Source organism: Micromonospora sp. WMMD723 (assembly GCF_049863385.1).
Classification (GTDB): Bacteria; Actinomycetota; Actinomycetes; order Mycobacteriales; family Micromonosporaceae; genus Micromonospora; species Micromonospora wenchangensis.
The window spans coordinates 4,017,205-4,074,875 of sequence record NZ_JBMKNR010000001.1 but is presented as its reverse complement, the minus strand read 5'-3'; the positions used below and the strand labels follow the sequence as shown (position 1 = coordinate 4,074,875).

At 72.9% G+C, this 57,671-nt stretch carries 28 protein-coding genes and 1 pseudogene (2 of these 29 only partly in view); 13 read left to right on the top strand and 16 right to left on the bottom strand.

The genetic code is table 11. The annotated features are described in order from the left end of the window. Nucleotides 1-865 carry the 5' portion of a condensation domain-containing protein gene (locus ACN261_RS18230; protein WP_425851203.1) on the bottom strand. The gene continues 533 nt to the left of window position 1, outside the view, so the window shows 865 of its 1,398 coding nt (coding positions 1-865); its start codon is at nucleotides 863-865; its stop codon lies beyond the left edge, outside the window. A gap of 90 nt (nucleotides 866-955) precedes the next feature. On the opposite strand from ACN261_RS18230, the gene ACN261_RS18225 reads away from it, so the two are divergent. From ACN261_RS18225 to ACN261_RS18215, 3 genes are all read left to right on the top strand, one after another. Further along, nucleotides 956-1,660 (top strand): 4'-phosphopantetheinyl transferase family protein, encoded by a 705-nt coding sequence (locus tag ACN261_RS18225; RefSeq protein WP_425851201.1) that lies wholly within the window; start codon nucleotides 956-958, stop codon nucleotides 1,658-1,660. A gap of 72 nt (nucleotides 1,661-1,732) precedes the next feature. After that, on the top strand, nucleotides 1,733-2,014 hold the full coding sequence (locus tag ACN261_RS18220; RefSeq protein ID WP_421486560.1) for a phosphopantetheine-binding protein: 282 nt from the start codon (nucleotides 1,733-1,735) through the stop codon (nucleotides 2,012-2,014). A 44-nt stretch (nucleotides 2,015-2,058) separates the two neighbouring features. Continuing rightward, entirely contained in the window at nucleotides 2,059-3,372 is a 1,314-nt protein-coding gene (locus ACN261_RS18215; RefSeq protein WP_421486559.1) for a glycosyltransferase family 2 protein, read from the top strand. A 45-nt stretch (nucleotides 3,373-3,417) separates the two neighbouring features. On the opposite strand, the gene ACN261_RS18210 is transcribed toward ACN261_RS18215, so the two are convergent. The 3 genes from ACN261_RS18210 to ACN261_RS18200 form a co-directional block, all read right to left on the bottom strand. Beyond that, nucleotides 3,418-4,653 (bottom strand): beta-ketoacyl-[acyl-carrier-protein] synthase family protein, encoded by a 1,236-nt coding sequence (locus ACN261_RS18210; protein WP_425851198.1) that lies wholly within the window; start codon nucleotides 4,651-4,653, stop codon nucleotides 3,418-3,420. A gap of 85 nt (nucleotides 4,654-4,738) precedes the next feature. Further along, nucleotides 4,739-4,999 (bottom strand): acyl carrier protein, encoded by a 261-nt coding sequence (locus tag ACN261_RS18205; RefSeq protein WP_204928196.1) that lies wholly within the window; start codon nucleotides 4,997-4,999, stop codon nucleotides 4,739-4,741. A 168-nt stretch (nucleotides 5,000-5,167) separates the two neighbouring features. Continuing rightward, nucleotides 5,168-6,451 carry a cytochrome P450 gene (locus ACN261_RS18200; protein WP_421486557.1) on the bottom strand — a complete coding sequence of 428 codons (1,284 nt, stop codon included), beginning with the start codon at nucleotides 6,449-6,451 and terminating at the stop codon, nucleotides 5,168-5,170. 166 nt (nucleotides 6,452-6,617) lie between these two features. Here ACN261_RS18200 and ACN261_RS18195 point away from each other — a divergent pair, with 166 nt between their 5' ends. The 3 genes from ACN261_RS18195 to ACN261_RS18185 all read left to right on the top strand — a co-directional run bounded on the left by ACN261_RS18195 (nucleotide 6,618) and on the right by ACN261_RS18185 (nucleotide 8,517). Continuing rightward, nucleotides 6,618-7,163: an RNA polymerase sigma factor gene (locus tag ACN261_RS18195; protein ID WP_421486556.1), complete on the top strand. Its 546-nt coding sequence runs from the start codon at nucleotides 6,618-6,620 to the stop codon at nucleotides 7,161-7,163. Next, entirely contained in the window at nucleotides 7,160-7,921 is a 762-nt protein-coding gene (locus ACN261_RS18190) for a hypothetical protein (RefSeq protein WP_421486555.1), read from the top strand. Before ACN261_RS18195 ends, ACN261_RS18190 begins: the two co-directional genes overlap by 4 nt. A gap of 119 nt (nucleotides 7,922-8,040) precedes the next feature. Then, complete coding sequence (locus ACN261_RS18185; RefSeq protein WP_377682801.1) at nucleotides 8,041-8,517, top strand: iron chaperone; 477 nt, start codon at nucleotides 8,041-8,043, stop codon at nucleotides 8,515-8,517. A gap of 79 nt (nucleotides 8,518-8,596) precedes the next feature. On the opposite strand, the gene ACN261_RS18180 is transcribed toward ACN261_RS18185, so the two are convergent. The 4 genes from ACN261_RS18180 to ACN261_RS18165 form a co-directional block, all read right to left on the bottom strand. Next, the gene (locus ACN261_RS18180) at nucleotides 8,597-9,178 is read right to left on the bottom strand and encodes a hemerythrin domain-containing protein (protein ID WP_425851194.1); all 582 of its coding nucleotides are present in this window, start codon (nucleotides 9,176-9,178) and stop codon (nucleotides 8,597-8,599) included. Beyond that, entirely contained in the window at nucleotides 9,171-9,884 is a 714-nt protein-coding gene (locus ACN261_RS18175) for a hypothetical protein (protein WP_425851192.1), read from the bottom strand. Before ACN261_RS18175 ends, ACN261_RS18180 begins: the two co-directional genes overlap by 8 nt. After that, a complete protein-coding gene (locus ACN261_RS18170; RefSeq protein ID WP_425851190.1) occupies nucleotides 9,797-10,384 on the bottom strand; it encodes a hypothetical protein in 588 nt (195 codons plus the stop codon). Before ACN261_RS18170 ends, ACN261_RS18175 begins: the two co-directional genes overlap by 88 nt. Nucleotides 10,385-10,460: 76 nt before the next feature. Beyond that, a complete protein-coding gene (locus tag ACN261_RS18165; protein WP_425851188.1) occupies nucleotides 10,461-11,207 on the bottom strand; it encodes a GAF and ANTAR domain-containing protein in 747 nt (248 codons plus the stop codon). A 235-nt stretch (nucleotides 11,208-11,442) separates the two neighbouring features. Between ACN261_RS18165 and ACN261_RS18160 the strand changes: the two genes are divergently transcribed. The 5 genes from ACN261_RS18160 (at nucleotide 11,443) to ACN261_RS18140 (ending at nucleotide 17,025) form a co-directional block, all read left to right on the top strand. Beyond that, nucleotides 11,443-11,892 carry an STAS domain-containing protein gene (locus tag ACN261_RS18160; RefSeq protein WP_425851186.1) on the top strand — a complete coding sequence of 150 codons (450 nt, stop codon included), beginning with the start codon at nucleotides 11,443-11,445 and terminating at the stop codon, nucleotides 11,890-11,892. Beyond that, the gene (locus ACN261_RS18155; RefSeq protein WP_421486550.1) at nucleotides 11,889-12,335 is read left to right on the top strand and encodes a hypothetical protein; all 447 of its coding nucleotides are present in this window, start codon (nucleotides 11,889-11,891) and stop codon (nucleotides 12,333-12,335) included. Before ACN261_RS18160 ends, ACN261_RS18155 begins: the two co-directional genes overlap by 4 nt. Nucleotides 12,336-12,433: 98 nt before the next feature. Further along, on the top strand, nucleotides 12,434-14,692 hold the full coding sequence (locus ACN261_RS18150; protein ID WP_425851184.1) for a catalase: 2,259 nt from the start codon (nucleotides 12,434-12,436) through the stop codon (nucleotides 14,690-14,692). Nucleotides 14,693-14,788: 96 nt separating this feature from the next. Then, the gene (locus ACN261_RS18145) at nucleotides 14,789-15,229 is read left to right on the top strand and encodes a hypothetical protein (protein WP_421486548.1); all 441 of its coding nucleotides are present in this window, start codon (nucleotides 14,789-14,791) and stop codon (nucleotides 15,227-15,229) included. 152 nt (nucleotides 15,230-15,381) lie between these two features. Further along, the gene (locus tag ACN261_RS18140; protein ID WP_425851182.1) at nucleotides 15,382-17,025 is read left to right on the top strand and encodes a glycoside hydrolase family 27 protein; all 1,644 of its coding nucleotides are present in this window, start codon (nucleotides 15,382-15,384) and stop codon (nucleotides 17,023-17,025) included. Nucleotides 17,026-17,087: 62 nt separating this feature from the next. Here the strand turns inward: ACN261_RS18140 and ACN261_RS18135 are convergent, their stop codons facing one another. Beyond that, nucleotides 17,088-17,933 carry an alpha/beta fold hydrolase gene (locus ACN261_RS18135; RefSeq protein ID WP_421486546.1) on the bottom strand — a complete coding sequence of 282 codons (846 nt, stop codon included), beginning with the start codon at nucleotides 17,931-17,933 and terminating at the stop codon, nucleotides 17,088-17,090. A 101-nt stretch (nucleotides 17,934-18,034) separates the two neighbouring features. Here ACN261_RS18135 and ACN261_RS18130 point away from each other — a divergent pair, with 101 nt between their 5' ends. Continuing rightward, nucleotides 18,035-18,508, top strand: coding sequence for a MarR family winged helix-turn-helix transcriptional regulator (locus ACN261_RS18130; protein ID WP_421486545.1), 474 nt, complete (start codon nucleotides 18,035-18,037; stop codon nucleotides 18,506-18,508). Nucleotides 18,509-18,602: 94 nt separating this feature from the next. Next, the gene (purU, locus tag ACN261_RS18125) at nucleotides 18,603-19,454 is read left to right on the top strand and encodes a formyltetrahydrofolate deformylase (RefSeq protein WP_425851180.1); all 852 of its coding nucleotides are present in this window, start codon (nucleotides 18,603-18,605) and stop codon (nucleotides 19,452-19,454) included. A 78-nt stretch (nucleotides 19,455-19,532) separates the two neighbouring features. Here purU and ACN261_RS18120 read toward each other — a convergent pair whose 3' ends face one another. The 7 genes and pseudogenes from ACN261_RS18120 to ACN261_RS18090 all read right to left on the bottom strand — a co-directional run. Next, complete coding sequence (locus tag ACN261_RS18120; protein ID WP_421486544.1) at nucleotides 19,533-21,170, bottom strand: DHA2 family efflux MFS transporter permease subunit; 1,638 nt, start codon at nucleotides 21,168-21,170, stop codon at nucleotides 19,533-19,535. A 62-nt stretch (nucleotides 21,171-21,232) separates the two neighbouring features. Further along, a complete protein-coding gene (locus ACN261_RS18115; protein WP_425851178.1) occupies nucleotides 21,233-35,218 on the bottom strand; it encodes a type I polyketide synthase in 13,986 nt (4,661 codons plus the stop codon). Nucleotides 35,219-35,262: 44 nt separating this feature from the next. Continuing rightward, nucleotides 35,263-36,120 carry an alpha/beta fold hydrolase gene (locus ACN261_RS18110; RefSeq protein WP_421486542.1) on the bottom strand — a complete coding sequence of 286 codons (858 nt, stop codon included), beginning with the start codon at nucleotides 36,118-36,120 and terminating at the stop codon, nucleotides 35,263-35,265. Nucleotides 36,121-36,201: 81 nt separating this feature from the next. Then, the gene (locus ACN261_RS18105; protein WP_421486541.1) at nucleotides 36,202-37,239 is read right to left on the bottom strand and encodes a ketoacyl-ACP synthase III family protein; all 1,038 of its coding nucleotides are present in this window, start codon (nucleotides 37,237-37,239) and stop codon (nucleotides 36,202-36,204) included. A gap of 47 nt (nucleotides 37,240-37,286) precedes the next feature. After that, complete coding sequence (locus ACN261_RS18100; RefSeq protein WP_425851176.1) at nucleotides 37,287-51,203, bottom strand: SDR family NAD(P)-dependent oxidoreductase; 13,917 nt, start codon at nucleotides 51,201-51,203, stop codon at nucleotides 37,287-37,289. Between the two features lie 91 nt (nucleotides 51,204-51,294). Beyond that, a pseudogene (locus tag ACN261_RS18095) lies at nucleotides 51,295-54,384 on the bottom strand (type I polyketide synthase); the annotation flags it as partial. 44 nt (nucleotides 54,385-54,428) lie between these two features. Further along, nucleotides 54,429-57,671, bottom strand: the final stretch of a protein-coding gene (locus ACN261_RS18090; protein ID WP_425851174.1) for an SDR family NAD(P)-dependent oxidoreductase. 8,547 nt of this gene lie beyond the right edge of the window; only the last 3,243 of its 11,790 coding nucleotides appear in the window; its start codon lies beyond the right edge, outside the window; the stop codon is at nucleotides 54,429-54,431.

The window sequence follows — 57,671 nt, the reverse complement described above, 5'->3', positions numbered from 1 at the left end:
CGATGAGTTTGGCGGTCAACGGGTTGACCCCGGTGGCCCGGCCCACCGCCACGGCGATCACCGCCAGCAGCACCCGGGAGGTGTCCGTCCGGGTGCGTCGGGCGATGGCCTGCACCGCCAGGTAGGCCGCCGGTGAGCTGAACCGGCCGTGCCAGAACCGCCGGCCGTGCCGCCCGGCCGGGTTGGTGACCTCGCCGAAGGTCGAGGGTGGCAGGTCACGCAGGTGTGCCTCCCAGTGGCGGACCGCCCGGTCGCTGACCCGGCGCAGCGGCGGGGTGCGCTCGCGCCGGCCGAGGTCGAGCAGCTGCACCGTACGCGGGTCGGGTGCGCGCCGGGCCGTCAGGTCGACCAGCCCGAGGTCGGCCATCACCAGGGCGGTGGCGGTGCCGTCGACGACCAGGTGGTCGAGGGTCAGTACCCGGTGCACCAGCGCGCCCCGGTGCCTGACCACCGCCATCCGCACCGACCAGTCCCGGTAGAGGTCGTAGGGGGTCAGCAGCCGGGCGTGGCCCAGCTCGTAGGCGAACTTCGCCACGTCGGCCGGGTCGGCGTCGTCGGGGACGTCCAGCACGTCCAGGGCGATCTCCCCGTCGGCGGCGACCACCTGGCAGGGCTCGCCGTGGTCGTCGGTGCCCAGCCGCATCCGCAGCGCCGGGTGCCGGCTCATCAGGTCACCGAGCTGCGCCGCGACCTGCTCCACGGTGACCCCGGCCGGCACCGGGTGCGCACCGCTGACGTTGTGCGTCCACCCGGTCTCCCGCATGTCCTGCATGATCGCCAGTTGACCCCAGGTCAGCGGCGCGGTCCCGGCCCCCGGGCCGGCGAACGGGACGAGCACCTGCGCCTCGGCGGTCTGCGCGAACATCGGTCAATCAGAGCAACGGAGATCGGCACGTGTCAACGCCGCAGATCGTGCCGCCGGCCGGGCGGTGCCGACGGGGCTAGGGTACGGCCCATGCGGGACACCGTCCGGATCTGGATCCTGCCGGCCCGACCCGACCCGACCGAGCTGGCCCGGTACGACGCGGTGCTCACCGCCGACGAACGCGCCCGGGCGGCGGCACTCGGTCCGGCCGCCGCCCGGGACCGGTTCACCGTGGCGCACGGGGCGCTGCGCCTGGTGGTGGGCGCGGCCCTGGGCGTCGCACCCGGACGGCTCGCCTGGCGGCGGGGCCGGTACGGCAAGCCGACGTTGACCGAGCCCCGGGGCGGGCCGCAGACCAGCCTGTCGTACTCCGACGACCTGGTCGCGGTGGCGGTGGGCGGCGGGCGGCCGGTGGGGGTCGACATCCAGCACGTGACGCCGGAACGGGACCCGGTGGCGCTGGCCGCCCGGTTCTTCGCCGCCGGGGAGGCCCGGCACGTCGCCTCGGGGTCGGACGTCGCCGGCCGGGCCGACCGGTTCGCCCGGCTGTGGGCCCGCAAGGAGGCGGTGGTCAAGGCGGCCGGGGATCGGCTCTGGCCGCACCTGGCGCTGCCGGTGCACCGGGGGGACGTGGTGGCGTGCGGCGAGCCGCCGGGCGTACACCGGGTCACCGACGTCGCGACCCCGGCCGGCTACCGGGTCGCGGTGGCCCTGACCGGCGACGCGCCCTACGACACGGCGTCGTTCCACGGCCTCGACGGGCCGTCCGGGCCGGCCCCGCGACCGGTCGGCTGAAGATCGCGACAGCCGTTGACACCCGCCGATCACGTTTGCTCTGATGGGCTCCATGTTGGAGCGTGGGGTCCAGTGACAGAGCCCGACACGACCACCGCGCCGCAGCTGCGCGGGCAGGTCGTCGACACGATGGTCGCGCTGCTGACCCGGATGCTCCGGCCGGAGGCCCCGGTCACCGTCGGCACGCAGCTGATGGACGAGCTGGGCCTCAGCTCCTCCCTCGCGCTGGAGCTGCTGCTCGAGATCGAGGACGAGCTGGAGATCCAGATCGACGTCGAGGACCTCGACGAGGACCGGATGACCACCGTCGGCGACCTGGCCGACTACATCACCCGGCACTGCACCCCCCGCTGACGGCCCGCGACGGGGGCCCGGCCGGTATCTTCCGAAGGAGTCCCATGGACCGGCCCCGCCTGAGCGTGGTGATCCCCGCCCACAACAACGCCGTCGCGCTCGACACGACCGTCGCGTCGCTGACCCGGCAGACCCTCCCGGCGCAGGAGTTCGAGGTCATCGTCGGTGACGACGGTTCGGCCGTCCCGCTGACCCCGGTCGTCGAACGCTACGCCGACCGGCTGCGGATCGCCTGCGTGCGCAGCGAGACCAACCGGGGCCGCAGCGCCAACCGCAACGCGGCGGCGGCCCGTGCCCAGGCCGACGTCCTGCTGTTCCTGGACGCCGACACGGTCGCCCACCCCACCCTGCTCGCCCGGCACCGTGACCATCACGCCGCACGCGGCGGCCGGCCCGGGGTCCTGCTCGGCCAGCGCTACGACCTCGACTGGGCCGGTGCGGACGCGGTGCGCCGGGGCGAACCCGTCGACCCGGAGCTGCTGGACGCCGAGCGCGGCGACCCCCGGCTGGAGGACATCGCCCACCCGCAGCGCATCCGCGACTTCCCCAGCGCGCCCTGGGTGCTCGGTCTGACCCACAACGCCTCGGTCGACCGGGAGTCGTTCCTGCGGGTGGCCGGCTTCGACGAGGCGATGGTCAAGTGGGGGTTCGAGGACCTGGAGTTCTTCTACCGGATCTTCCACCTGCACGGGGGCCGGCCCGACGTGTTCGAGCTGGACGTCGAGGCGACGTCGTACCACCTGCCGCACTTCCGCAAGACGTCCAACGGGCTCGCCTCGATGGACAACATGAAGTACCTGCTGCGCAAGCACCTGCGCTACGACGTCGAGGTGCTGTACGCGATCAACACGTTCGGCCGGCACCTGGGTCGCATCCGCCTCTACGGTCAGGCCATCGAGGCGTACCGGCGGGCGGGGCTGGGGCGGCCGGAATCGCTGCCCGACACGTTGCGCACGGAACTGGCCACCCGCACCGCGTTGGTGATCGGCAATGGGGTGTCCACCCTGGAGCTCGGTCCCGACTCGCAGACGTTCGACCACGACGCCCCGGCCGGGCCGACCAACGCGCACCTGCTCGGCACGGTGCTCCAGCAGTTCAAGGCCGGCGCGCTCGACGTGATCGTCAACGTCGACCTGTGGCGGTTCCTGCTGCCCGAGGACCTGCCGGCGTTCCTGACCCGGGGGCTGCTCAAGGCCGACCGGATCGAGCTGGTCTGCACCCACGCCCCGGTCGACCAGCGGGCGATGCTGCCGGTGCCCCTCGTGGCCGACCTCGACTACGTGACCGACATGCTGGACCAGCACTTCGCCGTCACCGTCGCCCGGCACGACGGGGCGTCGGTGCTCACCGTCCGCTGACACCGTCCCGACGCGGCAGCCGGAATCGTCCCGGGACGCGGCGGGTCACGCCCCGGGCGGGCCGAACAGCAGGCTGACGTTGTGGCCGCCGAAGCCGAACGAGTTGGACATCACCGTGGTGATCACGGCCGCACGCGGCTGCTTGCGGATGTGGTCGAGATCGTCACCCGGGTCGGGGTCGTCGAGGTTGTGGGTCGGCGGGAGCAGGCCGCGACGCAGCGCCTCGACGCCGATCGCCGCCTCGATCACCCCGGAGACGCCGAGCACGTGCCCGGTGACCCCCTTGGTGGAGCTGACCGGCGGACCCGCCGCGCCGAAGACGTCCCGCAGGGCGGCCACCTCGGCCGCGTCACCGGCCCTGGTGCTGGTGCCGTGGGCGTTGAGGTAGCCGACGTCGTCGGGGCCCAGGCCGGCGTCGCGCAGCGCCGTGCGCATGCAGTGCGCCGCACCGGACCCGTCGGGGCGGGGGGTGGTCGGGTGGTAGGCGTCGTTGTTCGCGCCCCACCCGAGCAGGTCGGCGTACCGCCGGGCACCGCGCGCCACCGCGTGCGCGGTGCGTTCCAGGACGAACACCCCGGCCCCCTCGCCGAGGACGAGGCCGTTACGCCGCCTGTCGAACGGGCGGCTCGCCTCCGTCGGGTCCGACCAGCCGTGGGCGAGCGCGCGGGCGTTGCCGAACGCGTCGGCGAAGGTCGGGAAGAGCGGCGCCTCGCTGGACCCGCAGAGCACCAGGTCGGCCTCGTCGGCGCGCAGGATGCGCAGCGCCTCCCCGATGGACTGGGCCCCGGACGCGCAGGCGGTGCCGATCGACGAGGTGTAGCCCCGGATGCCGTGCCTGATGGCGATCCGCGCCGCGCCCATGTTGGGCAGGGTGCCGGGCAGCATGTACGGGCTGACCCCGAACCGGCCCCGCTCGGCCCGCGCGAGGACCTGGCTCGCCAGGGTGGACAGGCCACCGACGCCGGAGACGATCACGGCCACCCGGTACGGGTCGACGTCCCGGCCCACCTCGACTCCGGCGTCGGCCACCGCGTCACCGGCCGCCCGCAGCGCCATCACGACCGCGCGGTCGGCCACCCGGGACTCGGGACCGGGCAGCACGCTGGCCGGGTCGATGTCCGGGCTGAACGCGGCGACGTCGACGACGCCGTGCACCGGGTGCCCCTCGGGGGGCCGGGTCAGGCCGGACCGGCCCGCGCAGACCGCGTCGAACACCTCGGCGGCGGTGCTGCCGACCGGGCTGACCAGCCCGATCCCGGTCACCGTCACGCCGGCACGCATGCGCGTCCCCCCTGCCAGGCCCCGGCGACACCCCGCTGCACCGAACACCTCACGGACCGCCTCCGGGGCGGCGCGGCGGGCACGGTCAGTGTGCCGAGGCGGGCTCGACGCGGGCGGCCACCGTGCGGCAGAACTCGCCGACTGTCATCATCGCCAGCGCCTCGGCCTCGTCGTCGTCGAAGGTCACCCCGAATCGGTCCTCCACCCGGACGGCCAGTTCGGCGAGGCCGAGCGAGTCGACGTCGAGACCGGCCGGACCGAACACCGTGTCGTCGTCGGCGCCCTCGATGTCGTACTTCATCTCGGTCAACGCGGCGAAGAGGAACGCGCGGATCTCGTCGGTCATGGTCGGGGTTTCCTTTCCGGAGGTCGGCGTCGGCGGACCCGGCCGCCGGTGGGACGCGGGAGGCGTGGCAGTGGCCGGGGACGCGGCCGGGACCAGGTGCGACGTCGGCGGGGCCGTCGCCGCGCTGGTCACCGGAGCAGCCGCTCCGTTTTGATCGACCTTACTCAATCAAGCCCGTTGCGCAAGGTCCACCCGGCCGGTGCCGTCCGGCCGATCGGCCGCCGGCTCGCCGACCCGCACCGCGAGCCGGTCGTGCCCCCGCAGCATGAGTTGCCGTGGCTCGCCGGGGGTCGCGGCGAGCGCCAGCGCCGGGAACCGGTCGAGCAGCCGGGGCAGCGCGATCCGCCCCTCCGTCCGACCCAGCGCCGCACCCACGCAGTAGTGCGGCCCGGCGCTGAACGCCAGGTGCCGGTTGTCCGCCCGGGACGGGTCGAACGTGTCCGGGTCGGGGAACCGGCGCGGGTCCCGGTTGGCCGCACCGGTCAGCACCAGCGCCGTCCGTCCACTCGGGACCTCGACCCCGGCGACCTCGGTGTCCTCGGCGGCATAGCGCACCGCGAAGTGCACAGGCGGCTCGTACCGCAGGATCTCCTCGACGTACGCCGGGGCGAGGGACGGGTCGGCGCGCAACGCGGCCAGCGCGGCGGGCCGCGCCAGGAGCAGGGTCAGCCCGCTGCCGAACAGGTTGGCGGTGGTCCGGAACCCCGCGTTGTACGTGACGATCAGGTTGGCCAGCAGCTCGGCCTCGGAGAGCTGGTCGGGGCGGCCGGCACGCAGGCTGGCCAGCGCCGAGACGAGGTCGTCGCGGGGTTCGGCCCGACGGGCGGCGAGCAGCGTGGTGAAGTACCCGGTCAGCTCCTCGGCGGCCCGGTTGGCGGCCCGGATCTCCCGGAACGAGCGCGGGCCGATCTCCAGCACCGCGTCGAACGCCCGCACCCGGGACGGGAACCAGGCCCGGTCGGCGGGCGGCACCCCGAGCAGCTCGCCGACGACGGCGCTGGGCAGCGGCAGGGCGAACGCCGCCATGAAGTCCACCGGCCGACCGCCCGCGCCCGCCTCGGCGAGCCCGTCGAGCAGGTCGTCGGTGATCCGCGCGATCGCCGGCTCCAGGGCGGCGACCCGGCGGGCGGTCAACGCCTGGCCGAACAGGTGACGCACCCGCGCGTGGTCCTCGGCCGGGGCGTTGAACATGCTGGCCTGCAGGGTCCGCAGCACCGCGTGGTCGCGCCAACGGACGCCGGCGCGGTCCAGGTACCGCGCGTCGAGCACCCGGAAGACCGGGTCACGCAGCACCCGTTGGGCGGCGGCGTACCCGTGGACCACCACGGCGTGCGGTGCCGTCGGGGCGAGGGCGACCGCCTCCCCCAGCTCGTGCAGCCGGGCGTAGTACGGGTAGGGGTCGCGTCGCACCTCGTCGCCGAGCAGCTCGTCGAGGGATACCGGGAAACCCATGGCGCTCCTCGTCGGGGGTGCACGGGCGGAGGATGCCGTGACCTTAGACGCATCGACGGCGGCCTGTCCACGGCCGGTCTCCCGGCGGGCCGCTGCCGAACCGGGGTGTGACAGTGGGGGTGCCGCCGGACAGGTAGGGGGTGCAACGACCGACCGAAAGGCGCACATGAGCAGTGCTGATGACGGCGTACGGGAGCGACGCTTCCGCTCCCTGCACGCCGCGACGTACCCGGACCTGCTGCGGTTCGTGCAGCGGCGGGTCCCGCCCAGCGAGGCGGAGGACGTCGTCTCGACCGTCTTCCTGACCGCTTGGCGACGATTCGACGACGTCCCCGCCGACGCCCGTCCGTGGCTGTTCGCGGTGGCCCGCCGCACGATGGCGAACCACACCCGGAGCTGGTTGCGCCGACAGGCCCTGGACGTCCGGCTGGTGGCGACGGACGGGCCGGCGTACGGGGACGACATGGTCGACGCCGCCGCCCGGATCGACCTCGACCGGGCCTGGCGCAGCCTGCGACCGGCCGACCGGGAGGTGCTGGCGCTGGTGGCGTTCGACGGGCTGACCGCCGCACAGGCCGCCACCGTGCTGGGCTGCCGCCGGTCGACGTTCGCCATGCGGTTGGGCCGGGCCCGGGAACGCCTGCGGGCCGCGCTGGAACCGCCCGCCGCCCGCCCGCACACCCTCACCGTCTTCAAGGAGCAGCAGTCATGACGGATCTGGAACGCCTCTCCGTGTTGGACCCGGCACGTGGGGTGCAACCGACCCCGGCCGAATGGGAACGGGCCACCTCGGTCGTCGACCGGATCGTCGCGGACCGGCCAGCCGCCCGCCCCGCGCCGGCCCGCCGCCTGGTGACCAGGCGTGGGGTGGTCGGCCTGGTCGCCGCCGGGGCGGTCGCGGTGGTGGGCGCGGTCACCGTGCCCGCGCTGCTGCCGGGGCCGATGGACCGGGCCTTCGCCTCGTGGACCCCGGTGCCGGGCGCGCTCACCGGCGAGCAGGTCCTGCCGCAGGCCCGCCGGTGCGCCGCGAGCGGGGTGGGCAGCGAGCCGGCGGCACCTGTCGGCCCCTCCGACGTGCTCCTGGCCGAGCGTCGGGGGGTGGCCACCCTGCTCATCCAGCGGCGCGGCTCGGGCGTGATCGAGTGCATGAGCGTGGACGACGGCCCGCCGACCGCGATGACGTTGGCGGACGGGCCCCTGCCGCCCCCCGCCGCCGGCACCGTCAACCTCGAGACGCGCAGTTCGGTCGGCTCCGGCCGCGACCAGTACTCCAACGCCGTTGGTCTGGTCGGCCCGTCGGTCACCGGCGTCGACCTGGTCCTCGCCGACGGCAGGACCATCCGCACCAGCACCGGGGGCGGATGGTGGGCGGCGTGGTGGCCGGGGCCGGAGGGGGGCGAGATCGGCAGGATCACGGTGGTCGTGCACCGCCCCGACGGCTCCACCACCCACCGGATCGAGGACCTGTGACCGGTGGCCCCGCCGGGTGCGACCGGTCAGGAATCGAGAAGCCGGCGACCCGGCGGGGTCATAGCCTTTACCCAGGTGGCCGGCAGGAGGCCGCGCCCGCACGGCGAGAGGGAGCCCGCGTGTCCACGAAGAAAGCGACCACCGCGTCCGACGGCGACACCACCGGGGAGGCCGGCGACGGGTTCACCGCCGAGGAGCGCGCCGCCATGCGGGAACGCGCCGCCGAGTTGCGGGCCGAGGGGCGCAAGGGCGCCAAGAAGGCCGACGGCATGCAGGCGGTGCTGGACCGGATCGCCCAGATGGCCCCGGCGGACCGGACGCTCGCCGAACGGGTGCACCTGACGGTCACCACGGCGGCCCCGCAACTGTCGCCGAAGACCTGGTACGGGATGCCCGCGTACGCGAACGAGGACGGCAAGATCGTCGTGTTCTTCCAGGACGCCGGCAAGTTCAACTACCGGTACTGCACCCTCGGCTTCCAGGAGTCGGCCAACCTCGACGACGGTGACCTGTGGCCGGTGTCGTACGCCCTGCGGACGTGGACCCCAGAGGTGGAGAAGCGGGTCCGGGACCTGGTGACCACGGCGGTCTCCTGACCGGCGACGACCGGTACGACCCGCAGGGGTGGACGGGAGAAACTCCCGCCCACCCCTGCCCCGGTTGCCGCCGAGGTCATCAACTCGCGGAGGGTTTGCGGAGCGCGTCGCGGACCCGGTCGACGACCGCCAACGCGGGACCGACCGCCAGGTTGCCGGTGGCGGTCTGCGCGCTCGGGTGCGGGCGGGTCGGCGCGGTCGCCTCCGCCGCCCGGACGGCCGTGGCGAGGCTGTGCAGCCGTTCGGCCGGCACGTGCTGACGCAGCTGGGGAAACTCGTACCGTTCCTCGTAGCGGGCGTGGGTGAGCACGGCGTCGCGGAGCAGGATGATGCCGGTGTCGAAGCCGTCGGCGTCGACACCCCCGGCGATCAACGTCTTCAGCGTCTCCTTGGCCTGGCGTTCCTCGTCGAGGCGGTCCTCGACCATCGCGTCGCCACCGCCGCCGGGCAGGGTCCGGGCCAGCGGGTGCACGACCTCCTCCTCGGCGGTCTCGTGCGCGGCGAGGAGCTTGACCAGGTCGTCGAAGGCGTCCCGGCGGGCGTCGCCGGTGCCGCCGATCACGAGCAGGAACAGCTGTTCGATCCGGGCGTGCTGGGCGAGCAGCAGGTCGACCACGTCCTGTTCGGGGCCCGGGGTGGCCGGGGCGTCGGTGTCAGGCATGGCTGCCTCCCCGCGTCCGCAGCCCCTCGACGGGGTGCGGTCCCTCGGTCTCGATGCGGTACTCGTCGCCGAAGCGTTCCCGGTGCATGTCGATGACCTGCTCGCTGGGCGGCTGCTGGCCGTCGTGCAGCTGCTGCTGCATCCACTCGAACCGTTCGTGGGCCTCGGTGACGTAGCCCTCGCCGAGCTTGGTCAGGTCGATCTGGGTGGCCAGCAGGTGACGCAGGTACTCCTTGTTGGGTTCGAAGGTCAGCGGCTCCGGCAGGCCGACGCTGCCGACGATCTCCTCCGGCTCCCGGCCGTCGTGCTGGCGCAGCAGGTCGGCGGCCTGCTGGAGGTGGGCCAGTTCCATCTGCAGGTGCAGCTCCCAGACCGCCTTGATCCGGGCGTCGCTCTCCTGCTGCAGGAACGAGTAGTACAGCCAGCACTCGTTGTACTCGTGGGTGAGCAGCCGCTCCCACCACGTCTCACCCGGGTCGACCAGCGACTCGTAGTGGGTGACGTGTTCCTGCTCGATCAGGCTGATCTCCTGGTAGAGCTGGCGGGCGATCGGCTCCATGTACTGCGGGCCGACGTTCATGTAGTAGAACATCACCTGCTGCTCGGCCGACAGGATCGTCAGCGCGTGCAGCTTGGAGCGCGGGTCCACCGAGTTGCGGTCGTACGGGGTACGCACCTCGTCGAACGGGTGCCGGTGCTCCTGCACGGTGGGCGACCGGGCATCACCTCGGTCAACCCGTCGACGATCTTCTCGGCCTTGCGGCGCTCCAGCATCTCGTACAGGTTGGCGTAGCGGTAGAGGTGGTCGAAGTCCTCCAGCACCCCGAACTCGTACGCCTGCCTGAGGTAGGGGTCCGGCTCGTGGCGGGCCACCCAGGCGGTGAGGTCGACCGCCACCTGCTCGTAGCCGAGGGTGGTCTCCAGCACGCTCGCCACCCCGGGCAGCAGCCAGTTCACCACCCGCTGCTGCTGACTCTCCACGTACCGCACGTAGGCGAGCTTCCGGCGGACGTCCTGGTCGGGGCAGTTGCGGGCGAACTGGTGCTGGAAGTTGATCGCCTCGACCTCGATGCCGTTCATCGTGATGATCCGGCACCTGGTGTACGGGTCGACCGCCTCCGGGTCGATCGGCTCGACGTTCAGCTCCCGCCAGTTACGGAGCTGGTTTTCCAGTGCTATTCCTTTATGATCCAACGGATTGAACATTTTTCTCCCGATTCATCTGGGTGGCCCGTTATTGCCTCCTACCCGGATGAAGGGCCAGTAACCTCCGGATGTGCGCCTATGCTCCCGGGTTCCGGAATGGCGCCGGAGATTCCGGTGCCGTGCCGGTCACGTTGACGATGATGTCCGCGGCGACGTCCCGCAGTTTGCGGTTGCGGTGCTGGGAGGCGCGACGGAGCAGGTCGAAGGCTTCGCTGGCGGAACAGCGCTGCTGGGCCATGAGCACACCCATCGCCTGGTCGATGACGCTGCGGGAAGCCATCGCCGCGCCCAGTTGTTTCTGGACCGCCGCCTGGTCGGCGTGGCGCAGCATCAACGTCAGCGCCGCGGCGCACTGCTCGGCGAAGGCGGCGGCGTGCTCCCGTGGTGCCCCGACGAACGAGGCAGGCCGGACGGAATACAGGTTCAGCGCGGCCACGGTCTGCCCGTCGATCTGCAACGGCAGCGACAACGAGCTGGTCACGCCGCGGGCGACGGCGTGCGGCCCGTACCGTGGCCAGCGCCCGTCGGCGGCGAGGTCGTCGACCTGGACGACCCGGCCCTGGTACAACGCCTCCAGGCACGGCCCCTCGTCGGCGCCGTACTGCAACTCGTCGACCTCGGCGGCGAACGCGTCGCTGGTCGTCACGGTGACCGGGTGGCCGTCACGGCGCACGGTCAGCCCGCAGGCGGCGGCCGGGGTGACCACCCGCGCGGCGAGCATCACCACCTGGTGCAGGAAGTCGTCCAGACCGGTGCTGTCGCTGAGCAGGCCGAGCAGCTGCCGGTAGGCGTCGGCCAGATCGTGCGGGGACGCGTGGGACACGGCTACCGGCTCTCCGAAGCGGAAGCTTCGCTCGGGATGACACCGAGATGACGCCACCCGAACGGCAACGTACGAGAATCACCGGCCCACCGACCGTACCCGTACCGTCGCCTCTCCGCCGGGTTCCTCCGGTGGCAGTGCGTGGTAAGGAGGGGTAACGTGCCTGGTGGTTCGGACATGAGCCTCGGGTGAATCACGCCCACGTCGCCCTGCTCCCAGACAGGGGAACGTGCTCATGCCGCTTCCTGCCCACCTCCCCGAGCCGTCCGGTCCGGTGCTGACCCTGAGCCTGAGTTCATGCCGGGCGGGTCGACTCGTCATCGCGCGGGGCGAGCTGGACATGAGCACCACCCACCTGCTCACCGAACTCGTCGACCAGCTGGTCCGCCGGCCGAGAACCGGTCCGCCCCAGCTGATCCTCGATTTGACCGGCGTGACGTTCTTCTGCGCCGCGGGAGTGAACGCCCTGTTGACGGTCCAGCACACGCTCCGGGAGCGGTCGGTACGGCTCCTGCTCTGTGGGCTGTCGCCCCGCGTCCAGCGGATACTCGACATCACCGGCGATCGGACCCGGTTCGACATCCGGCCGGTGGCCGAAGCGCTGGACGCGCCGCACACGGATTCGTTGCGGGTCCGGTCGACGGTGGGTGTCACCACCGCGCAGGCGGGTAGGCGGGGAGGATGACGCCCACCAGCAGAGCCCTGATCGCCGGTGCGGCCGGCGCGTCCGCCCTCAACGCCGTCACCTACCTCGACATGGCGCTGCGGGCCCGGCCGGCCAGCAGCGCCGCCGAGGACAGCGCCGGCCGGCTGGCCGATCTGACCCACGTCGACCTCGGTGACCAGCGCACGGCCGCCAACCGCCGGTCCGGGCTCGGGCCGCTGCTCGGCTACGCCACCTCGGTGGCCGCCGCGGCCGGCTACGCGGCGGCGGGTGGCCGCCGGCTGCCGCTGGGCGTCTCCGTCCTGGCACTGACCGGCCTGGCGATGATCGGTTCCAACGGCCCGCTGACCGTGCTGCGGATCACCGATCCCCGGACCTGGTCGGCCACCGACTGGATCACCGACGTGGTGCCGCACCTGGCGTACGGCGCGGTCACCGCCGTCACCCTCCGCGCGCTGCGCTGAACCACCACGGGTGGCCGGCGACACCGGTGTGTTTTGCTCCGGGATGCCCGGGTAGGGGAGGAACACCCGTTCCCGCTCCACGAAGAGGTGCCGCCCAGATGGAATCCCGTAAGCCGGTCGAGGTCGTCAAGGACGTGGTGGACGCCGCGGCCGAGAAGGTGTCGCACCTGATGACCCCCGAGGTCCCCGGAGCGCCGGGCAGCGCCCCGCCGACCGTCGAGGAACCCACCACCCCGCACGACCCGCTGCCACCGAAGAAGGAGCAGGGCGCACCGGAGACCCGCACCCCGACCGGTGCGGCCACCGGTGCGCCGAGCGTCGCCAACGGCCAGCAGGGCGCGTTCCTCACCACCGCGCAGGGGGCCCGGCTGCGCGACACCGACCACTCCCTGAAGGCCGGCTCACGCGGGCCGACGCTGCTCCAGGACCACCACCTCCGCGAGAAGATCACCCACTTCGACCACGAACGCATCCCCGAGCGGGTGGTGCACGCCCGGGGCGCCGGGGCGCACGGCGTCTTCACCGGGTACGGCGCGCAGGAGGTGACCCGGGCCGGCTTCCTGCGCAAGGGCAAGGAGACGCCGGTGTTCGTCCGGTTCTCCACCGTCCTGGGGTCCCGGGGCTCGGCCGACACGGTGCGGGACACCCGGGGGTTCGCCACCAAGTTCTACACCGACGAGGGCACCTTCGACCTGGTCGGCAACAACATGCCGGTCTTCTTCATCCAGGACGCGATCAAGTTCCCGGACATCATCCACGCCGGCAAGCCGCACCCCGACCGGGAGATCCCGCAGGCGCAGAGCGCCCACGACACCTTCTGGGACTTCGTCTCGCTGCACACCGAGGCGCAGCACCACACCATGTGGAACATGTCCGACCGGGGCATCCCGCGCTCGTACCGGACCATGGAGGGCTTCGGGGTGCACACCTTCCGGCTGGTCAACGCCGCCGGGGCGACGGTGCTGGCGAAGTTCCACTGGAAGCCGAAGCTGGGCGTGCACTCGCTGGAGTGGGAGGAGGCGCAGCTGCTCAGCGGCATCGACCCCGACTTCCACCGGCGCGACCTCTACGACGCCATCGAGGCCGGCGCGTACCCGGAGTGGGAACTCGGCCTGCAGGTCTTCCCGGACACCCCGGAGGAGACCTTCGCCGGCATCGACCTGCTCGACCCCACCAAGATCGTGCCGGAGGAGCTGGCGCCGGTGCAGCCGGTCGGGAAGCTGGTGCTCAACCGGACGCCGACGAACTTCTTCGCCGAGACCGAGCAGGTCGCCTTCCACCTCGGCCACCTGGTACCGGGCATCGACGTCACCAACGACCCGCTGTTGCAGGGCCGGCTCTTCTCGTACGTCGACACGCAGCTCACCCGGCTCGGCGGGCCGAACTTCTCGCAGATCCCGATCAACCGGCCGCACGCGCCCGTGAACGACATGCTCCGCGACGGGTTCCACCAGCACGCCGTGCACGCCGGGGTCGCGCCGTACCGGCCGAACTCGCTCGACGGGGGCAACCCGTTCCCGGCCGGGGACGCCGAGAACGCGTTCGTCGACGTGCCGGTGACCGTGGCCGAGGCTCCGAAGGTCCGGGCCAACCCGGCCTCCTTCGACGACCACTTCAGCCAGGCCCGGCTGTTCTGGCTGAGCATGTCGCCGGTGGAGCGGGAGCACATCGTCCGGGCGTACACCTTCGAGTTGGGCAAGTGCTACCACCAGGCGATCCGGGAACGGCAGCTGCAGTGCCTGGCCAACATCGACCCGGTGCTCTGCGCGCAGGTGGCCACCGGTCTGGGCCTGCCGACGCCGGAGCCGACCGTGCCGCTGGCCGACGTCGCGCCCAGCCCGGCGCTGTCCCAGGTGGGCCGCACCTGGCCGGCCGACGGTCGTACGGTCGGCATCGTGGTCGACGCCGACGCCGGCACCGACGACGTCGAGCAGGTACGCCGGGAGGTGTTCGCCGCCGGCATGGTGCCACTGGTGATCGCCGCGCACGGCGGCACGGTGGGCGACCTGACGGTGCAGCGGACCTTCGCCACCGGCCGCTCGGTCGAGCTGGACGCGCTGCTGCTGGCCGGGGCTCCCGCCCCGGCACCGGACGCGCTGCCGGCCCGCGACGCCAAGGCGGGCGCGGCGGACGCCACCGTCGTCGACCCCCGGGTGCTGCTGCTGGTGCAGGAGTGCTGGCGGCACGCCAAGGTGATCGGCGGCTGGGGCGCGGGCGTGCGGGTGCTGGAGCTGGCCGGGGTGGCAGGCGCGGCGGGCGTGGTGACCGGTGACTCGCCGACCGGCGTGCTCGCCGACGCGCAGGCCCTGCTGGCCGCGCACCGGGTCTGGGACCGGTTCCCCGCCTCGATCTCCTGACGAGGGCCGTCGACGGGTGTCCGCCGTGGTGCACGGTGGACACCCGTCACGACCGGGCCGGCGGGCACCTTGCTGCCGGCCCGTACCGTCGGTGCGGTGACCGCCGAGAAGGAGCTGTCCGGCCGGGGTTTCGCCATCATCATCGTCGGCGTCGGCGTGCTGCTCTGCTGTGGTACCCCGACCGCCGGCTTCTACCTGTCCCACAAGGACGCGAGGGAGGAGCCCGGCATCCGTGCCGCCGCCGACGCCTACCTGTCCGCAGTGGTCAGGCATGACGACAACGGCGCGTACGACATGTTGTGTGCGGCCGACCGACGCCGCGAGTCGCGGGCGGCCTGGCTGGACCGCCCGGCGACCGGGTACGGGGTGACCGGGTTCCGGATCACCGACGTGACGGTCCAGCGCCTGAGCGAGGGACCGACCCTGCGGTGGGTGACCGCCGAGGTCACCTATTCGGACCAGGCACCCCGGACGGTGGGGCTGAACGTCGAGCGGCAGGACGGCGACTGGAAGGTGTGCAGCCCGGACGTCCGGTGACCGACCTCCCGACGTGCAGGCGGTGCGGCCCGGACGCGGGCGGCACAGGTACGGCCGACGGGCGCGTATTGACGTCAGATGTCAGACGAATTACGTTGGCGAACGTCGATGTATTGCGGATCGTGGCCTGCACCCCGGCGAGGAGCGTGCACATGTCCAGACGAAGAGTCGCCCTGTTGTTGCCCGCCCTGCTCGCCACGACCCTCGGCACGGCGGTGGTCACCGGGGCGGTGGTGCTCGGCAGCGCCCCGCCCGCGCAGGCGTTGGAGAACGGCCTGGCCCGCACCCCGCAGATGGGCTGGAACGACTGGAACTCCTTCGGGTGCAACGTCAACGAGACGCTCATCCGGCAGACCGCCGACACGATGGTGGCAAGCGGCATGGCGGCGGCCGGCTACGAGTACGTCAACATCGACGACTGCTGGTCGACCAAACAGCGCAACGCCAGCGGCGACCTGGTCGCCGACCCGGCGAAGTTCCCCAGCGGCATGAAGGCGCTCGCCGACTACGTCCACGGCAAGGGGCTGAAGCTCGGCATCTACTCCTCGGCCGGGACGACCACCTGCGCCGGCTACCCGGCGAGCATCAACTACGAGCAGCGCGACGCCAACCTCTGGGCGTCCTGGGGCGTCGACTACCTGAAGTACGACAACTGCGGCGACCACCTCGGTCGCAGCGGGCAGCAGCGCTACACCGCGATGCGGGACGCGCTGGCGGCCACCGGCCGGAAGATCCTCTACAGCCTGTGCAACTGGGGCCAGGAGAGCGTCTGGACCTGGGGCGCGTCGGTGGGCAACTCCTGGCGCAACACCGGCGACATCGGCGGCAACTGGAACTCCATCATGGGCATCCTCGACCAGCAGGTCGGCAAGGACTCGTACGCCCGGCCCGGCGCGTGGAACGACCCGGACATGCTGGAGGTCGGCAACGGACCCACCGACACCGAGTCGCGGGCGCACTTCAGCCTCTGGGCGCTGTTGAACGCGCCGCTGCTGGCCGGCAACGACCTGCGCTCCATGTCGGCGGCCACCCGGACCATCCTGACCAACACCGAGGTCATCGCGGTCGACCAGGACTGGGGCGGGCGGCAGGGCTACAAGATCAGCGACAGCGGCGACCTGGAGGTCTGGCGTAAGCCGATGTCCACCGGGGCGGTGGCCACGGTGCTGCTCAACCGGGGTGGCGGCACGGCCACGGTCACCACCACGGCCAGCGCGCTGGGCCTCGGTAGCGCCTCGTCGTACGCGGTGCGGGATCTCTGGGCGCACAGCAGCGCGACGTCGGGCGGCACCATCAGCGCCTCGGTGCCGGCACACGGCGCGGCGATGTTCCTGGTGACCGGCGGCGGTACTCCCCCGCCGACCACCCCGCCCCCGACCACTCCCCCGCCGACCACGCCGCCCCCGGGCACGACGTCCGCCGTACGCAGCGTCTCCGCCGGCCGGTGCCTGGACGTCAACGGCGCGGCGCAGACCAACGGCGCGACCACCATCGTCTGGGACTGTCACGGCCAGGCGAACCAGTCCTGGACCTCGACCGGCAGCCAGGAGCTGCGGGTCTACGGCAGCAAGTGCCTGGACGTCAACAACGCCGGCACCGCCAACGGCACATCGGTGATCATCTGGGACTGCAACGGCCAGTCGAACCAGAAGTGGCGCTTCAACGCCGACGGCACCGTCACGGCGGTCGGCTCGGGCCGGTGCCTGGACCTGGTGGGCAACGGCACGGCCAACGGCACCCGTACCCAGATCTGGGACTGCAACGGCGCGACCAGCCAGCGGTGGAGTCGCGGCTGAGCCGGTAGCCGGGCACCGGTCGACGACGCGCCGCCGCGGGCACCGCCCCGCGCGGCGCGTGGTCATTCCCGCGCGGCGAGGACCTCGCGCAGCGTCGCCGCGTACCCCCGGGGGTGGGTGGTGTTGCCGTTGTGCCCGCCGGGGAAGACCACCGGCGTGGTCCCGAGCAGCTCGGCCAGCCGGTCCGCGCACCGCCTGTCGAAGACCTCCGGCGCGGTGCGGGCACCGACCGCCGGGACGATCCGGGTGCCGCAGCCGGGCAGGTCCTCCGGGCGCAGGTCGTCGCCGACGATCGCGGTGAAGTCCCTTCGGATGAACGTGTCGAAGTTGGCGATGCGGCGCGGCGTCAGCGGCTGCGGGGTGAGGTCGGGCTCGGCCTCCTGGCAGGCCGGGTCGATGCCGAGCACCCGGGCGATCTCCCGCATCGCCTCGGTCAGCCCCCGGGCCGCGTAGCGTCGCTGGACGTCGAGCAGTTCGCGCTCGTGGCGGGCCCGCTCGGCGGCGGGCAGCAGCCGGGGGGAGACCGGCTCGTGGGCGACGAGGGTGTGCAGCAGACCGGGGTAGCGGACGGCCAGCCGCAGCCCGATCGAGGCGCCGAGGCTGCACCCGAGCATCGCGGCCGGCCGGTCGGTGAGGCTGGTCAGCAGGAGGTGGACGTCGTCCGCGTGGTCGACCAGGGTCACCGGCCGGTCGGGGTCGGTGAGCGGGCTGCGGGACAGCCCGCGCCGGTCGTAGGTCACCACGGTGTACGCGTCGGCGAGCTGCGCGACCAGGTCGGTGGTCCGGCGGGCGTCACCCTCTCCGCTCTGGCCGATCAGCAGGAGCGGGCCGCCGCCCCGGACCTCGTGGTAGAGCCGGGCGCCGGGAACGGCGAGCGTGCCGGTCCGGAGGGTGTCGGTGACGGACATCTGCATCTCCATGCGCTGACGGGCGGGCGGGTCCCGCCGACAAAAAGCATCGTATCAGATGCATCTCGGATGATGGATCGTTTCTGATGTACCCTGAACGGGTGAACGGCATCGAGTTGTTCCTCCTGGGGCGCACCCTCATGAAGCTCGGCGAGGAGGCGATCCCCACCGAGGGGGTCGACTCCCACCCGGCGCTGCACCGCTCCGTGCTCATCGTCGCCAGCGACATCCGGGCCCACCCGGGCACCTCGGTCAGCGAGATCGCCGACCGGACGGGCTTCCCGCAGAGCAAGGTGTCGGTCTGCGCCGCCCGCCTGCGCAAGGCCGGCGCCATCGAGGCCACCCCCGACCCCGACGACCGGCGACGGCTGCTGCTGCACACCGCGCAGCAGGTCTCCGACCGGGTCGTCCAGATCAGGGCCGCCTCGGTCGACGGCGCGCTCGCCGCCGCCCTCGGCACCGACGACCCGGCCCGGATCGCCGAGATCACCGCCGCCCTGGAAACCCTCGCCCGCAGCCTCACCCCGCAGACGCTGCTGCGGCTCCGCGGCGGCACCGAGCCGACCGACGGGTGAACGGCGCGACGCAGGATCGGCGTTAGACCGCGTCGGCAGACTCGGCGTCGGGGTGCCACCGTCCAGGGCGCCCCGGAATCGTCGAGGAGAGCGGATGTCGGTCGACACCCTTCGTCTAGTCGTGTCCAGCCCCGACCGGCCGGGCATCATCGCCGCCGTGGCCCGGTTCCTGCACGAGCGGGGAGCCAGCATCGTGGAGCTGGACCAGTACACCAGCGAACCCAGCGGCGGCCAGTTCTACCTGCGTACCGAGTTCACCATCGCGCCCGCACGGCGGGCCGGCCTGGCCGGGGAGTTCGCCACCGCCATCGGCGAGCCGTTCGGCATGCACTGGCGGTTCACCGACGCGCGGCAGGTCAAACGGATCGCCATCCTGGCCTCGCGGGCCGACCACTGCCTGGTGGACCTGCTCTGGCGGTGGCGACGCGGAGAGTTGGCCGCGGACATCACCCTGGTCGCCTCGAACCACCCCGTCCTGCGCGACACGGTGACCGGATTCGGCGTGCCCTTCCACGAGGTACCGGTCCGGCCCGGTGCCCGCGACGCCGCCGAGGGCACCCTCACCGATCTGCTGGCCGGGCAGTGCGACCTGATCGTGCTGGCCCGCTACATGCAGATCCTCAGCGGCGGGTTCCTGGAGAAGGTCGGCGTCCCGGTGATCAACATCCACCACTCGTTCCTGCCCGCGTTCCCCGGCGCCGGCCCGTACGAGCGGGCCCGGCAGCGTGGGGTGAAGCTGATCGGCGCCACCGCGCACTACGTCACCGCCGCGCTCGACGAGGGGCCGATCATCGAACAGGACGTGATCCGCACCTCGCACCGGGACACCACCGCGACCCTGGTCCGGCTCGGCGCGGACGTGGAACGCACCGTCCTGGCCCGGGCCGTCGCATGGCACTGCGCCGACCGGCTGCTCCAGTACGACAACCGGGTGCTGGTCTTCTGAGCACCGCCCGACGCGAACGAGGTGTCCCCGGCCCGCGACTGCGGGCCGGGGACACCTCGTTCGCGGGCGTCAGCCGTCCTAGGAACGGCTTCCCTCGGTCGAGGCCGCCACGGCGGCGGCTGCGGCCGGTGCCGGCGCCGGCACCGCGGTGCCCGGCGGGGTCGGGGCCGGGGGACGCCGCCTGACGAACGTGGTGAGCACCGCCGCGACCACGACGATGGCGATCGGGAACAGGAAGTTGGTCTTCAACATGGACAGGAAGGCGTGGTCGTACACGTTGGTGAAGACCGTCGCGATCTGCGCCCGGAGCTGGTCGGGCAGGTCACCCGGCAGGTGACCGAAGATGCCACCGGGCCCGCCGGCCCCGGCCTGCACCCCGGCGTCGACGAACCGGTCGCGCACGTCCGCCGGCAACTGCCCGGCCTGCGCGGTCGCCTCCTGGCGGACGGTGGTGGCGAGCCGGCTCTGGATCAGCGCACCGACGATCGCCAGGCCGAGCACCGAACCGAGCTGGCGCACCGTGTTGTTGAGCCCGGACGCCGCCCCGGCCAGGCGCGGGTTGACCCCGCGCATCGCCTCGGTGGCCATCGGCGCGAGCAACGACCCGGTGCCGAGGCCGGCGACGAGCAGACCGGGCACGAAGGTGTACCACTTGCTGTCCAGCTGGGCCAGGCTGACCAGGATCACCATGCCGATGGCGTACATGGTGAGACCGAACAGCAGGACGAACTTGCCGCCGATGCGGTCCGACAGCCGCCCCGCGAACGGGGACACGATGATCGCAACCAGCGGCGAGGGCGCCAGCGTCAGACCGGCGTGCAGCGCGTCCATTCCCAGGACCTGCTGGAGGTAGAGGTTCATCGGCAGGACCAGCCCGAGCATCGCCATCGAGACGACGGCCGCGTTGATGCTCATGATCGTGTAGTTGCGGTCCCGGAACAACGCGAACGGCACCAGCGGCTCGTCGTCCTGCTTGGTGCGCTGGTGGGCGATGAAGACGCCGATCAGCACCACGCCGGCGGCGAGCAACGCCCAGATCTGCACGCTCCAGTCGTAGCGCTCGCCCTCGTTGAGGGCGAACACCACGCAGAACAGTGCCGCGGTGGCGATCAGCACGCCGACGACGTCGAAGCTGTGCTTGCGGTCCGGCTTCATGTTGGGGATGAGCAGCGGGGTCAGCACCAGCACGGCGATGCCCAGCGGCACGTTGACGAAGAAGATCGACCGCCAGCCGAAGGTCGACACCAGCAGGCCGCCGAGGGTCGGGCCGGAGATGGTGGCGACACCGGCGACGGCACCCCACACGCCCATGGCCGTGCCCCGCCGCTGCGGCGGGAAGATGCCGATGATCATCGCGAGGGTCTGCGGCACCATCATCGCCGCGCCGATGCCCTGCACGGCCCGCGCGCCGATGAGCTGGCCGGGGTTCTGCGCCGCGCCGCAGACGATGCTCGCCACGGTGAAGACCGCCGTGCCGGTGAGGAACAGCAGCCGTGGCCCCTTGAGGTCACCGAGCCGTCCGGTAGTGATCAACAGGACGGCGAGGACCAGCGAGTACGCGCTGATCACCCAGAGCACCTGGTTGAACGAGGCGCCCAGGTCGGACATCACGTCCGGGATGGCGATGTTGACGATGGTGAGGTCCAACAGGGTCATGAAGAAACCGATCGACAGTGTCGCCAGCACCGCCCACGGGTTTCCGCGCAGCCTACTCAAGATATTTCCCTTCCATGCCGAATGATGCCGATCCAGGTGCTGACCACACGGTCCCGTGCAGGTCAGGAGAGCCGATCCGGTTGCGGACCGCTGAGCTCTCGGTCGAGGGTGTGGAACAGGTCGTCGTCGTCGATCGCGTCGAGTTCGTCGGCGCCCCCGGCGGCTTCGTCGCCGCCCTGCCGGCCCTGCCAGCTCCACAGCAGATTCCTCAGTCGCTCACCGATGTCGTCCTCCTCCCCGTCGGGGATGTCGCGGGTGGCCAGCAGAGCGTCCAACCGGTCCAGCACGGCCAGCACCGCTCCGGCGGGTTCACCGGTCTCCGGCACCAGACGGGTGCCGATCTGCTCCGACAGCGCCGCTGCGGTCGGAAAGTCGAAGACGAGCGTGGTCGGCAGCCGCAGCCCGGTCGCGCTGTTGAGCCGGTTGCGCAACTCCACCGCCGTCAGTGAGTCGAAGCCCATGTCGCGCAGGCTGCGGGCGTCCTCCACGACCTCCGCGTCGGAGTAGCCCAGGACGCCGCGGATCTCCGTACGCACCAGATCCAGCAGCCGTTCGCCGCGCTGCTGCGCCGGCAGGGCGGCCAGGCTGTCGGCGAGCCCCTCCGGCCCACTGCCGGGGGCGGCGGCGGCCACCGACCGGCGGGCCGGCGCGGGCGTCACCGGGGCCAGCGCGGTGAGGACGTCCGGCAGCCCACCGACGCCGGCCGACGCCCGCAGCGCCGCCGGCGCGAACGCCGCCGCGACCACGACCGGCGGGAGGTCCCCGCCGGCACCGGCCACGGTGGACCCCCGGTACGCGAGCGCCTCGTCGAGCAGCCCCAACGCGTCCGGCGCGGCCATCGGGGTGATGCCGATCCGGGCCAGCCGGGCCCGGTCCGTCGCGCCCAGCTCGCCGGCCATGCCGCCGGTGCCCCACAGCCCCCAGCCGACGGCCAGGCCGGGAAGTCCCTCGGCACGGCGCTGCCCGGCCAGCGCCTCCAGGAAGCCGTTGGCCGCCGCGTAGTTGGCCTGCCCGGCGGTCCCGACGGTGGCCGCCACCGACGAGAACAGCACGAACGCGGACAGGCGTCGGCCCCGGGTGAGTTCGTGCAGGTTCCACGCGCCCCGGGCCTTCGGGCGGAGCACGGCGGCACAGCGTTGCGCGGTCAGCCCGGTGAGCACCCCGTCGTCGAGCACACCGGCGGCGTGGAAGACCGCACCCGGCCGGTACGCGTCGAGCACCTCGGCCAGCCGCTCCCGATCGGCGACGTCGCAGGCGACGACGGTGGCGGTGGCACCGGCGGCGGTCAGGTCGGCGAGCAGTTCCTCCGCGCCGGGAGCCGCGGACCCCCGCCGGGCGGTCAGCACCAGCCGGCGGACGCCCCGTGCGACGAGGTGGCGGGCGAGCACGCCGCCCACCGCGCCCGTCGCACCCGTGATCAACACGGGGCCGTCCGCGTCGAGCCGGTCGCCCGGGGTGGTCCCCGGGTCCGGCAGGCTCACGGCTGGGTCCCTCCCGTCCGGCGCGGTCCGGGAGGGGCGGGGAAGCGGGGTGAGCCGGGGGGCGAGGGCGACGCCGTCGCGCAGGGCCAGCCGGGGGTCCCGGGCGGCCAGTGCCATCGGCAGGGCGGTGATCGAGGCCGGGGTGCCGTCCACGTCGATCACCGTGATCCGGCCGGGGTTCTCGCTCTGCGCACTGCCGAGCATCGCCCACACCGCCGCCATCGCCGGATCGGGCGTCTCTCCCGGCCGCGCGGCGACCGCCAGTTCGGTGAGCACGATCAGGCCCACGTCGGCCAGCAGGTCGTCGGCCAACCACTGCTGCAACAGCTCCAGCGTGTCGGCGACCGCCCGCTCGGCGGCCACCGGCGGCGGCAGCTCGGCCATCGCCCGGCTCGTGGCGATCGAGGAGACGGCGTCGACCACGATCACCGACGGCGGCGGGGTCCCGGTCGCCACCGCCTCGTGCACGGCCGTCATGTCGACGAAGAGGGCGGCCGGGCCGAGCAGCTCCGCCGCCGAGTCGGCCAGCACCCGGCCGTCGTCGAGCACCGCCCACCGGGGGTGCGGGCTCGGGTCGACCGCCGGCAGCGCCACCGGGTGCCAGTCGACCCGGTACAGGTCACCGGCCGGCCCCTCCTCCGGCAGGTACGGCCGCAGGGCCAGCTCCGCGATGTCGGCGATCGGCGCACCCGCCGGGTCGACCAACGACACGGAGACGGTGCCGGCTCCGGTCCCCGGCGCGAGCCGCACCCGGGCGCTGGTCGCGCCGCTGGCGTGCAGGGCGAAACCGGCGACGGTGAACGGCAGGTGCAGCCGGTCGGTCGTGGGGACGCCGAACGCGACGGCGCGCAGTGCCGCGTCGAGCAGCGCCGGGTGCAGTCCGAAGCCGGCCGCGTCGGACGGCACCGGGTCGGGCAGGGTCACCTCGGCGTAGTGGACGTCACCGGCCCGCCAGAGCGCCCGGACACCGTCGAAGGCCGGGCCGATCGCCAGGCCGGCGGCGGCCAGGTCGACGTGCAGGGCGGCCAGGTCCACCGGTGCCGCCCCGCGCGGCGGCCACGACTCGCCCCCGGGCCAACCGGCCGGCGCGGACACCTCGGCGCTGAGCAGGCCGTCGGCGTTGAGCCGCCACGGCAGCGACCGGTCCTGCGGCTGGGTGTGCACGGTGAAGGCACGGCGACCCGACCCGTCGACCGGCCGGACGGTGACCTGGAGCCGGACGGCCTCCTGCGCCGCCAGCACGATCGGCGCCCGGAAGGTGAGTTCGTCGACCCGCCCGCAGCCGACCTGGTCACCCGCGCGCACGGCCAGATCGGCGATCGCCGCGCCGGGCAGCGTGACCACCCCGCCGACCGCGTGGTCGGCCAGCCACGGCTGGTCGGCCACCGAGAGTCGACCGGTGAGCAGTTCCCCCGCGCCGTCGGCCAACTCGACCACGGCACCGAGCAGGGGGTGGTCCGCCGCGTCCTGGCCGGCGGCCCGGGTGTCCCCGGCCGGGGCGGGGGCGTCGAGCCAGTGCCGGGTGGCCTGGAACGGGTAGGTGGGCAGGGCGACCAGCCGGCCGGCCGGGTTGCGCGCCGCCAGCACCGCCGCCGGGTCGGGGTGCTCGGCGTTGGCCAGCACGGTCGCCACGGTCGCCGCGAAGGTCTCCTGTTCCGGCTGGCCGGTCCGCAACGCGGCCACCGTCACCGGTGCCGGTTCCGCGCCGCCGATGCTGCCCTGCACCATCGCGGCGAGCACCGGGTCCGGTCCCAGCTCGACGAAGAGCCGGACCCCGTCGGCGTGCAGGGTACGGACCCCCTCGTGGAACCGGACGGTGCCCCGCAGGTGACGCGCCCAGTAGTCGGGGGAGGTCAGTTCCTCGGTGGTGGCGGTCCGACCGGTGACGTTGGAGACGATCGGGATCTCCGGCTCGTGGAAGGTCAACGCAGCGGCGAGGTCCACGAACTCCGCCAGCACACCGTCCATGTGCGCGGAGTGGAAGGCGTGGCTGACGCGCAGCTGCCGGGTGCCGATCCCGTCGGCCCGGCACCGCTCGGCGACCCGCTGCGCCGCGTCGGCGTCACCGGAGACGACCACCGACTCCGGGCCGTTGATCCCGGCGATGCTCAACCGGTCCGCGTCCGGCCCGAGCAGGGCGGTCACGGTGGGCTCGTCGGCCCGGATCGAGATCATCGCCCCACCCTCGGGGGCCGACTCCATCAGCCGGCCACGGGCGGCCACCAGCCGGCACGCGTCGGGCAGGGTGAGCACCCCGGCCACGTGCGCGGCGACGACCTCGCCGATCGAGTGGCCGATCAGCCGGTCGGCGACGACACCGGCCCGCTCGACCAGCCGGTAGAGCGCGGTCTGCACGGCGAACAGGGCGGCCTGGGTGTAGCGGGTCCGGTCGAGCAGCGCGGCGTCGGCCGAGCCGGGCGCGGCGAAGACGACCTCCCGCAGGGGACGGTCCAGGTGCGGGTCCAGGTGGGCGCAGACCTCGTCGAAGGCCGCCGCGAAGACGGGTTCGGTGGCGTACAGCCCGGCACCCATGCCGGGACGCTGGCTGCCCTGCCCGGTGAACATCAGCGCCAGCCCGCCGGGCGCGCCGCGCCCGGTGACGACGCCACCGGCCACGCCGCCGTCGGCGAGCGCCGACAGGCCGGCGAGCAGGCCGTCGCGGTCCCGGCAGACCAGCACCGCGCGGTGCGCGAACACCGCCCGCCGACCCAGGGTGTACGCCGTGTCCGCGAGCGCCCGCCGGCCGTCCGGGCCGGTCTGCGCGGCCGGCGGTCCGGCCAGGGCGTCGGCGAGCCGGCGGGCCTGCACGCGCAGCGCCTCGACGGTACGCGCCGAGAGGGGGACGACGACCGGGGTGGCCCCGGCGACGCCGTCGTCCGTACCCGGGTCGACGCCGGAGCGCTCCTGCCCCGGGTCGGGGGACGGGCTGCCCGGGTCGCCGCCGTCGGGGTGTCCGGCCGGCGCGGGAGCTTCGACGATGACGTGGGCGTTGGTGCCGCTGATGCCGAACGACGAGATACCCGCCCGGCGGGGACGGTCGGCCGCCCCGACCCATTCCCGGGCCTCGTCGAGCAGGCGGACCGCACCGGCCGACCAGTCCACGTGCGGCGTCGGCTCCTGCACGTGCAGGGTGCGCGGGAGGATGCCGTGACGCATCGCGAGCACCATCTTGATCACGCCGCCCACCCCGGCGGCGGCCTGCGCGTGGCCGATGTTGGACTTCAGCGAGCCGAGCCACAGCGGGGTCTGCGGGGAGCGTCCGGCACCGTACGTGGCGATGAGGGCCTCGGCCTCGATCGGGTCGCCGAGCCGGGTGCCGGTGCCGTGGGCCTCCACCGCGTCGACGTCGACGCCGGTGAGCCCGGCCGAGGCGAGCGCCTGCCGGATCACCGCACGCTGGGCCGTCCCGTTCGGCGCGGTCATCCCGTTGCTGGCCCCGTCCTGGTTGACGGCGGAACCGCTGAGCACCGCGAGCACCTCGTGCCCGTTGCGTTCGGCGTCGGAGAGCCGTTCGAGCAGCAGCAGACCGACCCCCTCGGCCCAGCCGGTGCCCGTCGCCGACGACGAGAAGGCCCGGCAGCGGCCGTCGGCGGAGAGCGCGCCCTGCCTGCTGAACTCGATGAACGTCTTCGGGGTGGCCATCACGGTGACGCCACCGGCGAGGGCCAGCGTGCACTCGCCCCGGCGCAGTGCCTGCGCGGCCAGGTGCACCGACACCAGCGACGAGGAGCAGGCCGTGTCGACGGTGACCGCCGGTCCCTCCAGCCCGAAGGTGTACGCGATGCGTCCGGAGGCGACACTGCCGGCGCTGCCGTTGTAGAGGTAGCCCTCGGCGGATTCGGGGGCGGCGGCCAGCCGGGCCCCGTAGTCGCCGTACATCACCCCGACGAACACGCCGGTGCTGCTGCCCCGCAGGGTGGCCGACGGCAGGCCGGCCCGTTCGAACGTCTCCCAGGCGGTCTGGAGCAGCAGCCGTTGCTGGGGGTCCATCGCGGCGGCCTCGCGGGGGTTGATGCCGAAGAAGTCGGCGTCGAACCGGTCGGCGTCGTAGAGGAAACCGCCCTGGTCGGCGTGGCTGGTGCCGGGTCCGTCCGAGCCGGTGTCGACCAGGCCGGACATGTCCCAGCCCCGGTTGCGGGGGAACCCGCCCACCGCGTCCACCCCGTCGGCGACGAGCCGCCACAACTGCTCCGGGGACTCGACACCGCCCGGGTAGCGGCAGCCCATCGCCACGATCGCGATCGGCTCGTCGGCCGGCCCGACCGTCGGGGCGACCGGCGTCGGGGCGGGGCCGGTGCCGCCGGAGACCCGCTGCTCGAGGTGCTCGGCGAGCGCGGCCGGGGTGGGGTGGTCGAAGACGAGGGTGACCGGCAGGGTGATCCCGGTGGCGGCCCCGATCCGGTTGCGCAGCTCGACCGCGCTGAGCGAGTCGAAGCCGAAGTCCTTGAAGGTGCGGTCGACCTCCATCGTCCCGGCCGGGTCGTGCCCGAGGACGGTGAGGACCGCGCCGCGCAGGAGTTCGGTGACCGCCTCCCGACGCCGGGCCGCAGGCAGCGCCGCCATCCGCCGCTCCCAGGACTGCCCGGTGTCGACGCCGGCGGTCGCCCGCACCCGACGTGGGGTGACCCGGACCAGGTCCCCGAAGAGGGCGGGCAACAGCCCGGCGGTGGCCTTCGCGCGGAGCGCGGCCTCGTCCAGCCGGGCCGCGACCACCGTCGCCGGGCGCGGCTGCGCTGCGGTCGGGTCGTCGGCCCGGACCGCCTCGAACAGCGCCAGGCCGGCCGCCTCGTCCAGCGCGCCGATCCCGTCGCGGCCCAGCCGGCTCAGGTCGGCCCGGCTGAGGTGGGCGGTCATGCCGGACGCCGTGGCCCACAGGCCCCAGGCGATGCTGGTGGCGGGCAGGCCGTGGGCGCGTCGGTGCGCGGCCAGACCGTCCAGGAAGCCGTTGGCCGCGGTGTAGTTGGCCTGGCCGGCGTTGCCCAGCGTGGCGGTCACCGACGAGAAGAGCACGAACTCGGTCAGGTCGAGATCGCGGGTCAACTCGTGCAGGTGCCACGCCGCGGTCTTCGGCCGCAGGACGACGTCGAGCTGCTCGGGGCGCAGCGAGGTGAACAGGCCGTCGTCGAGCACCCCGGCGGCGTGCAGCACGGCGGTGAGCGGATGCGCGGCGGGAATCGCGTCGAGCAGCCGGGCGAGCTGCGACCTGTCGGTCACGTCGCAGGCCGCCACCTCCACCCGGGCGTCGAGGTCGCCCAGCGCGGCGGTCAGTTCGGCCATCCCGGGCGCGTCGGCACCGCGCCGGGCGACGAGCAGCAGCCGCTGGGTGGGGTACCGGGCGGCCAGGTGGCGGGCGAAGACCCCACCGAGCACCCCGGAAGCGCCGGTGATCAGGACGGTGCCGTCGGTGCGCGTCGCCACGGTCGACGTCGTGCCGCCGGGCGGGGCGACCGGGGTCAGCCGGGGCCGGTGGTCGACGCCCGCCCGGATGGCGACCTGCGGCTCGGTGCCGCGCGCCGCGACGTCGACGGCGGCCTGGGAGCGCCCGTCGTCGTCCAGGTCGATCAGCACGATCCGGTCCGGGTGCTCGAGCTGGGCGGTACGCAGCAGTCCCCACACGGCGGCGGCGGCCGGGTCGACGTCCTCGCCGGGCCGGACCGCGACCCCGCCCCGGGTCAGCACGACCAGCTTCGCCGGGTGGATCCGGTCCGGCGACCCGTCGGCGTCGGCCCCGGTCAGCCAGCGGGTGACCTCGGCGTGCACCTCGTGCACGACCGACCGGGTGGCTTCGGCGACGTCGCCGTCGGTGTGCTCGACGCACCGGCCGGTCAGGTCCAGCACCTGCTGGTCGGGCGCGTCCGCCGGGTCCGCGTCGGTGACGCCCCGCTCGCCCGCGGGGGACCAGGTGATGGCGTACAGCCCGCCGTCGGTGGCGGGACCGCGCAGGTCGCCGGAGAGGGGCCGCATCGCGAGGCTGTCCACGGTGGCCAGGGCGGCGCCGGTCGGATCGGTGACGACCAGGTGCAGGACACCGGGTGCGGTCCGGGTGAGCTGGACCCGGGCCGACGTGGCAGCCGTCCGGTGCAACGCGACGCCGGACCAGGCGAAGGGCAGCTCGACGGGTGCGTCGGGGGCCTGCGGGTCGGTCAGGCCGGCGTGCAGGGCGGCGTCGAGCAGTGCCGGGTGGATGGCGAAGGCGGTGACCCCGGCGTGCTGCTCGGCGGCGAGCGCCACCTCGGCGAAGACCTGGTTCCCCCGACGCCAGGCGGCCTGCACACCCTGGAAGGCCGGGCCGTAGTGGTAGCCCCGCGCGGCCAGGTCGGGGTAGAGGTCGGCACAGTCGATGGGCTCCGCGTCGGCCGGCGGCCAGGTGTCGGCCAGGCCCTCGGCCGGCGCGCGGTCGGCGCTGTCGGAGAGGACACCGACGGCGCAGGTCGTCCAGGCCGTCCCGGCGGGGCCGCTGCGGGCGAAGAGGGAGACGGGCCGGCGACCGGCGTCGTCCGCGGCGTCGACCACGGCCCGCAGTTGCGTGGACCCGGTGGTCAGGACGAGCGGCTGATGCAGGGTCAGCTCGTCGACGTGGTCGCAGCCGACCTCGTCGCCGGCGCGCAGCGCCATGTCGAGAAAGGCCGTGCCGGGCAGGACGACCGTGTCGCCGACGGCGTGGTCACGCAGCCACGGCTGACCGGTCAGGGACACCCGGCCGGTCAGCACCACCCCGCCCGAGCCGGGCAGCTCCGTCGCGGCGTCCAGCAGCGCGTGGCCGGTGCGGGTCGCGTCGTCGCCGGTGTTGCGGGGTGCCTCCAACCAGTACCGCTCCCCCTGGAACGCATACGTCGGCACCTCCACCAACCGACCCGCACCCACCACCCGCTCCCAATCAACCCCCACCCCCGACACAAACGCCTCACCCAACGACAACAACACCCGACCCACACCACCCTCACCCCGACGCAACGTCGGCACCACCACACCACCCGAACCCAACACCTCCAACGACTCCCGCAAACCCACCGACAACACCGGATGCGGAGAACACTCCACAAACCGCGAAAACCCATCACCCACCAACACCCCCACCACCTCCTCAAACCGCACCGCCGACCGCAAATTCTCAAACCAATAACCACCCCCCAACTCCACACCCGACACCACACCACCCCGCACCGACGAATACACCACCACCTCCCCCGACGAACCCACCACATCCCCCACCAAACCCAACAACTCCTCCCGCACCACATCCACCACCGGATGATGCGACGCATAATCCACCGGCACCCACCGACACCACACCCCCACCCCCTCCAACAACCCCACCAGATCACCCAACAAACCCACCGGACCCGCCACCACACACGACCCCGGCCCATTCACCACACCCACCACCAACTCACCACCAAAACCCACCAACCACGACTCCACCTCACCCACCGACAACCCCACCGACACCATCCCCCCCAACCCCGCCAACCGCTCCCCCACCAACCGCGACCGACCCACCACCACCCGCAACGCATCCTCCAACGACAACACCCCCGCCACACACGCCGCCGCCACCTCACCCTGCGAATGACCCACCACCGCATCCGGCACCACACCCGCAGCCCGCCACACCTCCGCCAAACACACCATCAACACAAACAACGCCGGCTGCACCACATCAACCCGCCCCAACCACTCCTCCCCACCCTCCAACAACACCCCACGAACATCCCAATCCACCAACCCACCCAACACCCCAACACACTCCTCAAACCGCCCCCGAAAAACAGCATCACACCCCCACAACTCCCGACCCATACCCCACCACTGCGACCCCTGACCCGGAAACACAAACACCGTCCCACCCGACACCACCCCACCCGACACCACACCCGACGAAACAGAAACCGGAACCGAACCAGAATCCGAAGACACAACAACCGAAGAAACCGACGGCGGAACATAATCCGAACCCGAACCCAACGCCGTCAAACCCGCCACCAACTCCGCCCGAGAACCACCCACCACCACCGCACGATGACCAAAAACAGCACGACCCGCCAACGTCCACGCCACATCCGACAACGACACCCCACCACCACCCACAAACCCCGCCAACCGCAACGCCTGCGCCCGCAACGACCCCACCGACCGCGCCGACAACACCAACGACACCGGACCGGCATCGTCCACCGACGGCTCCACCGTCGGTTCCGGTTCGAATTCCGGTGCCGACTCCAACACCACATGCGCATTCGTCCCACTGATCCCGAACGACGACACCCCCGCCCGACGCGGCCCGTCACCGCCCCAAACCCGCGCCTCCGTGAGCAGCTCCACCGCACCCGACGACCAATCCACATGCGACGTCGGCTCCACCACATGCAACGTCTTCGGCATCACCCCAGCACGCATCGCCAACACCATCTTGATCACACCAGCAACACCCGCCGCCGCCATCGTATGACCAATATTCGACTTCAACGAACCAAGAAACAACGGACGCTCCGCCGAATGCTCCCGACCATACGTCGCCAACAACGCCTGCGCCTCAATCGGATCACCAAGCTTCGTCCCCGTACCATGCGCCTCCACCACATCCACATCACCCGCCGACAAACCCCCACTCGCCAACGCCTGACGAATCACCCGCTCCTGCGACGGACCATGCGGCGCCGTCAACCCATTCGACGCACCATCCTGATTAACCGCCGAACCCCGCACCACCGCCAACACCCGATGACCATTACGCCGCGCATCCGACAACCGCTCCAACACCACCACACCCACACCCTCACCCCACCCCGTACCATCCGCCGACGACGAAAACGCCTTACACCGACCATCAGCCGACAACCCACCCTGACGCGCAAACTCCACAAACATCCCCGGCGAACCCATCACCGCCACCCCACCCGCCACCGCCAACGACACCTCACCCGACCGCAACGCCCCCACCGCCTGATGCAACGCCACCAACGACGACGAACACGCCGTATCCACCGACACCGCCGGACCACCCAAACCCAACACATACGCCACCCGACCCGACACCACACTCCCCGCCGAACCCGTCAACACATACCCACCAACACCCTCCCCCGCCTCACACAACCGCGGCCCATACTCCAAACCCATCACCCCCAAAAACACCCCCACCCCCACACCACCAACACCACCCACAACACCACCCAAACCCGCACCCTCCAACGCCTCCCACACCACCTCCAACACCACCCGCTGCTGCGGATCCATCACCACAGCCTCACGCGGAGAAACCCCAAAAAACTCCGCATCAAAAACCCCCGCACCCTCCAAAAACCCACCAAACCCCGGCACCCCACCACCCACCAAACCCTCCACATCCCACCCACGATCCACCGGCCACCCACCCACCACATCAACCCCACCCGACACCACATCCCACAAATCCCCCGGCGAACCCACCCCACCACCAAAACGACAACCCATCCCCACAATCGCCACCGCCTCACCCACACCCACACCCGAAACACCCACCCCCACAACCACACCCGACACCAAACCCACCAACCGCTCCGCCACCAACACCGGAGTCGGAAAGTCGAAGACCATGGAGGAGGAGAACGACTGGCCGGTTTCGGCGGTCACCAGGTTGCGCAGTTCCACCGCGGTGAGCGACGAGATGCCGAGTTCCTTGAAGGTGAGCGCACCGTCGACCTCCGCCGGGTCGGCGTACCCGAGCGTCTCGGCGACCAGGCGACGGACGAGCAGCTCGGCGGCGGGCCGGCGGTCCTCCTCGGGCATCGCCAGCAGACGCCCCGCCCAGCTCGCCGGGTCGACGTCCGCCGTCCCGGTCGCGGCGTCCTGCGGGGCGGCCGGCACCGCCGCACCGACCTGCCCGGCAGCGGCGGTATCGGTGGCGGTGGCCGTGGCCGTGTCGATCCAGTACGGCCGCCGCTGGAACGCGTACGTCGGCAGGTCGGTACGGTCGGCGTCCGGCCACAGTGGTGACCAGTCCACCGGTACGCCGTGGGTGTGCAGCCGGGCCAGCGCCGTCAACGCCGTCGTCGGCTCGTCGCGGTCCCGACGCAGCAGGGCGGCGTACGCCGAGTCGTCGGCGTCGCGCTCCGCCTCGGCGAGCCCGGTCAGCACCGGGTCCGGCCCGAGTTCCAGGAACCCGGTGACCCCGGCGGACCGCAGCGTGCGGAGACCGTCGAGGAAGCGGACCGGTCGACGGATCTGCGCCGCCCAGTACGCCGGGTCGGCGTAGTCGGCCCGTACCAGCTCCCCGGACACGTTCGACACCACCGGCACCAGGGGCGTCCGGGTGGGGACGCCGGCGACGATGCGGGTGAACTCGTCGAGCGCCGGGTCCATGTGGGCGGAGTGGAACGCGTGGCTGACCCGCAGCCGTCGGGTCTTGACGTCGAGCTGGTCGAAGTGGGCGGCGAGGTCGGCGACGGCGTCGGCGTCACCGGAGACCACGACGGCGCTGCGCCCGTTCACGGCGGCCAGGTCCAGCCGCCCGGCGACGTCGGCGAGTTGGGCGGCCACGACCTCCTCCGGTGCGGCGATCGCCAGCATCGCGCCCCCGGCCGGAGCGGCCTGCATGAGCCGACCACGGGCGGCGACGAGCAGGCAGGCGTCGGGCAGGGACCAGACCCCGGCGGCGTACGCGGCGGACAGCTCACCGATCGAGTGGCCGAGCAGATGATCGGGGCGTACGCCGAAGGAGACGGTGAGCCGGAACAGTGCCGTCTGGAGGGCGAAGAGCGCGGGCTGCGTGTAGCCGGTCTGGTCGAGCGTGTCCGGGTCGTCCCAGACGACGTCGCGCAGCGGCCGGTCCAGGTGCCTGTCGAGTTCCGCGCAGACCTCGTCGAACGCGTCGGCGAAGACCGGCGAGGCGGCGTACAGGTCGCGGCCCATCCCGGGGCGCTGCGCGCCCTGGCCGGTGAACAGGAAGGCCAGTCCACCGCCGCCGGCCCGGCCGGTGACCAGCCCGGCCCGGCGACGACCGTCGGCGACGGCGGCCAGGCCGGCGAGCAGGTCGTCGCGGTCCCGGCCGACGATCGCGGCCCGGTGGTCGAAGCCACTGCGGGCGGCCAACGAACGGCCGACGTCGCCGACCGGCACCGTGGGCCGGTCGACGAGGTGGTGGTGCAGCCGCTGCGCCTGGGCGCGCAGCGCCGCCGGGGTACGACCGGACAGCGGCCAGACGACGCGGTCAACGGCGGGCACGGCGGCCGGGGTGCCGGGCGGTTCGGTGGCGGGCGGTTCCGTGGCGGGCATCGCGGTGGCGGGCGGTTCGGTTGCGGGCAGTGCGGTGCCGGGCGGTGCGGGCCAGGGGCCGAGGACCAGGTGGCAGTTGGTGCCGCCCATGCCGAAGGAGGAGACGCCGGCCAGGGGTCGGGTGGCGGGCCACGCGGCGAGGGTGGTCTGCACGGTCAGCCTGGTGGCCGCGAAGTCGATCGCCGGGTTGGGCGTCTCGTGGTGCAGGGAGGCGGGGACCAGCCCGTGCCGCAGGGCGAGCACCGTCTTGATCAGCCCCACCACCCCGGCGGCGCCCTCCAGGTGACCGACGTTGGTCTTGGCCGAGCCGACCAGCAGCCGGTCAGCGGGGGGCAGGGCCGCGCCGACCACCGCGCCGAGCGCGGCGGCCTCGATCGGGTCACCCACCGGGGTTCCGGTGCCGTGCAGTTCCACGTACCCGGTGGCGGCCGGGTCGGTGCCGGCGCGGGCGTGCGCGAGCCGGACCACCTGTTCCTGGCCGGCCCGGCTGGGGGTGGTGAGGCCGTCGCCGCCCCCGTCGTTGTTGACGGCGCCGCCGTGGACGACACAGACGATCCGGTCGCCGTCGGCGACGGCGTCGGCGAGCCGCTTCAGGACGACCAGGCCACCGCCCTCGCCCCGGACGTAGCCGTCGGCGCGCGCGTCGAACAGGTGGGTACGCCCGGTGGGCGACAGGCCGCCGAAACCGCGTACGGCATCGGTGCTCTCCCCGGTGAGGATCAGGTTGACGCCACCGGCGAGCACCATCGTGCACTCGCCGGCGTGCAGCGACTCGATCGCCCGGTGCACCGCCACCAGGGCCGACGACTGGCCGGTGTCGACCACCATGCTCGGCCCGGCCAGGCCCAGCCGGTAGGAGACCCGGTTGGCGATGACGCTGCGGTGCAGCCCGGTGAGGGTGTGCGGGCCGGGGTCGCCACCACCGCGACGGGTCAGGGTGGCGTAGTCGTCCTGGATCGTGCCGATGAACACCCCGGTCGACGAGCCGCGCAGCGGCGTCGGGTCGGCGCCGGCGTTCTCCAGCGCCTCCCAGGCCAGTTCCAGCATCAGCCGCTGCTGCGGGTCCATCGCGGCGGCCTCGCGGGGTGACACCCCGAAGAACGGGGCGTCGAAGCCGGCCACGTCGTCGAGGAAGCCGCCGCGACGGACCGTACCCGGGTCACCGGACCAGCGGTCGGCCGGTGCCTCGCGGATCGCCTCCTCCCCGCGTACCAACAGGTCCCAGAACTCCTGCGGGGAGGCTGCGCCGGGAAACCGGCAGGACATTCCGATGACCGCGATGGCGTCCTGGTACGCGGGGGCGATGCTTCCCATGGATGGCCGTCCCTGTTCGGTGGTGGGATGTCGGAGCGCGGAACTCAGGCGACGGCGGCGAGCACCTCGTGCAGGCGCGCCGAGAAGGCGCGGGGGTGCGTGGTGTGGCCGTTGCGGCCACCGGGGAACTCCACCACCGCCGTACCGAGTTCGTCGGCGAGCGCCTCCGCGCAGACGTACGCCCAGATGTCCTGTGAGATGCAGCCGCCGGCCGGGACCACCCGGATCCCGGTCTGCTTGAGCCGGGCGATGTCGTCGGCGTCGAGCTGGCAGTTGCGGAAGGCCGGGCCGTCGTACCTGACGAAGAACTCGATGTTCGCGGCCCGGTCGACCGTCATCGGCTGGAAGTCGACGCCCGGTTCCATCTCCAGGGTGGTCAGGTCGATGCCGCTGAGCGCCGCCATCTGTTTCATGGCCGGGCCCCAGCCGTCGTTGTGGTAGGCCCGTTCGGCCGCGGCCACGCCCCGCACGACCCGTTCCCGGGTGGCCGCCGGCAGCAGCCGCAGGGTGGGCGCCTCGTGCGCGACCAGGGTGCGGACCTGCTGCGGGTGCCGCAGCGAGAGGTAGAGCCCGATCGCCGCACCGTAGCCGGAACCGAGCACGTGGGCGGGCTGGTCGGTGAGGTGGGTGAGCAGGGCGCTCGCGTCGTCGGCGTGGGTCTCCATGGTGAGCGGACCGGGTGGCCCGTCGATCTTGCTGCGGGACAGGCCACGCCGGTCGTAGGTCACCACCGTGTACCGGTCGGCGAGTTGCTGTACGAGGTAGCTGGTCCGTCCGGCGTCACCCTCACCGGCCTGCAGGACCAGCAGCACCGGTCCCTGGCCCTGGACCTCGTAATAGAGGCGTGCTCCGGGTACGCCAAAGGTCCCGGTATCGACATCGTCGGCCACGATCGCGTCCACTGAATCCCCTCCGTTGCGCACTCGGAACGTGTGACGGTTCGACGCTAGACAGAGGGCCTAGAACGCATCTAAAACGGCTGTTCACTCCAGCCAGGACGGCTTTTCCCGCAGGGTGAGCACGGCCGCGGAGCAGAGCCAGCCCGGGCCCTGGGAGACCAGCAGGAGGTGGTCGCCGGGCTGGACCTGCCCGGTGACGAGCAGGTGCTCCAGCGAGATGACCAGGTCGGCCGCGCCGACGTGCCCGACCGAGCGGCCGTAGTCCCAGACCGAGCGGGACAGGTCGACGCCGAGCGGGCCGAGGGTGGTGAACTCGGTCATCCGGGCGTCCTCGTTGATGGTGATCACCCGGGCCAGGTCGGCGACGTTGAGATCCGCGTCGACCAGGGCCCGCCGGATGATGCCGACGTCGAACTCGCTGAGGCTCTCCACGGCCCGCGCCAGCGGCATCTCGTCGTCGGTGAAGGCGGCCGCCCGGGCGGCCATCGACACCGGTTCGACGGTCTGCCCGGACGGTGGGGTCAGCGGACCGTCGCCGCGGTGCCACCGTTCCAGCTCGGGCAGGGTGCCGGAGCAGATCGACCGCACCTCGGCGAATCCCGGCTCGGTGGTGACGACGGCCGCCGCGGCGCCGTCGGCGAGGATGTACGAGTCACCGAAGCCGTGCCACCTGTCGATCAGCGGCGTCTCGAAGTTCTGGGCGGTGGTCAGCAGGGCCACGGCGAGTTCCGCCACGCCGGTGAGCTGCCCGACGGCGATCTCCAGCGCGGCGAGCAGCCCGTTGCACCCCTGCCGGATCTCCAGGGAGCCGACGCCGGTCACCCCCAGCTCGCGCAGGACGTAACCGGGTGGGTAGGAGCCCTCGGGGCCCTGGTGGTAGACGCTGGCGTGGATGTGCGACTCGACGTCGGCGGTCGCCACCGAGGACCGCTCCAGCGCGGTCCGGGCGGCCAGCACCGCCATGTCGAGGGCGGGTAGTTTCGTCGAGACGTGCGTGCCGGTCAGACCGCTGGCCTCGAAGACCTCCGCCCGGTAACGGCCGTCCGCGACCGCGTCCTCGGCGCTGACCCAGTCGGGCAGGTACTGGCCGATCCCGTCGAGATAGACACCATCGACTCGCACGGGGTCCCTCCATTCTTCAGCTGTGTCCGCCGCAGGCCGGCGGGTCGTCAGTAGCCGAGCAGTTCCTGCCTGAGGTGACGCACCAGGGCGTCGGGCGTGGAGTGGTCGAAGACCACCGTGGGCGCGAGCCGCAGGTCGGTCTCCGTGCTGATCAGGTTGCGGACCGTCAGGGCGGACAGCGAGTCGAACCCGGCGTCCCGGAACCGCCGGTCCCGTTCGACGGTCTCCGCCGACGCCAGGCCGAGCACCGCCGCGACGTTGCGGCGTACCAGTTCCAGCAGGATCTGGTCCCGGTCGCCCTCGGGTGCGAGCACCAGCCGTTGCTTGAGGCCGGCCGGAGCGTCGACGGCGGCCCGTACGGTGCGGCGGGCGCCGACCGGGGCCAGCGACCGCAGCAGCGCCGGGGCGTCGGGGGAACGGGACCAGGTGCCGGCTCCGGCCGCGACGACCAGCGACCCACCGAGGCGGCAGGCCGCCTCGACGAGGGCGAGTTCGTCAGGCGACGGCTCACCGGCGGGCCGCTCCCGCAGCAGCGTGACGGTCGGGGTGGCGCTGTCGGTGACCGCCGCCGCGTCGGGGGCGTCCACCCGGACGACGGTGGTGGTGGCGTCGTCCCCGCTGCCGTCGCCGGCCGCGATCCCGCATCCGCGCAGGAAGGCCACGGTCGCTCCGCGCGCCGCCGACGCGCCGCCGGTGACCAGCACCGGGCCGGTGACGTCGACCGGCGTCGTGTCGTCCACCGGGACGGCGACCCGGGTCAGCCGGGGCGTCAGCACGGTGCCCCGGCGCACGACCAGGTGCGGTTCGGCCAGGGTGAGCGCCGTCGCCAGCACCCGCCAGGACGCCTTGGCGCCGTCGACCACGACGGTGTCGCCGGATGCGGGTGGCGCGTCGACCGGCACCGCGGGGGCCGGTGCCGCCTCTGGTGTGGTGCCGCCCGCCCGGCCACGGCGGCGTACGGCGGTGGCGGTCGGGTCGCGGTGCAGGGTGACGAGGCGGCTGGTCTCCCAGGGGCTGCCGCCGGCCGGGGCGGGGTCGGTGTCGCTGAACAGGATGACGTCCGGGCGGGCCGCGCCGGCTTCGACCGCGGCGGTGAGCGCGGCCAGGTCAGGGTACGCCTCGGCGTAGGTGTCCGCCGACATCAGCCCGGCGCGCGCCCGCAGCGGGTCGGCACCGACGACCACCAGGGTCGGTGGCGACGGCGGGACGGGTGTCGGCACCGCGACCCACTCCACCCGGAACAGGCCGTCCTGGGCGGCGGCGCTCGCGGTCCGTGCCTCGCCGACCGGGCTGGGGCGGGTGGTGACGGCGGCGATCGTGGCCACCGGGGAGCCGGTCGCGTCGGCGACGGTCACCTGGCCCGATCCGGCGCGGTGCACGCGCAGCACTGTCGCGCCCACGGCCCGCAGGGTGACGCCGTGCATCCCGGCCAGCCGGGACGGCGTGCCGGCCGGATCGCCGACGGCCCGCAACGCGGCGTCGAGCAGGGCCGGGTGCAGTCCGAAGTGGTCCGCCTCGGCGTGCTGCCGGTCGGGCAGCCGGACCTCGGCGAAGACCTCGTCGCCCCGCCGCCACCGTGCGACACCGTCGGCGGTGGGCTCGGCGGTCGCGTCGGGAGCCGGCCAGACCGCCAGGTCCACCCCGGGCAGCGGTACGCCGACGGCGAGCACACCTGCGGCGTGGCACCGCCACGGGGCGCCGGCCGGGGTGTCGGCCCGTCGGGAGTGGATGCTCAGCGGCCGGCGGGCGTCGTCGCCCGGTGCGCCGATCTCCACCCGCAGGTGGACGGCGGTCCGGGCCGGCACGGTCAGCGGCTCGTGCAGGGTGAGGACGTCGACGTGGTCGAGCCCGACGTCGTCGCCGGCCTTCAGCGCCAGGTCGAGCAGTGCGGTGCCGGGCAGCACGACGGTGTCGCCGACGGCGTGGTCGGCCAGCCAGGGCAGGCCGGCCTGGGACACGGTGCCGGTCAGCACCATCCCGCCCGAGCCGGGGAGTTCCACCGCGGCACCGAGCAGCGCGTGGTCGCCCCGGTCGGTGGTACCGGTGGACGGGGCGTACCTGAGCCAGTAGTGCTCGTGTTGGAAGGGGTAGGTGGGTAGATCGACCCGGGCAGCCTCCGGCACCACCCGCTCCCAATCAACCCCCACCCCCGACACAAACGCCTCACCCAACGACAACAACACCCGACCCACACCACCCTCACCCCGACGCAACGTCGGCACCACCACACCACCCGAACCCAACACCTCCAACGACTCCCGCAAACCCACCGACAACACCGGATGCGGAGAACACTCCACAAACCGCGAAAACCCATCACCCACCAACACCCCCACCACCTCCTCAAACCGCACCGCCGACCGCAAATTCTCAAACCAATAACCACCCCCCAACTCCACACCCGACACCACACCACCCCGCACCGACGAATACACCACCACCTCCCCCGACGAACCCACCACATCCCCCACCAAACCCAACAACTCCTCCCGCACCACATCCACCACCGGATGATGCGACGCATAATCCACCGGCACCCACCGACACCACACCCCCACCCCCTCCAACAACCCCACCAGATCACCCAACAAACCCACCGGACCCGCCACCACACACGACCCCGGCCCATTCACCACACCCACCACCAACTCACCACCAAAACCCACCAACCACGACTCCACCTCACCCACCGACAACCCCACCGACACCATCCCCCCCAACCCCGCCAACCGCTCCCCCACCAACCGCGACCGACCCACCACCACCCGCAACGCATCCTCCAACGACAACACCCCCGCCACACACGCCGCCGCCACCTCACCCTGCGAATGACCCACCACCGCATCCGGCACCACACCCGCAGCCCGCCACACCTCCGCCAAACACACCATCAACACAAACAACGCCGGCTGCACCACATCAACCCGCCCCAACCACTCCTCCCCACCCTCCAACAACACCCCACGAACATCCCAATCCACCAACCCACCCAACACCCCAACACACTCCTCAAACCGCCCCCGAAAAACAGCATCACACCCCCACAACTCCCGACCCATACCCCACCACTGCGACCCCTGACCCGGAAACACAAACACCGTCCCACCCGACACCACCCGACCGGAGGCGGAATTGCCGCCGGCGGCGACCGCGGCGTCGGAACCCGATCCGATTGCCGCCAGGCCGGAGACCAGCTCGGCGCGTGAACTGCCGACGACCACGGCCCGGTGATCCCACCGGGAACGGTCGCGGATGAGTCCGGAAGCAATTCCGGCGAGCGATTCTCCGCTTTCCACGACCCCGGCCAAGCGCACCGCCTGGGCGCGCAGGGCCTCCGCCGACCGGGCCGACAGCACCAGCGGCACCGGCCCGGCCGCGTCGGCCGGGGGCGCAGCGGCCGGTTCCGGCCCGGGTGCCGACTCCAGGACGACGTGCGCGTTGGTGCCACTGATCCCGAACGAGGACACCCCCGCCCGACGCGGCCCGTCACCGTCCCAGACCCGCGCCTCGGTGAGCAGCTCCACCGTGCCGGACGACCAGTCCACGTGCGTGGTCGGCTCGTCCACGTGCAACGTCTTCGGCATCACCCCGGCGCGCATCGCCAGGACGGTCTTGATGACGCCGGTGATCCCCGCCGCCGCCATCGTGTGGCCGATGTTCGACTTCAGTGAGCCGAGGTACAGCGGACGCTCCGCCGAATGCTCCCGACCGTACGTCGCCAACAACGCCTGCGCCTCGATCGGATCACCAAGCTTCGTCCCCGTACCATGCGCCTCCACCACATCCACATCACCCGCCGACAAACCCCCACTCGCCAACGCCTGACGAATCACCCGCTCCTGCGACGGACCATGCGGCGCCGTCAACCCATTCGACGCACCATCCTGATTGACCGCACTACCCCGCACCACCGCCAGGACCCGATGACCGTTACGCCGCGCATCCGACAACCGCTCCAACACCACCACACCCACACCCTCACCCCACCCCGTACCGTCGGCGGAGGAGGAGAACGCCTTGCAGCGGCCGTCCACGGACAGGCCCCGTTGGCGGGAGAACTCGACGAACATGCCGGGCGTCGCCATCACCGACACCCCGCCCGCCAGTGCCAGCGACACCTCACCCGCGCGCAGCGCCCCCACCGCCTGGTGCAGCGCCACGAGCGACGACGAGCACGCGGTGTCCACCGTCACCGCCGGGCCCTGCAACCCCAGCGCGTAGGCCACCCGACCGGAGATGACGCTGGTGGACCTGCCGGTGAGCCGCAGCCCGTCCAGCCCCTCGGACACCTGGTGCAACGGGGAGCCGTAGTCCTGGGCGAGCGCGCCGACGAAGACGCCCGTCGCCGATCCGTTCAGCGCCGCCGGCACGATGCCGGCCCGCTCCAGCGCCTCCCACGAGGTCTCCAGCAGCAGTCGCTGCTGCGGGTCCATCGCCAGCGCCTCCCGGGGGGAGATGCCGAAGAATCCGGCGTCGAACTCCCCCGCCTCGTGCAGGAACCCGCCGTCGAGCACGTAGCTCTTGCCGGGCCGGTCCGGGTCGGGGTCGAAGAGGTCGGCGAGGTCCCAGCCACGGTCGTTGGGGGGTTCGCCGATCGCGTCGCCGTCGGTGGTCAGCAGCTCCCACAGCTCGTCCGGCGAACCGACACCGCCGGGCAGCCGGCAGGCCATGCCGACGATCGCGATGTGGTCGTCGTCGGTCGCACCCCGCGTGGGTGGCGGGGCGTCCGTCACCGCCGGCCGGGCACCGAGCAGTTCGTCCCTGAGGTACGCCGCCACGGCGGTCGGTGTGGGGTGGTCGAACACCATGGTGGCGGAGAGCCGGACACCGGTCGCCGCGTTCAGCCGGTTGCGCAGCTCCACCGAGGACAGCGAGTCGAAGCCGAGATCCTTGAACTTCGCCTGGGCCGGGACCTGGGCGGCCGAGGCGTGCCCGAGCACCGCGGCGGCGGTCTGCCGGACCAGCTCGATCAGCAGTTGGTCGCCTTCCGCGGCCGGCAGCGCGACGAGTTGCTCGGCCAAAGCGTTGCCGGTGACGCGGGCCGCCGCGACCCGACGCTCGCGCCGGCCCACCAGAGCGGTGAGCAGCTCCGGGACGGCGCCGGCCGCCGGCGAACGCAGGGCGTCGAGGGCGAGCCGGGCCGGGACGGCCGTCGGCCGGTCGGCGGTGATCGCGGCGTCGAACAGGGCGAGGCCGTCCTCGACGGTCAGCGGGACCAGCCCGAGCCGGCCGATCCGGGCGACGTCGACGTCACTGAGTTGACCGGTCATCTCACTGCGCTGGTCCCAGAAGCCCCAGGCCAGGGCGGTCGCCGGTAGCCCCTCGGCACGCCGGGCGTGGGCCAGCTCGTCCAGGAACACGTTCGCCGCCGCGTAGTTGGCCTGGCTGGCGTTCCCGAGCAGACCCATGATCGAGGAGAAGAGCACGAAGCCGGCCAGGTCGCGGTGACGGGTGGACTCGTGCAGGTGCCACGCGGCGTCGGCCTTGGCCCGCAGCACCGTCTCGACGCGCGCGTCGGTCAGCGCGGGCAGCAGCGCGTCGTCGAGCACCCCGGCGGTGTGCACCACGGCCGTCAGCGGGTGCGCCGCCGGGACGCCGTCCAGCAGGGCGTCCAGGGCGGCCCGGTCGGCGACGTCGACGGCGGCGACCTCGACCGTCGCGCCGAGGCCGGTCAGTTCGCCGACCAACTCGGGTACGCCGGGGGCCGCCGGTCCCCGCCGGCTGGCCAGCAGCAGGTGCCGCATCCCGCGCCGGGTGACCAGGTGCCGGGCGAGCAGGCCGCCGAGCGTGCCGGTGCCGCCGGTGATGAGGACGGTCCCGTCGGGGTCCCATCCGCCCGGTACGGTCAGCACCGCCTTGCCGATCTGGCGGGCCTGGCTGAGCTGGCGGAACGCGTCGGCGGCGGAGCGGACGTCCCAGCACCTCGTCGGCAGGTGGGTCAGCGCCCCCCGGGCGAAGAGCGCGACGATCTCGGTGAGGATGCGCCGGATCAGCTCCGGGTCCCGGCGACCGACCTCGATCAGGTCGAACGCCTGGTAGTGGCGACCGGGGTGGTCCACGGCGACCCGGTCGGGGTCACGCAGGTCGGTCTTGCCCATCTCGACGAACCGGCCACCGTCGGCGAGCAGCCGCAGTGACGCGTCGAGCAGGTCACCGGCCAGGCTGTTCAACACGACGTCGACGCCATTCGGGGCGGCGACCCGGAAGGTCTCCTCGAACCCGTCGGTACGCGAGGAGGCGATCCGGTCGGCGGGCACGCCGAGGGCCCGTACCGCCTCCCACTTGGCGGGGCTGGCCGTGGCGTACACCGTCGCGCCGAGCTGGTGGGCGAGCTGCACGGCGGCCATGCCGACGCCACCGGCGGCGGCGTGGACCAGCACCGACTCACCGGCGCGCAGGCCGGCCTGGTGGACGAGCCCGTAGTAGGCGGTGGCGAAGACGATCGGCACCGCGGCGGCCTGGGCGTACGACCAACCGGCCGGGATCGGAACGAGCAGCCGGTGGTCCACGGTGGCGGTGCCGGCGAACGACTCGGCCACCATGCCCATCACCCGGTCCCCGGGCCGCAGGTCGGTGACCGCCGCACCGGTCTCGGTCACCACGCCGGCACCCTCGATGCCCATCCGGGCCTCGCCGGGGTAGACGCCGAGGGTGATCAGGACGTCGCGGAAGTTCAGGCCGGCGGCCCGTACCGCGATCCGGACCTCGTGCGGGGCGAGGGCGGCCGGCCCGGTGGCCGGGGTCTGCCCGGCGACGATGGCGAGACCGTCCACGCTGCCCGATCCGGTGCCGTCCAGTCGCCAGTCGCCACCGGACACCGGCGCGACGCCGGGGGTCACCGGGGCGAGCCGGGGCACCCTCAGCTCCCCGTTGCGGACGGCCAGCTCGGAGCGGTCGGTGGCGAGGGCGGCCGGCAGCGCGGTCAGCGAGCGGGGGTCGTCGTCCAGGTCGAGCAGGAGGAACCGTCCCGGGTTCTCGGTCCGCGCCGAGCGCAGCAGCCCCCATGCGGTGGCGTGGGCCGGCGAGGACGCGGTGGTGCCCGCGTCGGTGGTGATCGCGAGCCGGCTCACCACGGCGAGCCGGGCGTCGGCAAGCTGCTCGGTGGCGAGCCAGTCCTGGGCCAGGGTGAGCGCCCACCGGGCGGCGGCGTGCGCCCCGGTGATCGCCGGGCCCTGCGGGGCGTCGGGCAGGGTCACCACGACGACGTCGATCTGCCGTCCGGCGGCTGCCAGGGCGGGCAGGTCGGGGTGACGGTCGACGTCGGGCAGGACGGTGCCGAGGCCGAGCGGGTCCGGCCCGAGCAGCGCGTACCGCAGGGTGAGCGGCGCGGCGGTGACCCCGGCGGGCTCGGCGACCCAGTCGAGGCCGTAGAGCGGGGGCGTGTCCTGTCGGGCGGTGCCGAGTCGGGCCGGGTCGACCTCGCGGAAGGTCAACGACTCGACGGTGAGCACCGGCTGGCCGGCGCCGTCGACGGCGGTCAGGGTGATCGCGCCGGTGGCCGTCGGCCGCAGCGACAGCCGCAGCATCGACGCCCCGGCGGCGGCGAGCGTGACGCCCTGCCAGGCGAACGGCAGCCGCAGGTCGTGCCGGCCGGCCAGCCGGTCACGGACGAGCATCGCGTGCAGCGCCGCGTCCAGCAGTGCCGGGTGCAGCCCGAAGCGGGCGGCGTCGGTGTGGGCCGCTTCCGGGAGCGACACGTCGGCGAAGACCTCGTCGCCGGACTGCCACATCGCGGTCAGGCCCCGGAAGGTGGGGCCGTAGCGGTATCCGCCGTCGGCCAGGTCGTCGTACGCGTCGCGGACGTCCACGGGGGTGGCACCCCGGGGCGGCCACTGCGCGGAGGGGGCCGGGAGGTCGGGGGCGGTCACGGTGGGGGACAGCGTGCCGGTGGCGTGGCAGGTCCAGGCGGTGCCGAAGTCGACGTCGGCGGCCCGGGAGTGGATGCTCACCTCACGGCGGCCGTCCCCGGCCGGCTCGTCGATCTCCACCCGGACGTGCACCGGCGCGCGGTCCGTCAGCACCAGGGGCGCCTGGAGGGTCAGTTCGTCGACGTGGTCGCAGCCGACCTCGTCGCCGGCGCGCAGCGCCATCTCGACGAACGCGGTGCCGGGCAGCAGCACGGTGTCGCCGACGGCGTGGTCGGCCAGCCAGGGCTGGGCGGCGAGGGAGAGCGTGCCGGTGAGGCCGGTGACGGCGCTGCCGGCGAGTTCGACGACCGCGCCGAGCAGGGGGTGGGTGACGGCGGTCAGGCCGGCGTGCGAGACGTCGGCCCCGCCGGGTGCGGTCGGGTTCAGCCAGTAGTGGCGGCCCTGGAAGGGGTAGGTGGGTAGATCGACCCGGGCAGCCTCCGGCACCACCCGCTCCCAATCAACCCCCACCCCCGACACGAACGCCTCACCCAACGACAACAACACCCGACCCACACCACCCTCACCCCGACGCAACGTCGGCACCACCACACCACCCGAACCCAACACCTCCAACGACTCCCGCAAACCCACCGACAACACCGGATGCGGAGAACACTCCACAAACCGCGAAAACCCATCACCCACCAACACCCCCACCACCTCCTCAAACCGCACCGCCGACCGCAAATTCTCAAACCAATAACCACCCCCCAACTCCACACCCGACACCACACCACCCCGCACCGACGAATACACCACCACCTCCCCCGACGAACCCACCACATCCCCCACCAAACCCAACAACTCCTCCCGCACCACATCCACCACCGGATGATGCGACGCATAATCCACCGGCACCCACCGACACCACACCCCCACCCCCTCCAACAACCCCACCAGATCACCCAACAAACCCACCGGACCCGCCACCACACACGACCCCGGCCCATTCACCACACCCACCACCAACTCACCACCAAAACCCACCAACCACGACTCCACCTCACCCACCGACAACCCCACCGACACCATCCCCCCCAACCCCGCCAACCGCTCCCCCACCAACCGCGACCGACCCACCACCACCCGCAACGCATCCTCCAACGACAACACCCCCGCCACACACGCCGCCGCCACCTCACCCTGCGAATGACCCACCACCGCATCCGGCACCACACCCGCAGCCCGCCACACCTCCGCCAAACACACCATCAACACAAACAACGCCGGCTGCACCACATCAACCCGCCCCAACCACTCCTCCCCACCCTCCAACAACACCCCACGAACATCCCAATCCACCAACCCACCCAACACCCCAACACACTCCTCAAACCGCCCCCGAAAAACAGCATCACACCCCCACAACTCCCGACCCATACCCCACCACTGCGACCCCTGACCCGGAAACACAAACACCGTCCCACCCGACACCACCCCACCCGACACCACACCCGACGAAACAGAAACCGGAACCGAACCGGAATCCGACACCACGGTCGCGGTCGCCACATTGTCCGAGCCCGACCCCAGTGCGGTCAGACCCGTGAGCAGTTCCGCCCGCGAATTGCCCACGATGACGGCCCGGTGCTCCCACAGCGTCCGTTCACGCACCAGGGTCGAGGCGATTCCCGCCAGCGACCCGCCACTCTCGACGACCCCGGCCAGTCGTACCGCGTGTGCCCGCAGCGCTTCCACCGACCGCGCCGACAGCACCAACGGCACCGGAGCGTCCGGCTCGCCGTCCTCCGTGACTGCCAGTTCCGGTTCGAATTCCGGTGCCGACTCCAACACCACATGCGCATTCGTCCCACTGATCCCGAACGACGACACCCCCGCCCGACGCGGCCCGTCACCGCCCCAAACCCGCGCCTCCGTGAGCAGCTCCACCGCACCCGACGACCAATCCACATGCGACGTCGGCTCCACCACATGCAACGTCTTCGGCATCACCCCAGCACGCATCGCCAACACCATCTTGATCACACCAGCAACACCCGCCGCCGCCATCGTATGACCAATATTCGACTTCAACGAACCAAGAAACAACGGACGCTCCGCCGAATGCTCCCGACCATACGTCGCCAACAACGCCTGCGCCTCAATCGGATCACCAAGCTTCGTCCCCGTACCATGCGCCTCCACCACATCCACATCACCCGCCGACAAACCCCCACTCGCCAACGCCTGACGAATCACCCGCTCCTGCGACGGACCATGCGGCGCCGTCAACCCATTCGACGCACCATCCTGATTAACCGCCGAACCCCGCACCACCGCCAACACCCGATGACCATTACGCCGCGCATCCGACAACCGCTCCAACACCACCACACCCACACCCTCACCCCACCCCGTACCATCCGCCGACGACGAAAACGCCTTACACCGACCATCAGCCGACAACCCACCCTGACGCGCAAACTCCACAAACATCCCCGGCGAACCCATCACCGCCACCCCACCCGCCACCGCCAACGACACCTCACCCGACCGCAACGCCCCCACCGCCTGATGCAACGCCACCAACGACGACGAACACGCCGTATCCACCGACACCGCCGGACCACCCAAACCCAACACATACGCCACCCGACCCGACACCACACTCCCCGCCGAACCCGTCAACACATACCCACCAACACCCTCCCCCGCCTCACACAACCGCGGCCCATACTCCAAACCCATCACCCCCAAAAACACCCCCACCCCCACACCACCAACACCACCCACAACACCACCCAAACCCGCACCCTCCAACGCCTCCCACACCACCTCCAACACCACCCGCTGCTGCGGATCCATCACCACAGCCTCACGCGGAGAAACCCCAAAAAACTCCGCATCAAAAACCCCCGCACCCTCCAAAAACCCACCAAACCCCGGCACCCCACCACCCACCAAACCCTCCACATCCCACCCACGATCCACCGGCCACCCACCCACCACATCAACCCCACCCGACACCACATCCCACAAATCCCCCGGCGAACCCACCCCACCACCAAAACGACAACCCATCCCCACAATCGCCACCGCCTCACCCACACCCACACCCGCAACACCCACCCCCACAACCACACCCGACACCAAACCCACCAACCGCTCCGCCACCAACACCGGAGTCGGAAAGTCGTAGGCGAGCGAGGACGGCAGCGGCAGGGCGGTGTCGTCGGCCAGCCGGTCGCGCAGCTCCACGACGGTGAGCGACGAGAAGCCGAGTTCCTTGAAGGTCGTCGCCGGGTCCACGTCGGTGGCGTCCGGGTGACCGAGAATGCCGGCGGCCCGCCGCCGGACCAGCTCCAGGGCGACGTCGAGGCGACGCTCCGCCGGCAGCTCCCGCAGCGCGTTCGCCCAGGCCCCGTTGCCGACGGGCTCCTCGGCCGCCGGTGCGTCGGCCTCCGCCCCGGGGCGTACGGTCGCCACGACCGGGGTCGCTGCGGGCGCGTCGACCCAGAAGGGCCGGCGCTGGAACTCGTAGGTGGGCAGGGAGATCCGCCGCGCGTCGGGGAAGGACGTCGTCCAGTCGACCGGAGCGCCCACGACGTACGCGTGGCCGACGGCGTGCCGGAAGCGGTCGAGGCCACCGTCGTCACGGCGCAGGGTGGGCACCACGGACGCCGGCTGCCCGGTCGCGGCGAAGGTCTCCCGCAGGCCGACGGCCAGCACCGGGTGCGGGCTGCACTCGATGAACGTGGTGTACCCGTCGTCGAGCAACGCGCGGGCCGCCGGCTCGAACCGGACGGTCTGCCGCAGGTTGCGGTACCAGTAGGCGGCGTCCAGCCCGGCCGTGTCGACGGGCGTTCCGGTCACCGCCGAATAGAAGGCGACCGGGGCGTCGGTGGGCGTGATCGGGGCGAGCTGGTCGAGCACGTCGTCGCGGATCGCCTCGACCTGCGGCGAGTGGGAGGCGTAGTCCACCGGGACGGCCCGGCACCGCACGCCCTGGGCGGTCAGTTCGGCGAGCACCTGCGGCAGCACGTCCACCGCTCCGGACAGGACGGTCGAGTCGGGGCCGTTGATCGCCCCGATCGCCACCCGGTCGCTCCACCGCTCCAGCACCGGCAGCAGCCGCTCGGCCGACAGCGCCACCGACGCCATCGCGCCGGTGCCCGCCAGGGCCCGGATCGCCCGGCTGCGCAGGGCCACCACCCGGGCCGCGTCCGACAGGGTCAACGCGCCGGCCACGTAGGCGGCGGCGATCTCACCCTGGGAGTGCCCCACCACCGCGTCGGGTTCCACGCCGTGCGCCCGCCACAGCGCCGCCAACGACACCATCACGGCGAACAGCACCGGCTGGACCACGTCGACCCGCGCCAACCGGTCGCCGCCCCCGCCCAGCAGGACGTCACGCAGGTCCCAGTCGGTGTGGGCGGCCAGCGCGTCGGCGCACTCGTCGAGGCGGTCGCGGAACACCGCGGAGTCGGCGTACAGGCCACGGGCCATCGCCTCCCACTGCGAGCCCTGACCGGGGAAGACGAAGACCACCCGGCCGGGGCGGACGCGACCGACGACCAGGTCGGGCCGGTCGTCCCCGGCGGCGAGCGCGTCGAGGGCGGCGAGCATGCCGGCGCGGTCACCGGCGCGCACCGCCGCCCGGTGCCGCAGCGCGGCGCGGGTCGACGCGAGCGAGTGGCCCAGGTCGGCGTCGGCGACGTCGACGCCGGACGCGACGAACCCCCGCAGGGTGGCCGCCTGGGCCCGCAGTGCGGCGGGGCTCTGGCCGGACAGCACCCAGGGCGCGGTGTACGCCTGCGCCGGCCGGTCGGCCCGGTCGGTGGTGGGCCGGGGCGCACGCCCGACGACCAGGTGGGCGTTGGTGCCGCCCATCCCGAACGAGGACAGGCCCGCCAGGGCGTCGCCGTCACCGGCGGCGTCCGCCGGCCACGCGCCGAGCGCGGTCTGCACCCGCAGGTTCAGCGCGGCCAGGTCGATGCGCGGGTTGACGGTGCTGAAGTTCAGGCTCGCCGGGATCTGCCCGTGCCGGGCGCTCAACGCGAGCTTGAGCAGCCCGACCAGGCCGGCGGCGCCTTCGAGGTGTCCGACGTTGGTCTTGGCCGATCCGACGGCCAGCGGAGCGTCCGCCGGCCGGTGCACGCCGATCGTCGCGCCCAACGCGCCGGCCTCGACCGGGTCGCCCACCGGGGTGCCCGTGCCGTGCAGCTCGACGTAGCCGACGTGGGCCGGGTCGGTGCCCGCCTGCCGGTGCGCCCGCCGGATCACGTCGGCCTGCCCGTCACCGTCGGGGACGGTCAGACCGGCGCCGCCACCGTCGTTGTTGACCGCCCCGCCGAGGATCACGCAGGAGATGTCGTCGCCGTCGGCCACCGCGTCGGCGAGCCGCTTGAGCACGACCAGGCCACCGCCCTCACCGCGTACGTAGCCGTTGGCGCGCGCGTCGAAGACCCAGGCCGTGCCGTCCGGGGAGAGGCCGCCGAACTCACCGACCCGGGCGGTGCTGCCCGGTTCCAGGATCAGGTTCACGCCGCCGGCCAGGGCCAGCGAGACGGTTCCGGCACGCAGGCTCTCGCACGCCTGGTGTACGGCGACCAGCGCCGACGACTGCCCCGAGTCGACGACCACGCTGGGCCCGGTCAGGCCGAGGGTGTACGAGATCCGGTTGGCCACGACGCTGCGGTGCAGCCCGGTGAGGGTGAACGCGGTGGCGGGCACCCGGCCGGCCAGTTGGGCGTAGTCGTCCTGGATCGCGCCGACGTAGACCGCCGCGGGCCGCCCGGCGAGCTGGTCGGGTGCCAGCCGGGCGTCCTCGATCGCCTCCCACGCCAGCTCCAGCATCAGCCGCTGCTGCGGGTCCATCGCGGTGGCCTCGCGCGGGGAGATGCCGAAGAACGCGGCGTCGAAGCCGGCGACGTCGTCGAGGAAGCCGCCGGGTGGCGCGTCCGGCCCGCAGCGGTCGGCGGGCGCCGCGCCGACCGCGCTCGTTCCGCTGGCGAGCAGGGCCCAGAACGCGGCCGGGTCCGCCGCGCCGGGCAGGCGGCAGGACATGCCGACGACAGCGATCGCGTCCTCGGAAAAGTCACGGGTCTGCGGCATGACAACTGACCTCATTCTGCGTCGATCGCGGGCCATCGGAGGGGGCGGGGCGGAGGGGCTAGACGGCGATCAGGGTGTCGACGTAGTCGACGATCGCCTCGAACGTCGGGTGCTCGTAGACCAGCGCGGCGGGCAGGTCCACGCCGGTGGCGGCGGCGGCCCGGTTGCGCAGGTCGACCGCCATCAGCGAGGTGAACCCGAGTTCGAGCAGCGGGACGTCGGCGGCGACGTCGTCGGCCCGGTCGAGCCGCATCACCTCGGCGGCCAGCCCGCGCAACGCCATCAGCAGCGTCGCCCGGCGTTCGGCGGGCGGGAGCCGCAGCAGCGTGACGGCCAGCGGCGGCTCCGTCTCGTCGCTGCCGTCGCCGAGCGAGTCCGGCGGCGTCGGCGCCCGGCGGGTGGCCACCATCGGCGCGACCGCGTCCAACCAGTAGTGCTTGCGCTGGAACGCGTAGGTGGGCAGGTCGACGGTGGTCGGGGCGAGCCCCTCGGTGAGGACGTCCCAGTCGACGCCGCCGCCCCGGGAGTACCAGGTCGCGACCCCGGTCAGGAACGCCGTCGGCTCGTCCACGTCCCGACGCAGCAGCGGCAGCACGGCCGCACCGGTCGTGCCGGCGACGCCGAGGTTCTCGGTGACCACCGCGCTCAGCACGCTGTCCGGGCCGACTTCGAGGTACTCGGTGACCTCGGCGGCGGCCAGCGACCGGACGGCGTCGGCGAAGCGGACCGGCCGGCGGGCGTGCGCCACCCAGTACTCCGGGTCCCCCAGTTCGCCGGGGCCGACCGGTCGGCCGGTGACGGTGGACACCAGGTCGACGGTCGGCGACTGGTAGGTCAGGCCCGCCGCCACCCGCCGGAACTCGTCGAGCATCGGCTCCATCCGGGGGGAGTGGAAGGCGTGGCTGACCCGCAGTCGGCTGGTCCGCCGGCCCCGGGCCGACCAGGCCGCCTCGATCTCGGCGACCGCCGGCTCGTCACCGGCGACCACGACGGAGGACGGCCCGTTCACGGCGGCGACGGCGACCTCACCCGCCCGGTCCGCCAGCATCGGTGTCACCTCGGCCTCGGTGGCCTGCACCGCCACCATCGCGCCGCCGGCCGGCAGTTCCTGCATGAGCCGCCCGCGCGCGGTGACCAGGGTCGCCGCGTCGGCCAGGGTGAGCACCCCGGCGACGTGGACGGCGGCGAACTCGCCGACCGAGTGCCCGACGAGCCGGTGCGGCCGGATGCCGAACCGTTCGAGCAACCGGTACAGCGCCACCTCCACGGCGAAGATGGCGGGCTGCGCGAACCGGGTCTGGTCGAGCAGCGCGGCGGCCTCGGTGCCGGCCGGGGCGAAGAGCACGTCGCGCAGCGCCACCGGCAGGTGCGCGTCGAGGGCCGCGCACGCCGCGTCGAGCGCCTCGGCGAAGGCCGGGAAGGCCTGGTACAGGTCGCGGCCCATGCCCGCGTGCTGCGTCCCCTGACCCGAGAAGATCATGGCGAGGGTACGGGCTCCGGCCGGGGCGGGCCGGCCCCGGACCACCTGCGCCGAGCCGGAGCCACCGGCCAGCCGTTCCAGGCCGGTGAGCAGCTCGGTCGGGTCGGTCCCGAGCACCACCGCGCGGTGGGCGAAGCGTGGGCGGCGGCTCAGCGTGTACGCCACGTCGGCCGGTCGCAGCGACCGCTGACGCAGGTGACCGGCCAACCGTCGTGCCTGGTCCCGCAGCGCCTTCGGCGAGTTCCCCGACAGCGGCCAGGCGACCGGTCGCGCGGAGGTCGGCACGGGTGTGTCCTGCGCCCCGGCGGGTGGCGCTGGCGGCTCCTCCAGGATCAGGTGGGCGTTCGTGCCGCTGATGCCGAAGGAGGAGATGCCGACGCGGCGCACCCGCTCGGTGACCGGCCAGGGTACGGCGGCACGCAACAGGCGTACCGCGCCCGAGGACCAGTCCACGTGGGGGGTCGGCGGGTCGGCGTGCAGGGACCGCGGCAGCACCCCGTTGCGCATCGCCTGGACCATCTTGATCAGCCCGCCGACCCCCGCCGCGGCCTGGCTGTGCCCGATGTTGGACTTGAGCGAGCCCAGCCAGAGGGGGTGTTGCGCGTCGCGCCCGGTGCCGTACACCGCTTGCAGGGCGCGTACCTCGATCGGGTCGCCGAGGGTGGTGCCGGTGCCGTGCCCCTCCACCGCGTCGAGGTCGCCGGGGGTGAGCCGGGCGTCGGCGAGGGCGTTGAAGATCACCCGTTCCTGGGCCGGGCCGCTCGGGGCGGTGAGGCCGTTGCTGGCGCCGTCCTGGTTGACCGCGCTGCCCCGGATCAGGCCGAGCACCGGATGTCCGTTGCGCAGCGCGTCGGAGTACCGCTCCAGCATGACCACCCCGACGCCCTCGGCCCAGCCGGCGCCGTCGGCCCCGGCGGAGAAGGACCGGCACCGGCCGCCGGGCGACAGCCCACGCTGCCGGGAGAACTCGATGAACACCCCCGGGGTCGCCATCACCGTGACGCCACCGGCCAGGGCCACCGAGCACTCGCCCCAGCGCAGCGACTGGCAGGCCAGGTGGATCGCCACCAGCGACGACGAGCAGGCGGTGTCGACGGTGATCGCCGGGCCCTCGAAGCCCAGCGAGTAGGCGATCCGCCCGGAGGCGATGCTCGCCGCGCTGCCGTTGCCGACGTACCCCTCGAAACCCTCCGGCGCCGGCATCAGCCGCGACCCGTAGTCGTTGTACATCACCCCGACGAACACGCCGGTGTCGCTGCCGCGCAGCGACCGGGGGTCGACGCCGGCCCGCTCGATCGACTGCCAGGCGTGTTCGAGCAGCAGGCGCTGCTGGGGGTCGATGGACAGCGCCTCGCGGGGGGTGATGGCGAACAGCCCGGCGTCGAACTCGGCCGCGTCGTAGAGGAAACCTCCCTCGCGGGCGTAGCTGGTGCCGACGGTGTCCGGGTCCGGGTCGTAGAGCCCGTCGAGGTCCCACCCCCGGTCGGTGGGGAACCCGGACACCGCGTCGACCTCACCGGCGACGATGTCCCACAAATCGTCCGGGGTCTGCACCCCTCCGGGGTACTGGCAGCTCATCCCGACGAGCGCGATCGGCTCGTGGCGGCTCTCCTCGAGGTCCCGGATGCGTTCCTGGGCGTCGCGCAGCTCGATGGTCATCCGCTTGAGGTAGTTGAGGAGCTTCGCCTCGTCACCTGACATGCGCTGGACACCCGCTCTCGTTGGCTCCTGCGGCCGGTGGCCACTCACTGCGGCACCGTGCCGAACTCCTGGTCGATCAGGTCGAAGATCTCGGCCACCGACGCGGACTCGATGAGCGCGTTGGCGTCGGTGCCGGTCTGCCGGTCCGTCGGTGCGGCCTTCCAGTCGGCGAGCATGCTCTCCAGCCGCGAGGCGACCAGCCGGCGCAGGCCACGGTCGGAGGAGGCCGCCGCCATGGCGGCGGACAGCCGGTCGAGTTCGGCGAGGACCGGACCCTCGGCGTCGGCCGGCGCGGCGGTCTCCCGGATGAAGTCGGCGAGCGACGTGGGCCGGGGGTGGTCGAAGACCATCGTGGCCGGCAGTTGCAGACCGGTCGCTGCGCTGAGCCGGTTGCGCAGCTCCACCGCGGACAGGGACTCGAAGCCGAGTTCCTTGAACGACAGGTCGTCGTCCACGCGGGCCACCCGGTCACCACCGAGGACGGCGACGACGTTCCTGCGCACCAGATCCAGCACGATCTTCTGCTGCTCGCCGACCGGCAGCCCGGCGAGCCGGGTGACCAGCGGCTGCGCCGGCTGCTGGCCACCGCCGGGCCGGCGGGCCGAGCGGGCCAACCCGTGCAGCCGGGGCGGCACGTTGTCGGTCTCGGTGCGGGCGCTCAGGCCGGCGATGTCGAAGCGGGCGGTGACCAGCACCGCCGGTCCGGCCGCCAGCGCGTCGTCGAAGAGGGCGAGCCCCTCGTCGAGTGACAGCGGCAACAGGCCGCCCCGGCTGACCCGGTCCAGCGCCGCCCGGTCGAGTTTCGCCGCCGCGCCGGCCCCGGTGCCGTCGGTGTCTCCCCACAGGCCCCAGACCAGGGAGGTGCCGACCAGGCCGGCGGCGCGGCGGTGTTCGGCGAGCGCGTCGAGGGCGACGTTCGCCGCCGCGTAGTTGCCCTGGCCGAGGTTGCCGAGTTGACCCGCCACCGAGGAGAACAGCACGAACGCGGCCAGGTCGGCGTCCGCGGTCAGCTCGTGCAGGTGCAGGGCGGCCTGCGCCTTCGGCTGCCAGACGGCGTCGAGGCGTTGCGGGGTGAGGCCGGGCAGCACCCCGTCGTCGATGACGCCGGCGGCGTGCACCACCGCGGTGAGCGGGTGGGCGGCCGGCACGGTGGCGAGCGCCGCGGCAACGGATTCCCGTTCCCCGACGTCACAGGCGACCAGCCGGGCCGCCGCCCCCCGCGCGGTGAGGTCGGCGAGCAGCTCCTCGGCACCCGGCGCGTCCGCGCCGCGCCGGCTCAGCAACAGCAGGTGCCGCACGCCGTACGTCGTGACCAGGTGCCGGGCGACGAGAGCGCCGAGCGCCCCGGTGGCTCCCGTGATCAGGACGGTGCCGTCCGGGTCGAGCCTCGGCGGCGTGGCGGGTTCCTCCGACCGGCGTACCACCATCCGGGGCACCATGCCGACGCCGTGCCGCAGCGCGATCTCCGGCTCGCCGGTGGCCAGCGCGCCGGGCAGGGCAGGGCCCGAGTCGGCGTCGACGTCGATGTGCACCACCGCGCCGGGGTTCTCCGCCCGCGCGGTGCGCAGCAGGCCGGCGACCGGTGCCACGGCCAGGTCGACGTCGACGTCGCCGGGCAGCGGCAACGCGCCGCTGGTGACCACGACGAGTTTCGACTGCGCCAGCTCACCGCAGGCGAGCCAGCCCCGCACCAGGTCGAGCACCCGTCGGGTGGGCAGCCCGGTGGCGGCCGGGTCGGGCCCGGCACCTGGTGCCGGCCCGGTGCAGGAGACCAGCACGGTGGACGGGGCCGGCCGGCCGTCGGCGACCGCCGCCCGCAGCGACTCGACGTCCGGATAGTCCACCGGGTCGACGCCCGGCAGCTCGCGTAGGTGGTGCCCGTCCGTGCCGACGAGGACCCGGTCCTGCGTGGGGTCCGCCACGGCGGGGATCTCGACCGGACTCCAGCGGATCTCGTAGAGCGGCAGCCGGTCGGTGCGCAGCGCGGCGAGCCGGGCCGGGTCGATCTCGCGGAGGGTCAGCGCGCGCACCGACCCGATCGGGACGCCGGTGTCGTCGGCCATGTCCATCCGGACGGTCTCGCCGCCGGAGGCGTCCCACCGCACCCGCAGCCGGGTGGGCGTCACGTCGGTGGCCGTCACCCCCTGCCAGGAGAACGGTATCCGCAGCGGCAGCGGGCCGTCGGTGTCGGCGAGGGCGAGCGCCAGCAGGGGGTGCAGGGCCGCGTCGAGCAGCGCCGGGTGCAGCCGGTGGCCGGCCGGGTCGGTGCCCTCCGGCAGGGTGATCTCGGCATAGCAGTGCTCCGGGTCCCGCCACAGCCCGGTCAGGCCCCGGAAGGCGGTGCCGTAGCCGTAGCCGTGCTCGGCGAGCCGGTCGTACAGGCCGGTGAGGTCGACGGGTACGGCGTCGACCGGCGGCCAGTTGGCCGGTGTGGTGCCGGCGGGGTCGGCGACCGGGGTGAGCACGCCGCTGGCGTGCAGGACCCAGTCCTGACCGGAGTCGGTGTCGGCCGACCGGCCGTGGATCGTCACCCGGCGTCGGCCGGTGTCGTCCGGGCCGGACGCGACGACCTGGAGGTCCACGACGCCCTGCGCGGGCAGTGCGAGCGGCGCGTGCAGGGTCAGGTCGTCGACCATGGCGAGTCCGGCGTGCGCGGCGCAGTGCAGGGCCAGGTCGACGAAGGCCGCGCCGGGCAGCAGGACGGTGCCGCCGACCAGGTGGTCGGCGAGCCACGGGTGGGTGGCGAGGGAGAAGCGGCCGGTGTAGAGGGTCCCGGCGTCGCCGGCCAGCTCGACCGCGGCGCCGAGCATCGGGTGGCCGGCCTGGTCCAGACCGGCGGCACTCAGGTCGCCGGTGTTGCGGGGTGCCTCCAACCAGTACCGCTCCCCCTGGAACGCATACGTCGGCACCTCCACCAACCGACCCGCACCCACCACCCGCTCCCAATCAACCCCCACCCCCGACACGAACGCCTCACCCAACGACAACAACACCCGACCCACACCACCCTCACCCCGACGCAACGTCGGCACCACCACACCACCCGAACCCAACACCTCCAACGACTCCCGCAAACCCACCGACAACACCGGATGCGGAGAACACTCCACAAACCGCGAAAACCCATCACCCACCAACACCCCCACCACCTCCTCAAACCGCACCGCCGACCGCAAATTCTCAAACCAATAACCACCCCCCAACTCCACACCCGACACCACACCACCCCGCACCGACGAATACACCACCACCTCCCCCGACGAACCCACCACATCCCCCACCAAACC

Coding starts and splice junctions, on each gene's coding strand:
- ACN261_RS18210 (WP_425851198.1), bottom strand. CDS start 4,653: ATGCGTGCCGGCGTGACGGTGACCGGGATCGGGCTGGTCAGCCCGGTC.
- ACN261_RS18205 (WP_204928196.1), bottom strand. CDS start 4,999: ATGACCGACGAGATCCGCGCGTTCCTCTTCGCCGCGTTGACCGAGATG.
- ACN261_RS18180 (WP_425851194.1), bottom strand. CDS start 9,178: ATGCCTGACACCGACGCCCCGGCCACCCCGGGCCCCGAACAGGACGTG.
- ACN261_RS18140 (WP_425851182.1), top strand. CDS start 15,382: ATGTCCAGACGAAGAGTCGCCCTGTTGTTGCCCGCCCTGCTCGCCACG.
- purU (WP_425851180.1), top strand. CDS start 18,603: ATGTCGGTCGACACCCTTCGTCTAGTCGTGTCCAGCCCCGACCGGCCG.
- ACN261_RS18160 (WP_425851186.1), top strand. CDS start 11,443: ATGCCGCTTCCTGCCCACCTCCCCGAGCCGTCCGGTCCGGTGCTGACC.
- ACN261_RS18195 (WP_421486556.1), top strand. CDS start 6,618: ATGAGCAGTGCTGATGACGGCGTACGGGAGCGACGCTTCCGCTCCCTG.
- ACN261_RS18200 (WP_421486557.1), bottom strand. CDS start 6,451: ATGGGTTTCCCGGTATCCCTCGACGAGCTGCTCGGCGACGAGGTGCGA.
- ACN261_RS18155 (WP_421486550.1), top strand. CDS start 11,889: ATGACGCCCACCAGCAGAGCCCTGATCGCCGGTGCGGCCGGCGCGTCC.
- ACN261_RS18215 (WP_421486559.1), top strand. CDS start 2,059: ATGGACCGGCCCCGCCTGAGCGTGGTGATCCCCGCCCACAACAACGCC.
- ACN261_RS18100 (WP_425851176.1), bottom strand. CDS start 51,203: ATGCCGCAGACCCGTGACTTTTCCGAGGACGCGATCGCTGTCGTCGGC.
- ACN261_RS18190 (WP_421486555.1), top strand. CDS start 7,160: ATGACGGATCTGGAACGCCTCTCCGTGTTGGACCCGGCACGTGGGGTG.
- ACN261_RS18225 (WP_425851201.1), top strand. CDS start 956: ATGCGGGACACCGTCCGGATCTGGATCCTGCCGGCCCGACCCGACCCG.
- ACN261_RS18170 (WP_425851190.1), bottom strand. CDS start 10,384: ATGTTCAATCCGTTGGATCATAAAGGAATAGCACTGGAAAACCAGCTC.
- ACN261_RS18150 (WP_425851184.1), top strand. CDS start 12,434: ATGGAATCCCGTAAGCCGGTCGAGGTCGTCAAGGACGTGGTGGACGCC.
- ACN261_RS18135 (WP_421486546.1), bottom strand. CDS start 17,933: ATGTCCGTCACCGACACCCTCCGGACCGGCACGCTCGCCGTTCCCGGC.
- ACN261_RS18115 (WP_425851178.1), bottom strand. CDS start 35,218: ATGGGAAGCATCGCCCCCGCGTACCAGGACGCCATCGCGGTCATCGGA.